Annotated in this window: 52 protein-coding genes, 1 pseudogene and 1 riboswitch (2 of these 54 cut by a window edge); of the genes and pseudogenes, 36 read left to right on the forward strand and 17 right to left on the reverse strand. The window is 65.9% G+C overall.

The features are described from left to right. Positions 1-262, reverse strand: the 5' end (the start) of a protein-coding gene (locus HK108_RS09180; RefSeq protein ID WP_181271271.1) for a glycine cleavage T C-terminal barrel domain-containing protein. It extends 1043 nt beyond the left edge of the window; 262 of the gene's 1305 nt are visible here — the first part of the coding sequence; it begins with the start codon at positions 260-262; the stop codon falls past the left edge of the window. A gap of 144 nt (positions 263-406) precedes the next feature. Between HK108_RS09180 and HK108_RS09185 the strand changes: the two genes are divergently transcribed. The 3 genes from HK108_RS09185 to HK108_RS09195 all read left to right on the forward strand — a co-directional run bounded on the left by HK108_RS09185 (position 407) and on the right by HK108_RS09195 (position 2916). Continuing rightward, positions 407-1267, forward strand: coding sequence for a methylenetetrahydrofolate reductase (locus HK108_RS09185; RefSeq protein WP_181271272.1), 861 nt, complete (start codon positions 407-409; stop codon positions 1265-1267). Between the two features lie 140 nt (positions 1268-1407). Continuing rightward, a complete protein-coding gene (locus tag HK108_RS09190; RefSeq protein WP_181271273.1) occupies positions 1408-1887 on the forward strand; it encodes a carboxymuconolactone decarboxylase family protein in 480 nt (159 codons plus the stop codon). 42 nt (positions 1888-1929) lie between these two features. Further along, positions 1930-2916 (forward strand): sigma factor-like helix-turn-helix DNA-binding protein, encoded by a 987-nt coding sequence (locus tag HK108_RS09195; protein ID WP_229664045.1) that lies wholly within the window; start codon positions 1930-1932, stop codon positions 2914-2916. A gap of 18 nt (positions 2917-2934) precedes the next feature. On the opposite strand, the gene HK108_RS09200 is transcribed toward HK108_RS09195, so the two are convergent. Next, a complete protein-coding gene (locus tag HK108_RS09200) occupies positions 2935-3684 on the reverse strand; it encodes an IclR family transcriptional regulator (RefSeq protein WP_181271274.1) in 750 nt (249 codons plus the stop codon). Between the two features lie 118 nt (positions 3685-3802). Between HK108_RS09200 and HK108_RS09205 the strand changes: the two genes are divergently transcribed. Beyond that, positions 3803-4579, forward strand: a complete 777-nt coding sequence (locus HK108_RS09205) for an IclR family transcriptional regulator (protein WP_181271275.1) — start codon at positions 3803-3805, stop codon at positions 4577-4579. A gap of 125 nt (positions 4580-4704) precedes the next feature. On the opposite strand, the gene HK108_RS09210 is transcribed toward HK108_RS09205, so the two are convergent. Continuing rightward, positions 4705-5298 carry a short chain dehydrogenase gene (locus HK108_RS09210; RefSeq protein ID WP_139469412.1) on the reverse strand — a complete coding sequence of 198 codons (594 nt, stop codon included), beginning with the start codon at positions 5296-5298 and terminating at the stop codon, positions 4705-4707. Positions 5299-5517: 219 nt separating this feature from the next. Between HK108_RS09210 and HK108_RS09215 the strand changes: the two genes are divergently transcribed. The 6 genes from HK108_RS09215 (at position 5518) to HK108_RS09240 (ending at position 12010) form a co-directional block, all read left to right on the forward strand. After that, entirely contained in the window at positions 5518-6396 is an 879-nt protein-coding gene (locus HK108_RS09215) for a LysR family transcriptional regulator (protein ID WP_181271276.1), read from the forward strand. 172 nt (positions 6397-6568) lie between these two features. Beyond that, on the forward strand, positions 6569-9082 hold the full coding sequence (locus HK108_RS09220; protein WP_181271277.1) for a GcvT family protein: 2514 nt from the start codon (positions 6569-6571) through the stop codon (positions 9080-9082). Between the two features lie 2 nt (positions 9083-9084). Then, positions 9085-9888: an electron transfer flavoprotein subunit beta/FixA family protein gene (locus HK108_RS09225; protein WP_181271278.1), complete on the forward strand. Its 804-nt coding sequence runs from the start codon at positions 9085-9087 to the stop codon at positions 9886-9888. Between the two features lie 2 nt (positions 9889-9890). Continuing rightward, positions 9891-10889 (forward strand): electron transfer flavoprotein subunit alpha/FixB family protein, encoded by a 999-nt coding sequence (locus HK108_RS09230; protein ID WP_258233301.1) that lies wholly within the window; start codon positions 9891-9893, stop codon positions 10887-10889. A gap of 137 nt (positions 10890-11026) precedes the next feature. Continuing rightward, positions 11027-11422, forward strand: coding sequence for an acyl-CoA thioesterase (locus tag HK108_RS09235; protein ID WP_062860664.1), 396 nt, complete (start codon positions 11027-11029; stop codon positions 11420-11422). 180 nt (positions 11423-11602) lie between these two features. Continuing rightward, entirely contained in the window at positions 11603-12010 is a 408-nt protein-coding gene (locus HK108_RS09240) for a VOC family protein (RefSeq protein WP_181271280.1), read from the forward strand. Between the two features lie 130 nt (positions 12011-12140). On the opposite strand, the gene HK108_RS19090 is transcribed toward HK108_RS09240, so the two are convergent. Further along, entirely contained in the window at positions 12141-12920 is a 780-nt protein-coding gene (locus tag HK108_RS19090; protein ID WP_181271281.1) for a helix-turn-helix domain-containing protein, read from the reverse strand. A gap of 134 nt (positions 12921-13054) precedes the next feature. Between HK108_RS19090 and HK108_RS09250 the strand changes: the two genes are divergently transcribed. From HK108_RS09250 to HK108_RS09280, 8 genes and pseudogenes are all read left to right on the forward strand, one after another. After that, positions 13055-13702 (forward strand): HAD domain-containing protein, encoded by a 648-nt coding sequence (locus tag HK108_RS09250; protein WP_181271282.1) that lies wholly within the window; start codon positions 13055-13057, stop codon positions 13700-13702. Beyond that, positions 13699-14481, forward strand: coding sequence for a glutamate racemase (locus HK108_RS09255; protein WP_181271283.1), 783 nt, complete (start codon positions 13699-13701; stop codon positions 14479-14481). Before HK108_RS09250 ends, HK108_RS09255 begins: the two co-directional genes overlap by 4 nt. A 96-nt stretch (positions 14482-14577) precedes the next feature. Further along, positions 14578-15624: a slipin family protein gene (locus tag HK108_RS09260; protein ID WP_181271284.1), complete on the forward strand. Its 1047-nt coding sequence runs from the start codon at positions 14578-14580 to the stop codon at positions 15622-15624. A gap of 99 nt (positions 15625-15723) precedes the next feature. Further along, entirely contained in the window at positions 15724-16323 is a 600-nt protein-coding gene (locus tag HK108_RS09265; protein WP_181271285.1) for an HdeD family acid-resistance protein, read from the forward strand. Positions 16324-16703: 380 nt separating this feature from the next. Next, a complete protein-coding gene (locus tag HK108_RS09270; RefSeq protein WP_181271286.1) occupies positions 16704-18206 on the forward strand; it encodes an inorganic phosphate transporter in 1503 nt (500 codons plus the stop codon). 574 nt (positions 18207-18780) lie between these two features. Next, positions 18781-19591: pseudogene (gene erm, locus HK108_RS09275) on the forward strand (23S ribosomal RNA methyltransferase Erm). Positions 19592-19602: 11 nt separating this feature from the next. Beyond that, the gene (locus HK108_RS19190; RefSeq protein ID WP_373284081.1) at positions 19603-19776 is read left to right on the forward strand and encodes a hypothetical protein; all 174 of its coding nucleotides are present in this window, start codon (positions 19603-19605) and stop codon (positions 19774-19776) included. Between the two features lie 485 nt (positions 19777-20261). After that, positions 20262-20372, forward strand: a riboswitch (SAM riboswitch). Between the two features lie 43 nt (positions 20373-20415). Then, positions 20416-20910: a hypothetical protein gene (locus HK108_RS09280; RefSeq protein WP_181271288.1), complete on the forward strand. Its 495-nt coding sequence runs from the start codon at positions 20416-20418 to the stop codon at positions 20908-20910. Positions 20911-20976: 66 nt separating this feature from the next. Here HK108_RS09280 and HK108_RS09285 read toward each other — a convergent pair whose 3' ends face one another. After that, positions 20977-21648 (reverse strand): metal-dependent transcriptional regulator, encoded by a 672-nt coding sequence (locus HK108_RS09285; RefSeq protein WP_181271289.1) that lies wholly within the window; start codon positions 21646-21648, stop codon positions 20977-20979. 134 nt (positions 21649-21782) lie between these two features. On the opposite strand from HK108_RS09285, the gene HK108_RS09290 reads away from it, so the two are divergent. From HK108_RS09290 to HK108_RS09330, 9 genes are all read left to right on the forward strand, one after another. Beyond that, positions 21783-22328 carry a hypothetical protein gene (locus HK108_RS09290; RefSeq protein WP_181271290.1) on the forward strand — a complete coding sequence of 182 codons (546 nt, stop codon included), beginning with the start codon at positions 21783-21785 and terminating at the stop codon, positions 22326-22328. Positions 22329-22508: 180 nt separating this feature from the next. Further along, entirely contained in the window at positions 22509-24767 is a 2259-nt protein-coding gene (betT, locus tag HK108_RS09295; protein WP_181271291.1) for a choline BCCT transporter BetT, read from the forward strand. 182 nt (positions 24768-24949) lie between these two features. Next, positions 24950-26068 (forward strand): hypothetical protein, encoded by a 1119-nt coding sequence (locus tag HK108_RS09300; protein WP_181271292.1) that lies wholly within the window; start codon positions 24950-24952, stop codon positions 26066-26068. Between the two features lie 3 nt (positions 26069-26071). Next, the gene (locus HK108_RS09305) at positions 26072-27604 is read left to right on the forward strand and encodes a lipase maturation factor family protein (RefSeq protein ID WP_181271293.1); all 1533 of its coding nucleotides are present in this window, start codon (positions 26072-26074) and stop codon (positions 27602-27604) included. A 33-nt stretch (positions 27605-27637) separates the two neighbouring features. Beyond that, entirely contained in the window at positions 27638-27991 is a 354-nt protein-coding gene (locus HK108_RS09310; RefSeq protein ID WP_181271294.1) for a hypothetical protein, read from the forward strand. A gap of 120 nt (positions 27992-28111) precedes the next feature. Next, positions 28112-28696, forward strand: coding sequence for a hypothetical protein (locus HK108_RS09315; protein WP_181271295.1), 585 nt, complete (start codon positions 28112-28114; stop codon positions 28694-28696). A gap of 204 nt (positions 28697-28900) precedes the next feature. Next, a complete protein-coding gene (locus HK108_RS09320) occupies positions 28901-29899 on the forward strand; it encodes a metal ABC transporter substrate-binding protein (protein WP_181271296.1) in 999 nt (332 codons plus the stop codon). Positions 29900-29919: 20 nt separating this feature from the next. Further along, positions 29920-30759 carry a metal ABC transporter ATP-binding protein gene (locus HK108_RS09325; RefSeq protein WP_181271435.1) on the forward strand — a complete coding sequence of 280 codons (840 nt, stop codon included), beginning with the start codon at positions 29920-29922 and terminating at the stop codon, positions 30757-30759. Beyond that, positions 30756-31700, forward strand: coding sequence for a metal ABC transporter permease (locus tag HK108_RS09330; protein WP_181271297.1), 945 nt, complete (start codon positions 30756-30758; stop codon positions 31698-31700). The genes HK108_RS09325 and HK108_RS09330 overlap by 4 nt, the downstream gene beginning before the upstream one ends. On the opposite strand, the gene HK108_RS09335 is transcribed toward HK108_RS09330, so the two are convergent. Then, complete coding sequence (locus HK108_RS09335; protein WP_229664046.1) at positions 31669-32940, reverse strand: Nramp family divalent metal transporter; 1272 nt, start codon at positions 32938-32940, stop codon at positions 31669-31671. The genes HK108_RS09330 and HK108_RS09335 overlap by 32 nt on opposite strands. Before the next feature lie 85 nt (positions 32941-33025). Between HK108_RS09335 and HK108_RS09340 the strand changes: the two genes are divergently transcribed. The 5 genes from HK108_RS09340 to HK108_RS09360 all read left to right on the forward strand — a co-directional run bounded on the left by HK108_RS09340 (position 33026) and on the right by HK108_RS09360 (position 37464). After that, a complete protein-coding gene (locus tag HK108_RS09340) occupies positions 33026-33739 on the forward strand; it encodes a TetR/AcrR family transcriptional regulator (protein ID WP_181271299.1) in 714 nt (237 codons plus the stop codon). A gap of 10 nt (positions 33740-33749) precedes the next feature. Next, positions 33750-34109: a DoxX family protein gene (locus tag HK108_RS09345; protein WP_181271300.1), complete on the forward strand. Its 360-nt coding sequence runs from the start codon at positions 33750-33752 to the stop codon at positions 34107-34109. A gap of 188 nt (positions 34110-34297) precedes the next feature. Next, positions 34298-35113 (forward strand): class I SAM-dependent methyltransferase, encoded by an 816-nt coding sequence (locus HK108_RS09350; RefSeq protein WP_181271301.1) that lies wholly within the window; start codon positions 34298-34300, stop codon positions 35111-35113. Positions 35114-35279: 166 nt separating this feature from the next. Further along, positions 35280-35792, forward strand: a complete 513-nt coding sequence (locus HK108_RS09355) for a hypothetical protein (RefSeq protein ID WP_181271302.1) — start codon at positions 35280-35282, stop codon at positions 35790-35792. A 205-nt stretch (positions 35793-35997) separates the two neighbouring features. Then, positions 35998-37464: a uracil-xanthine permease family protein gene (locus tag HK108_RS09360; protein ID WP_181271303.1), complete on the forward strand. Its 1467-nt coding sequence runs from the start codon at positions 35998-36000 to the stop codon at positions 37462-37464. Positions 37465-37498: 34 nt separating this feature from the next. Here HK108_RS09360 and HK108_RS09365 read toward each other — a convergent pair whose 3' ends face one another. The 3 genes from HK108_RS09365 to HK108_RS09375 all read right to left on the reverse strand — a co-directional run bounded on the left by HK108_RS09365 (position 37499) and on the right by HK108_RS09375 (position 41217). Then, positions 37499-38710 carry a LacI family DNA-binding transcriptional regulator gene (locus HK108_RS09365; protein ID WP_181271304.1) on the reverse strand — a complete coding sequence of 404 codons (1212 nt, stop codon included), beginning with the start codon at positions 38708-38710 and terminating at the stop codon, positions 37499-37501. Positions 38711-38890: 180 nt separating this feature from the next. Continuing rightward, positions 38891-39601 (reverse strand): sulfite exporter TauE/SafE family protein, encoded by a 711-nt coding sequence (locus HK108_RS09370; RefSeq protein WP_181271305.1) that lies wholly within the window; start codon positions 39599-39601, stop codon positions 38891-38893. Then, a complete protein-coding gene (locus HK108_RS09375) occupies positions 39601-41217 on the reverse strand; it encodes an amidohydrolase family protein (protein WP_181271306.1) in 1617 nt (538 codons plus the stop codon). Before HK108_RS09375 ends, HK108_RS09370 begins: the two co-directional genes overlap by 1 nt. A gap of 116 nt (positions 41218-41333) precedes the next feature. On the opposite strand from HK108_RS09375, the gene HK108_RS09380 reads away from it, so the two are divergent. The 3 genes from HK108_RS09380 to HK108_RS09390 all read left to right on the forward strand — a co-directional run bounded on the left by HK108_RS09380 (position 41334) and on the right by HK108_RS09390 (position 45314). Beyond that, positions 41334-42506, forward strand: a complete 1173-nt coding sequence (locus tag HK108_RS09380) for a methyltransferase domain-containing protein (protein ID WP_181271307.1) — start codon at positions 41334-41336, stop codon at positions 42504-42506. 387 nt (positions 42507-42893) lie between these two features. Next, the gene (locus HK108_RS09385; protein WP_181271308.1) at positions 42894-43274 is read left to right on the forward strand and encodes a VOC family protein; all 381 of its coding nucleotides are present in this window, start codon (positions 42894-42896) and stop codon (positions 43272-43274) included. 267 nt (positions 43275-43541) lie between these two features. Next, the gene (locus tag HK108_RS09390; protein ID WP_229664047.1) at positions 43542-45314 is read left to right on the forward strand and encodes a BCCT family transporter; all 1773 of its coding nucleotides are present in this window, start codon (positions 43542-43544) and stop codon (positions 45312-45314) included. Between the two features lie 143 nt (positions 45315-45457). On the opposite strand, the gene HK108_RS09395 is transcribed toward HK108_RS09390, so the two are convergent. From HK108_RS09395 to HK108_RS09430, 8 genes are all read right to left on the reverse strand, one after another. Then, a complete protein-coding gene (locus tag HK108_RS09395) occupies positions 45458-46201 on the reverse strand; it encodes an IclR family transcriptional regulator (RefSeq protein WP_139469441.1) in 744 nt (247 codons plus the stop codon). A 3-nt stretch (positions 46202-46204) separates the two neighbouring features. Next, positions 46205-47662 carry an amidohydrolase family protein gene (locus tag HK108_RS09400; protein ID WP_181271309.1) on the reverse strand — a complete coding sequence of 486 codons (1458 nt, stop codon included), beginning with the start codon at positions 47660-47662 and terminating at the stop codon, positions 46205-46207. Then, positions 47659-48927: an allantoate amidohydrolase gene (locus HK108_RS09405; RefSeq protein ID WP_181271310.1), complete on the reverse strand. Its 1269-nt coding sequence runs from the start codon at positions 48925-48927 to the stop codon at positions 47659-47661. Before HK108_RS09405 ends, HK108_RS09400 begins: the two co-directional genes overlap by 4 nt. A gap of 152 nt (positions 48928-49079) precedes the next feature. Further along, positions 49080-50756: a histidine ammonia-lyase gene (gene hutH, locus HK108_RS09410; protein WP_181271311.1), complete on the reverse strand. Its 1677-nt coding sequence runs from the start codon at positions 50754-50756 to the stop codon at positions 49080-49082. 115 nt (positions 50757-50871) lie between these two features. Beyond that, entirely contained in the window at positions 50872-52143 is a 1272-nt protein-coding gene (gene hutI, locus HK108_RS09415) for an imidazolonepropionase (RefSeq protein WP_181271312.1), read from the reverse strand. A 258-nt stretch (positions 52144-52401) separates the two neighbouring features. Beyond that, the gene (gene hutU, locus HK108_RS09420) at positions 52402-54123 is read right to left on the reverse strand and encodes a urocanate hydratase (protein WP_181271313.1); all 1722 of its coding nucleotides are present in this window, start codon (positions 54121-54123) and stop codon (positions 52402-52404) included. Between the two features lie 279 nt (positions 54124-54402). Further along, complete coding sequence (locus HK108_RS09425) at positions 54403-55599, reverse strand: CaiB/BaiF CoA transferase family protein (protein WP_181271314.1); 1197 nt, start codon at positions 55597-55599, stop codon at positions 54403-54405. Continuing rightward, complete coding sequence (locus HK108_RS09430) at positions 55596-57419, reverse strand: acyl-CoA dehydrogenase family protein (RefSeq protein WP_229664048.1); 1824 nt, start codon at positions 57417-57419, stop codon at positions 55596-55598. Before HK108_RS09430 ends, HK108_RS09425 begins: the two co-directional genes overlap by 4 nt. Positions 57420-57508: 89 nt before the next feature. On the opposite strand from HK108_RS09430, the gene HK108_RS09435 reads away from it, so the two are divergent. Then, positions 57509-57671: the start of a LysR family transcriptional regulator gene (locus HK108_RS09435; RefSeq protein ID WP_139469448.1), read on the forward strand. Its footprint extends 740 nt past the window's final position; only the first 163 of its 903 coding nucleotides appear in the window; it begins with the start codon at positions 57509-57511; its stop codon lies off the right edge, out of view.

The raw sequence follows: 57671 nt of genomic DNA on the forward strand, positions 1-57671 counted from the left end.
CGTTCCACAGGGTCACATCGTTGACGAGGGACTGGTACTCGGCCATCATCCCGCCCTCGTCGCGGGGGATGTAGCCGCGTGGGTGGTACATCCGGTTGTAGATCGACGCCCGCCAGCAGCCCTGCTGCATAGACAGCTCCCAATAGGGCGACTTACGGACGCGGGTGTCGATGAGCATTTCGACCGGGGTGGGGCCGGATTGACGAAGGTTGATCGGGACTTCTCTGTCGCTTTGGTCCACTGACGGGACATTGTTGTCCATGGTGTTCCCCCTGCTTGCACAGTTTTATATTATGGAACTTGATTCCCATATCATGGGTACAATGAGTGTAGGATCGGACACACCGGGACGCAAGGGACTCGCACATGCGAGTTTCATGAATCGACCTCCGAGAAGGAGACGAGGATGTCACAGTCAACGCTGCGCAGGCTGTTGAGCACCGCCCGCTACGAGGTTCTGCCCACGGCCGGGATCGTCGAACGCATCGAGGAGTACGTGGCACCGGGCCGCGAGATCACGGTGACCGCGTCGACGGGGCTGACCCTCGAGGCGACGCTGTCCACGGCCGAACAGCTCCAGGCCCTGGGCTTCCGCGCCGTGCCCCACCTGGCCGCACGGATGATCCACGGCAGACCCGAGCTCACGGAGATCGTCGATCGTCTCGCCGAGGCGGCTGTGGACCGGATCTTCGTCCCCGCGGGAGACGCCACTCCCCCGGCCGGCGGATACGTCGGTGCGCACGACCTCCTCGTCGATCTCTCATCCATGGCCGCACCGTTCCAGCACATCGGCGTCAGCGCCTATCCGGAATCGCACCCGATCATCCCCGACGATGTGACGATCCAGGCGATGTGGGACAAACGCGACTACGCCACGCACCTGGTGTCGAACCTGTGCTTCGACCCGGCGCTCATCGCGTCCTGGGTGCCCAGGGTTCGCGCACGGGGCGTCGAACTGCCGCTGGTCCTCGGCATCGCCGGGAAGGTGGAGCTGGCGAAGCTCGCCCGGGTCGCAACGAAGATCGGGGTGGGTGAGTCCACGCGGTTCCTGCGGAAGAACACGGCGACCTTCACGCGAATGGCCAAGCCCGGCGGCTACAACCCGCGGAAGTTTCTCGACAAGGTCGGCTCGGTCCTCGACGACCCGGAAATGGGCGTCGCCGGTCTGCACATCTATACGTTCAATCAGATCAAGGACACCGAGGTCTGGCGCCGCAAGCAGCTCGCGGCCCTCGGCGGCGCCGAAGAGGTCTCGACCGCGTGGTGATCGAGTGGTGAGAAGCGACGATCGGGCCGATTCGATCACCCGATGTCGCTCCGGTGTCACACAATGGGATCCCCATCCGACACAGTAGGTGGCGGGCCGAAGCGTCGCCCGCCGCAAACGCATCAAGTGAAAGGGACCCCATGGCACGCATCAGCCTCGACCAGATGAACAAGAAGGCTTACGCCTCCGTTGCACATATGGATTCCTACTGCAGGCGAGCCATCGGCACAGAACTCTACGACTTCGTGAAGCTGCGCGCCTCCATCGTCAACGGCTGCGGATTCTGCGTCGACATGCACTCCAGCGACCTGATCGGCATGGGAGTCTCCTCGCGCAAGGTCGTCAACGTCGCCGCCTGGCAGCACACCGGGTCGCTCTTCGACGACCGCGAGCGCAGCGTCTTCGCCCTCACCGACGCCGTGACGAAGATCGGACCGGACTCAGTCACCGACGAGATCTGGGAAGAGGCGACGCGCCACTTCACGGATGAGCAGCTGGGAGACCTCCTGCTCGGCATCTCGACGATCAATGTGTGGAACCGCCTGGCGATCAGCACCGAAACAGTCCCACCGGCCGAGGCAGAGTCTGCTGCAGCACCGGCAGACGGCGAGCAGTCGTGAGCCGCCGCCACTAAGAATCCACGGTGGTCTACATTGGTGCACGTGAACGCGCCTGACACCGAATCACCGGCGACCCGCGCCTGGGAAGAGCGCCGGGGGCGACTCTTCGGAATCGCCTACCGCATGCTCGGAGACGTCGGGCTGGCCGAGGACATCGTCTCCGAGGTCGGCATCGCAGCGGTCGTCCAAGAGCGGAAGGGTGCCGCCGATCGTTCCGACGGTGCCGTTGGCCATTCGACTCAGCCGCCTTCCGGCACGTCGACTCAGCCGCCCGCCGGCCCCGGCAGGACCCGCAGAGTGCGTTCCTGGCCGGGGTGGCTGACGACGGTCTGCGTCCGCCGGTCGATCGACCAGGCTCGGCATCTCGAGAGCGTCAAAGAGGAGTACCCCGGGTCGTGGCTCCCCGAACCGATTGCAACCGAAGCACTGCCCGATGAAGCCGTGGCGAACAGAGAGCTGCTGTCGGTGACCCTGCTGCATCTGGCCGATCAGCTCACTCCCGAAGCCAGGGCAGCCGTGGTTCTGTCCCGAGCATTCGACGTCCCCGCGAGCGAGATCTCTTCGATCCTGGACAAATCTGCCGCCGCTGTCCGGCAGATGATTTCAAGAGCCGAACGACGGCTCGACCTCGACAGAGACCTACCGCGCTCGGGCAACAGGCAGGTGATCGACCGCCTCGTCAACGCAATCCGCTCAGGCGATCAGAGTTCGGCGCTGCGTCTGCTGCTGGCCGACGATGCGATCTTCTGGAGCGACGGCGGAGGGAAGGTCCCGGCCACTCGGAATCCGCTGTTCGGCATAGATCGGATCATCCGATTCTTCGCCGCGGTGTTCGATCCGAGCGATCCCAGCAGCCAGCAGGTGACAGGGGTGATCGCTGTCAACGGCGAAGCGGGCATCGGAATCGTCAAGGACGGTGATCTGCGTGTACTGGCCGTCGAGGTCGACGACACCGGCCGCGTGATTGGCCTGCGACAAGTGAACAACCCGGACAAACTGGAACGGGTACGCACAGATCACGTGTCATGATGCCGGGTCCGACCGTCCCTACCGGTGGGTGACCTTGCGTTTGAGACTGCGCGAGAGCAGTCCCGCCTCGTCGACGAGCAAAGCGCCCAGGCGGTCATGATGCTCGGCGATGCGCATCGTCGGTCCGGAGATTCCCACGGCCGCGACGACGTCTCCGTCGATGCCGAACACCGGTGCGGCCAGAGCGTCGAGTCCGATCTCGAACTCTTCGTGGACGATGGCGAATCCGCGATCGCGAACCGTGTCGAGATCGTCGGTGAGCTCCTTGCGTGAGCCCAAGGTCTTCTCGGTGCGCCGCTCCAGCCTGCCGGTCGGCAGCGGGATGACGTCATAGGCGAACATGACCTTGCCCAGAGCCGAGCAGTGCGGCGGCACCTCGACGTCCGCCCAGTTCGTGGCGCCGAGGACGAACGTCGAATCGACCTGGGCGACCTGGACGACTCCTTTGGGTCCCGGCATGGCGAGGTTCACCGTCTCACCGGTCTCCTCGCTGAGGCGCTGCAGGGTCGGGTCGGCTGCGGCGACGAGGTTCTCCACTCTGTCGAAGCGGGAAGCATAGGTCGCGAACAGCGATCCGCCGCGGTAGAGGCCGTCACCGTCGCGTTCGACCAGACCGTTGCGTTCGAGGGCGGAGAGCAGGCGTGAGACCGTCGACCGAGCCAATGCGGTCTCTTCGACCACCTCGGTGTAGGAGATCGGGTCGTCGGACCTCACGACCAACGACAGAATCTCTGCCGCCCGGTCGATCGACTGGGTCCCATTGCTCATCGTGCTCAGCTCCGTCGGGGAAAGGGGGTCGGCGGAATCGAGTCCCACCGACCGCACTCACCCTACCCCACGCTCTCAGACTCTGGCCGGGTTGCGCGTCGTGAGTTACAGTTTCGAAATGAGCAACAAAGACGCGGGCTCGGGCGGCGTCCAATCCGTGGATCGGGCCGTGACGATCCTCGAGATCATCGCCCGCACGGGGCTCGCCGGGATCACCGAGATCGCCGGTGAACTCGGCGTGCACAAGTCGACGGCTTCGCGCATCGTCTCCACTCTCGAAGCCCGCGGACTCGTCGAACAGGACCATCACCGCGGCAGATATCGCTTGGGCCTGTCCATCCTCCGCCTCGCCGGAGCGACGACCGCACGCCTCGACATCGTCCAGGAGGCCCGCCCGATCACCAAGATGCTCGCCGAGGCGACCGGCGAGACGATCAACGTCGCCGTCCTCTCCGACGGTGCCGCCCTTTACCTCGACCAAGCTTCGTCGACGTCCTCGGTGCAGAGCCACAACTGGGTCGGTCAGCGCATTCCGCTGCACGCGACCTCCAACGGCAAGGTCCTGCTCTCCGGCCTCAGCGAGGCAGGCATCCGGGAGACCCTGGGTGCGAAGCTGACCCGCTACACCCCGCACACCGTGACCTCGGTTGCGCAGCTGCTCACCCAGATCGCCGAGGTGGCCGCCACCGGATTCTCGCTCGTCATCGATGAGCTCGAGGTCGGGCTGACCGCAGTGTCCGCTCCCGTGCGCAATGCTCACGGAGACGTCATCGCGTCGATCTCGGCCTCGGGACCGAGCTTCCGCTTCACCGAGGACAAGGTCGCCTCGGCGAAAGACCTGCTCACTTCGGCCGCCGCCGACATCTCAGCCCGCCTCGGGTGGCGCGAACACTGAACCACGCCAAATCGGTACCCCACGAAATCGGCACCTGCGAAGCCGACACCCGCCGAAATCGGCACGGACACGCCGACGTCGGCCCCGCCTCGGCGATGGTGTGATCATCCTCGGTGGGGAGGTGGTCAGTCGAGGATGTACGTGGTGCCGCTGTCGATGCTCTCGACGGCGCGGCGGTAGAGATTGCCCACCGCCTCATCGGAGGCCGGCGGGAACCCGGGGAAGAAGTCGTGGAAATGCGTGGCCGATTCCAGAACGGTCGGGCTGGCGACGTTGATGCGGATGCCGCGCGGCATCTCACCGGCGGCGGCCATGACGAATGATTCGATGGCTCCACTGGCCATCGCGGCCGCCGATCCGGTGGGGATCGCGGCGCGGGCCGTCACCCCGGTCGTCAGGGTGATCGAACCGCCGTCCCTGACATGGGGCAGGCCGATGCGCACCAGATCCAGCTGGGCGAGCGTCTTGCCGTAGAACCCCGACTCGAAGTCCTCCCGGGTCAGTTCCGTGACGGGTTTGAACGGGACGTGTCCGGCCGTGCACACGATGGCATCGACCTCACCGACCTCGTTCAGCAGCGCCTCGATCGTCGCCGGATCGTCGAGATCGACCGCCGGATCCGTGCTCCGACCGACCTGAATGACTTCGTGCTTGCCTTCGAGCGCTCGGACGGCCGCGGTTCCGACGTGTCCCTTGGCTCCGATGATGAGTACCTTCATGGTGTCTCCCTCGTCTCGCTGGTGTGGTGGTCTGCAGCGAGCCTAAGCACGTTCGGAGGCGAAGAGAAATACTTCTGTGCGGATATTCATGTCTGAGACGCATGAAAAGGCTGTCGCTCCGCCAGAACGGCTGGTCCCCCTGGGTGCCTCGGTCTTCCCAAGGACTCCGCCTCTCCGCGCGGCCTGGAGAATCCAGATCGGTCGCTATACGCTGAGCGCATGAGTGTTGAGCTGCGTCATCTCCGCGCCCTGGTCGCCATCGACCAGACCGCGTCGTTCACGGTCGCCGCCGCGCTGCTCGGCACGACTCAGCCGACTCTGTCGCGGACGATTTCGCAGCTGGAGGAGCTTGTGGGGACGACGCTGGTCGAGCGGACCACCCGCAGCGTCGTGCTCACCGAGCGGGGAATGGAGTTCGCTGTCGAGGCCGCGTCCCTCGTCGGCCGGCTCGACCGGCTGCTGGAGCGCTTCGGCGACGATCGCGAACCCCTCCGGCTCGGATGGGCATGGGCGGGACTGGGCAAGCACACGCACGGGCTCATCAGGGAATGGCAGGCCACCTCGCAGACACCGATCGATGCGAGTCGGCCCGACGATCTGGACGCTGCTCTGGCCACGGCCGATATCGACATCGCCATCGTGAAACGAGCCGTCGGTGAACCGCAGGCGCCCGAGGGACGGGAGTGCCGGCCGCTGTTCCGCGAGTCCCTCGTCGCCGCCGTCTCCGTGTCCAACCCGCTCGCGGCCACTCCTCAGCTGAGCCTCGAACAGATCGCCCACAGCACGGTGGCTCTGTGCTCCGTCTCGCCGACGGCGAGTCTGCGACTCTGGGACGACCGCCCTGTCGCGCCTCGTCCGCTGATGGCGGGCAATACAGACGAATGGCTGGTCAACGTCGTCCTCGACAAGGCTGTCGGAGTCACCTCGGCGGCGACCTCATTCACCCACTCCCACCCCGAGGTGGTCTATCGCGAGATCGTCGATTCGCCCGAGGTCGACGTCACGATCGAGTGGAACACCCGCGGCGCCCACTCGGCCTGTCCCCGATTCGCCGAGTTCGCTCAGCGGTATTTCCGAGAGCTTACCGCTCAGCCCTGACGCTGTCGTTCGACGCGATCTTCCGACCGCGCAATGACCGCGCAAGCGACCTCTTGACACTCCCGCCTCGGCGGAGGACGATCATCGTACGCAGTTCCACATAGCGCGCATCGTTGCATAATTCGCAACGATGCTGGTGAAGGCGAAGATGCCTTCAGAGAGGAGCCTGCTCATGGCTTCCGTCCCCGCCCAGGCCAGCGTCGTCGTTGTCGGCGCCGGCATCGTCGGCAACAGCCTCGTCCACCATCTCGCCGAGCTCGGCTGGACCGATATCGTCCAGATCGACAAGGGCCCGCTGCCGAATCCGGGCGGCTCGACCGGGCACGCCTCGAACTTCATCTTCCCCGTCGACCACTCGCGTGAGATCACCGACCTCACCCTCGACAGCATGCGCCAGTACAAGGAACTCGGGGTCTTCACCGAGTCCGGCGGCTTCGAGGTCGCCCGTACCGAAGAGCGCATGGAGGAGCTGCGGCGGCGCATGGCCTCGGCACGCGCATGGGGCATCGAATCTTCCCTCGTCACCCCCGCCGAGGTCGCCGAGAAGGTGCCGTTCGTCGATCCCGAGGCCATCCTCGGTGCCTTCTGGACCCCGACGGTCGGAGTCGTCGATTCGGTCCGTGCGGGCACGATGATGCGCGAATCCGCGGAAGCGAAAGGGGCGCTTACGGTCTCGCCCAACACCGAAGTGACCGGCATCGATGTCAGGGACGGGCAGATCGCAGCCGTGTACACGACGAAGGGCGAGGTCGCGACGAACCGCATCCTCATCGCCTGCGGTGTCTGGTCCCCGCGGATCGCCGCCATGGCCGGTGCGGCCATCCCACTGACTCCGGCGGTCCACCAGATGATCAGCGTCGGGCCCGTCCCGCAGCTGGCCGAACGTCCCGGCGAGATCTCGTTTCCGATCGTGCGGGACATGGACACCTTCTGCTACGAACGTCAGCACGGCTCCGACATGGAGATCGGCTCCTACGCCCACCGGCCGATCCTCCACGACCCCGATGAGATCCCCTCGATCGAGGCGGCGAAGCTCTCCCCGACGGAGATGCCGTTCACCGAGGATGACTTCGACCCGCAGCTCGAACAGGCCGTCGAACTCATGCCCGAGGTGCTGTCGAATCCGGACGTCGAGATCCGCTATGCCATCAACGGACTGCTCTCCCTGACTCCGGACGGGGCGCCCATCCTCGGCGAATCACCCCAGGTGAAGGGCTTGTGGTCGGCGGCGGCCGTGTGGGTGAAGGAAGGTCCTGGCGTCGGGCGGGCGGTGGCCGAGTGGATGACGCACGGACTGCCGGAGATCGACGTGCAGGGTGCCGACATCGCTCGATTCCACTCCCATCAGCGCACCCGCGAACACGTGCGCGCCCGCACCTCGGAGGCATTCAACAAGACCTATGGCATCGTCCACCCCGGCGAGCAGTGGGCCAGCGACCGTGACGTCCGCCGATCCCCGATGTGGCATCGCGAGGCCGATCTCGGGGCCGTGTTCTTCGAAGCCGGCGGGTGGGAGCGGCCGCAGTGGTATCAGTCGAATGCCGGTCTGCTCGAGGAGTTCGGTGACGCGGTCATGGACCGCAGCGCCGAATGGGATTCCCGCTGGTGGTCACCGATCATCAACGCCGAACACCTCGCCATGAGGCAGCGTGCCGGGCTCGTCGACCTCTCGAGCTTCGTCATCTTCGACATCTTCGGTCCGGCTGCTCTCGACGCCGTCCAGCACATTGCCCTGGCTCAGATGGATGTCGCCATTGGCCGGGTCGTCTACACCCCGATCCTCGATGAGAACGGCGGGTTCCGTTCCGACCTGACGATCATGCGACTGGCGCACGACCGGTTCCGCGTCGTCACGGGCGCCGCCCACGGAATGGTCGATCTGAAATGGTTCGCCGACCGACTGCCGGATACGGGGGCTCAGATCGCCGATCTCACGAGTTCGTGGACGACGATCGGCTTGTGGGGACCGCGAGCCCGCGACATCCTCGGCGGTCTCACCAGCTCCGATGTCTCCCATGAGGCGTTCAAGTTCGGCACCGCCCGGACGATTGAGATCGGTTCGCTCGAGGTGCTCGCCTCCCGCATCTCCTATGTCGGTGACCTCGGTTGGGAGCTCTATGTACCGATGGAATCGGGGCTGAAGCTCTGGGATGCGCTCATGGACACAGGCCACGCGCACGGACTGCTCCCCGTCGGACTCGGCGTCTACGGCACCACGGGCCGGATCGAGAAGGGCTACCGCGCATTCGGGACTGAGCTCGATTCCGAACGCAGCGTCGTCGAGGTCGGGATGAGCCGACCGAAGGTGAAGTCCCAGGACTTCGTCGGCAGGGCCGCGCATCTGCGCCACCGCGAGGAGGACCCGAAGACGGTGCTGTGCTCGCTCACCGTCGACGATCACACGAGTGCCGGCGGGGAGAAGCGGTACATGCTCGGCGGGGAACCCATCGTCTCCGCGGACGGCGATCCGCTGATCGACGGGCACGGTCGCCACTCTTATGTCACCTCGGCGGGATCGGCTCCCAGCCTGGGCAAACACGTGCTCATGGCGTTCCTCCCACCCGCCGAGGCGGTGCTGGGCAACCGTCTGCAGGTCGTGTACATGGAGGAGTTCTATCCGGTGACGGTGGCATCGGTCGATTCGACGCCGCTGTTCGACCCTGACAACGAGTGCATCCGGAGGTAGCCGTGAACATTCTCGTCTGCATCAAACGTGTCCCCGATATCGCCGGTTCCGTCACCCTTGATGCCACCGGCACCGGGATCGACGAATCCGGTCTCGGCCACACCATGTCCTCACACGAGGAGTGCGCTGTCGAGCTCGCGATCCAGACCGCGGCCCAGGCCGGTGGGACCGTCACCGTGCTCACTCTCGGTCCCGCCGAGGCGGTCGAGCAGCTGCGTGCGGCCGTGGCGGTGGGAGCGAACGACGGCATCCTCGTCGAGGCGGCCGACCCGTCCGTGTTCGCCCCCGAGGATATTGCGCAGGTCATCGGTGATGTCATCCGTGATCGCGCCGAGGCGGGGCAGACCTTCGATCTCGTCCTCACCGGTGACGATGCCGCCGACACCGGCGATTTCCAGGTCGGGATCCGCCTGGCTTACGACCTCGGGTACCCGGTGCTCACGAATATCCAGACGATCAGTGTCGGCGGGGCGGCTGGAGGCGGCGGCGAGCGCGGCTCCGGGCGCATCGAGGCGCGCGGGATCGGACCGGTGGGAACGGAGATCTTCTCCCTCGATCTGCCCGCGGTCGTGGCCGTCCATGAGGGCGGGGTCGATCCGCGCTATCCCTCGATCACCGGGCGGATGAAGGCGAAGAAGGCCCAGGTCGTCGAATACGACGCGCCCGTTCCGGGGATGGGCAGCCCCCGGCTCCGGCTCGAACTGCCTGAGGTGAAGGCGAGTTCGGTGACCATCCTCGGCGAGGGCCCCGAAGCGGCTCCCGCCCTGGTCGATGTGCTCGAGGAGATCGGAGTGATCCGACCATGACTATGGTTTTCGTCGAAACGGACCCGGCAGGCGAGGTGACACTCACCTCCGCCGAAGCCATCACCTTCGCCCGCAAAAACCCCCAATTACTACCTGACGGGGGCGCAGCAACCTCGCGCGAGGTATCTGGGCCGCCGTCAGGTAGCACGGAGGGGGTGGTGATCGGCCCGCTCAGTGATGCTGCGGTTGAGTCGCTGGGGCGGCTCGGGGTCGGTGTCATCCATCATCTCGACCATCCGGATCTCGCGGAGTATTCTGCGGCGGCCTGGGCGCAGGCGATCGTCGACGTCGCTCCGGAGTCCGGCACACTGTTGGCCTCGGGCACCCCGCGCGGTATGGAGCTCATGGCCCACGCCGCGGTCCGCACCGGCGCCCGCATGGCTGCCAATGTCATCGCCGCCGACGCAGAGGGCCTGCTCCGTCAGGTCCACGGCGGCACCGCCTTCGAACGCCTCCGCCTCGACGGGGATCTGCAGGTGCTCACGATCGCCGGCCACGCCTGCACTCCCGAAGAGACGACCCCAATCACCCCGGAGGTCTACGCCTATGACCTCACCGTCGCCGAGGCGGACCTGACCACCCGTGTCCAGCGCACCGAGGTCGAGGCCGCCGATGATGCGTCCGGACTGACCTCGGCCAGGGCCGTGGTCGGGGCCGGTCGCGGAGTCGGTTCGGAGAACGGATTCGCCGAAGTCCTCGAACTCGTCGACCACCTCGGCGGTGCCCTGGGCGTCTCCCGTGTGGTCACGGGCCTCGGCTGGCGCCCACACGCCGAACAGGTCGGCCAGACCGGCAGCCGCATCTCCCCCGACGTCTACATCGCCTGCGGGATCTCGGGAGCAATCCAGCACATGGCCGGAATCGAGGGGGCGAAGACGCTCGTGGCCATCAACACCGATGAAGAATCGACGATGGTCCAGCGGGCGGACTATGCGATCATCGGCGACCTCCACGAGGTGGTCGGAGCCGTCAACGAGGAGATCGTCCGCCGTCGCGGCTGAGCGCAGTTCGGCCCGGGCTCCGCCAAGGCCGCTCCGGACAGTACCAATGCACTGAGAATTTCCGTTGGCGCTGGGCACCTGATTAACTATGGAACGATCGTTCAGACCTCGTTCCCAATCAGCTCCTGGAGGCAGTCATGGCCACTTTCGAACTCTCACCCGAAGTGCGCTGGTCGGATCAGGACCTGCTCGGCCACGTCAACAACGCACGGATGATCACCCTCATCGAGGAATGCCGCGTGCGCTGGATGCACGAGATCCGGGCCGGACACATCACCGGCGGCGGACTGCTCGTCGCCCGCCAGACCATCGACTACCTCGTGCCCGTCATGTACGGCCCCGAACTGAAGATGACGGTGACGGTGAAGAAGCTCGGCAACTCCTCGTTCACCGTCAACACCCGCGGTGACCAGGACGGACGTCAGGTCTTCGACCACGACTGTGTGCTCGTCCACATCGATCGGGACTCGCAGAAGCCCACTCCGCTGACGCCCGAACTGCGCGCAGTCTTCGAACCCTACCTGCAGGACTGAGGCCCGACGATTGGCGTAGGTGGGAGAAACAGTCACGCGAATCCGCTCCGGGCGTGACCATTCAGCCCACCCAGTATGAGCCTATCGCTCGCCCGACAGCAGCGAGCACCTCCCGGGGGACGCGCGATTATGGCCGATTCGTTCAAGCCGGCACCGCACCCGTCCGCATAGTCTGAAGTCATGAAACTCGACGCGATCTCGATCATCACCGCAGACATGCCCGCCGCCATCACCTTCTACTCCGCTCTCGGTCTCGAACTCGCCGACGGCGGCCCGGACGCCCCACACACCGAGTTCTCCTCCGGATCCCTGCGGATCCTCCTCGACACCGAGGCGGTCGTCCTCGGCATCGATCCCGAATGGACCCGCCCGACCGGCGGAAACAAGATGTCCTTAGCTTTCGACTGCTCCACCGCCGAGGCGGTCGATGCGACATTCGCCAAGCTCACCGGGCGCGGCGACGGGGGAAGCGATCCCGTGGCAGAAATCGTCCACGAACCCTGGGACGCGTTCTGGGGACAGCGCTACGCTGTGGTCTCCGACCCCGACGGCAACACGGTCGACCTCTTCGCCGCCCTCAACTCCTAATTGCTACCCGACGGCGGCTCAGCAACCTGGCGCCAGGTTGCTGGGCCGCCGTCGGGTAGTTCTGGGCGGGGACGAACCTACGGAACGAGCGCCACGAGCGCCCTCACCCGATGAGCACTCGCTCATCCCGCTACCCGATGAGCGAGCGCTCGTCCCGCCGCAGGTGAGCGGCATCGGCATACCCGACCTCGGCCGCTGCCGCTGTCCGCGACCACCCCGCATCGATGAGGTCTCGCGCGGCCTGCCAGCGCAGGATCTTCGCCAGGTGCTTGGGCCCGTAGCCGAACCATTCCGCGCTCAGCCGGCGCAGCTGCCGCGGTGAATACGCGAACTCCGCGGCCGCCTCGGTGACGGTCTGGGCCGGCGAATTCGAGCGCACATCCAAGGCCCGAGCCAAGGCCATCGGACGCGGATCCAGCATGGCTCGGTCCGTCAGACCGCCGGCCGTGTCGAGCAGCACCCGGGCAGCTCCCGTCACCGCGGCGGCCCCGCCCTCTCCTACAGCGCGAACCTCTGTATGCCGGCCGCCGATGACAGCGTCGAGGGGCGTCACCCGATCGGCCAGCTCCCCCGCCGAGGTGGTCAACAGCTGCGCAAGCACGCCGGAGTCGAATCGCAGGCCCACCGTCGGTGCAGCCGAACCGTGGAACATCCGTGCCGTGGAATCGGCGCCGGCGATGAGTATCTGCGAATCGATGACGATGAGATCCATGCACCCGTCGGGAACGATGAGCGATGGAGCCGCGGCAGCTGCGACAGTCGGCCCGGAAGCCAGACCGGCGGCAGTGTTCCCACGATCAGGGTCTGCCGCCTCGACGGAGGAAGCCGCCTCGGCGAGGGAATCGGCCTTGTCGGGAACGGAGACCCACAGGCTCGCCCGCAGGCGCGGAATCCGGGTTTCGCGATACACGGACTCGGCCTCCTGACGCTCTCGGCGGTAAACTCGTCTGTGTTCATCTGGTGCGGGCGGCGCGATCTGCCCCCAGAATAGCGCGCGAATCGCCCCAACAGAGGGCCGCACGACTGAGCTCACGGGAAGGAATGATGGCTGCAGCATCCTCGGCGCCGGTATCGGCGCGCAGGCAGGCTCGCCATGTCACTGTATTCCTCGATGTCGATGGCGTCCTCAACTCCTACCCGGTACCCAAGCTGCGCGGCATGGCCGAGGGGCGAAAGAAGCTGCACGCGTGGCACTACGAACTCCACTACCGGCCGTCCGTCGTCGAATTCTTCGACCGCATCGTCGAGACCCATGAGGTCGACGTCGTCTGGCTGTCGACCTGGTCGCAGCGATGCAAGTCCGAGCTCGAACCGAAATTCGGTCTGCGCAACTCCTTCGACGTCATCGAAATGCCCGATGAGACGCACAACCGCTTCGCCCACGATCCGCAGCAGTGGTGGAAGGCCCGCGCCATGGAGGACTGGCTGGCCACCCACGAACATGGGCGTGCGATCTGGATCGACGACGATCTGGCGTGGCCGGCCACCCGCGAATACTTCCTCAAGCACTACTCGCCCAACCGCCTCAAACTCATCGCCCCGGACTTCGCCCACGGCCTGACGAAAGCCCATCTAAAGGAGATCCGGGAGTTCGCCTACCCCAAGACCGACGATCCGAAGACCGACGAAGCCAAGCCCGGCGGCCCAAAGACCAAGGCATCGACGACATCCGACCTGAAGGGAACTTCATGACGCGCATCGGCCTGCTCGATTCCGGGCTCGGACTCCTCGGCACCGCCGACGCGCTGTTCAACCTCGCCCCCGACGCTGACCTCGTCCTCGCCATGGACCCGGACTTCACCCCGTACGGCAGCCTGAGCACCGAGACCCTCGAACAGCGGGCCCTGCATTCGGCCGGAGTGCTCGCCGAATGGGAACCCGACGCCATCGTCATCGCCTGCAACACCGCCTCGGTGCAGGCCCTCGAAGCCGTTCGCGCCCGCTACGAACCGGCTGTCCCCGTCATCGGCACCGTGCCCGCCGTGAAGATGGCCGCCGGCACCGGGCAGGATTTCGCGATCTGGGCGACACCGGCGACCACGGGCAGTGAGTATCAGCAGAATCTCATCGACTCCTTCGCCGCGGACCTGCACGTGGCCAAGATCGCCTGCCCCGGACTGGCCGAGGCCATCAACGCCGCCGATCTCAACAAGATCGACACCGCCATCGAGGATGCCTTCACCCGGATGGGACCGGGAATGGAGACCGTGGTGCTCGGCTGCACCCACTACGGACTCGTCGCCGACCGCATCATGGCAGCCCGAGCCGGAGCCCTCACCGTCTTCGACTCCCCCATGCCGGTGGCCAAACAGACGCTGCGCCGCATCGGCCTCGAACCCGCCGGAGTCGGCGAGGATCAGCCCGGCACCGGACGCGTGCTCGCAACCTTCGCGTCCGGCCGACGCGTCAGCCTCCCCCAGGCCTTGGATGCCTACCCGGCCGGCAAACGACTGCTCGCCCGAGAGGCCTGAGCACCTCCCCTCCGCGTTCCCTCCGAGCCGGGTCTTTCCGCGCCATACCGGCGTAGAATGGGACGGACAGTCAATCGTCAAAGGAGGCGATTCGACATGTTGGCGCTCAGTATCCTCGCCGCACTTGTTGCACTCGGAGCAATCACGCTGGGAAACAGCCTGAAGATCGTCAAGCAGTATGAGCGCGGGGTGGTCTACCGCCTCGGCAGAGTCAATGCCGAGCCCCGCCCACCCGGAATGACCGCGGTCGTCCCCTTCGTCGACAAACTCGAGAAGGTCAACCTCCAGATTGTGACCATGCCGATCCCCGCGCAGGAGGGCATCACCCGCGACAATGTCACCGTCCGCGTCGACGCCGTCATCTATTTCAAGGTCGTCGACCCGCGCAAGGCCGTCGTCGACGTCGAGGACTACCAGCTCGCCGTCGGTCAGGTCGCGCAGACCTCGCTGCGTTCGATTATCGGCCAGAGCGAACTCGACGACCTGCTCACCAACCGCGAACGCCTCAACCAGGGCCTGGCGATCATGATCGACAGCCCCGCCGTCGACTGGGGCGTCCACATCGATCGCGTCGAGATCAAGGACGTTGCCCTGCCGGAGACGATGAAACGATCCATGTCGCGCCAGGCCGAAGCCGAACGCGAACGCCGATCCCGCGTCATCATCGCCGACGGTGAGCTGCAGGCCTCGAACAAGCTCGCCAAGGCCTCCGAGGCCATGGCCCACACCCCGTCCGCCCTGCAGCTGCGCCTGCTCCAGACCATCGTCGAGGTGGCCGCTGAACGGAATTCGACCTTGGTCCTGCCCTTCCCCGTCGAGCTCCTGCGCTTCCTCGAGAACAACACCCCTGCTGCTCCTCCCACCACCGAGGCGGGCGCGAAGTCGACTACGGAAGCAGGAGTCACACCCACCACGGACACCCCCGCCGAGGCGGCCGACCGATCCGGATCGGACACGACGTCGAGTACCCCGGCTGACCTCGACGCCATCGTTCAAGCCATGTCCGAATCGCTTAAGCTCACCGGGCTGATGCCCGAGCAGGAGCGTGTCACCTCGGACATGCCGGAGCAGGAGCGGATCACCTCGGATTCGGCCGCACGGTCCGACTCCGCCGATCAGGAGGAGCACCTCGGGCACGCCTGAACCGTCGCACCCCGGCCGGCGACCGCCCTGGATCCGCCCACCGACCGCCCCCGGCGCCGTCTTCAGCGTCTGTCCAAACCGGAGGACTAGGCTGTGGGCATGGACCTCAAGCGCACTGGAAGAACAGTCATCGTCAACGGCGTCATCGCCCTCGTGATGGGTGCGCTGATGATGGTCTGGCCAGGCACCTCCGCCGAGGTGGTCGTGCGGATCTTCGCCTGCTGGCTCGCCGTCATCGCCATCTCCTCCCTCGTCTTCGCAGCGCAGGGAGGCCGCACCGGCAGCATGATCACACGCGCGGTCCTGCTCATCCTCCTCGGTGCGCTCATCTTCTTCACCCCGATGCTGTTCGCGTCCATGGTCACCGTGCTGACCGGATTCGCCATCATCTTCTTCAGCTTCCTCGCTCTCACCATGTCCTTCTTCATCCGCCGGATGGGAGTCAGGACCTGGTGGGCACTCACCGTCATCGGCGTCCTCGGCATCATCCTCGGCGGCTTCTTCCTCTTCGCCCCGGGCGCCGGGGTGACCGCGCTGATCTTCACCCTCGCCGGGTTCATCATCCTCGTCGGCATCGCCCTCATCGCTCTGGGCCGTCGACTGCGCAAGGTCGACAGGCAGATGAAGTCCGATCCGCATCGCAATCGTCCTGACGGCGACGGTGGCGGCGATGTCATCCGCGGGGAGATCATCGACTGATTCCGGCCGCCTCGGCGAGCTTTTCCCCTTTCGGCAGAGCCCGGATCCGCACATCTGCGGGTCCGGGTTCTTTCACGTACCCGCTGTTCACCGATTCACGTACCAATGTCGGCCCGAAGTGGTCATTGTCACAACATGACTTTCCGTCTCCGCCACACCCGAGCGCCCGCCTCCCGCAACGACCCGCACATATAGCATCTGACCTGGAACATTGCGTGAACGGAAGGCGAAAAGTACCGAGTGTGCATGAGCATTTCGCACCGCTCGGAATCGGAGTTAACCGTGCATTCATCTTCTCCGTAACCTGGCGGTCATCCGCCCTGCGAATCATGGAGGCAGACAGACACTGCCACATCGACTGAAATTCGCGAGGAGAACGAATGACCCAGGTTCTGGCACCGGAGCGCCACACTCCGCCACCTGTCGTCGGCCGCAGCAACGACCGCCTCTGGCATCTGGCCTTCGGCGGCCTGATGGCGATCACCCTCATCGCCTTCACCCTGTGGTCGCTCGACTTCGTGGGCCGGGACGCACCCCGCATGGTGCTCATCACCACGGTCATCTTCGGCGCCTTCATGGCTTTTAACATCGGCGGCAACGATGTCGCCAACGCCTTCGGCACCTCCGTCGGCGCCGGCACCCTGACGATGAAGCAGGCACTGCTCATCGCCGCGGTCTTCGAGGTCAGCGGCGCGCTTCTGGCCGGCGGTGACGTCACCGATACGATCAAGAGCGGAATCGTCGACCTCAGCGGGGTGGCGATCGACCCGATGGACTTCGCGTTCATCATGATGGCGGCCCTCCTCGGCGCCGCAGTGTGGCTGCTCCTGGCGACGCGGATGGGCTGGCCGGTGTCGACGACGCACGCCATCATCGGCGGCATCATCGGTGCATCATTGACGATCGGATTCGTCACCGGCACCGGCGGATTCGCCATGGTGCAGTGGTCCGAGGTCGGTCAGATCGCGATCTCCTGGGTGCTGTCGCCCGCCCTCGGCGGACTCGCCGCGTTCGTCATCTACGGGCTGATCAAGAAATACGTGCTCGGCAAGTCGCTGTCGCACACGCTGAAGCCGCATATGCTCGCCCCGGTCTCCGCAGCCGAGGGATCCGTCGACGCGCAGATCGACGCCGCCGCCGAGGATGCCCCCGCCGAGGGAGGATCGATCGGCACGCACTCGGCCCTGCAGCGGTGGGTTCCCCTCATCGCCGCCGTCGGCGCCGTCATCATCACCGCAATGCTGCTGTTCAAGGGACTGAAGAACCTCGACATGAGCGTGACCACGGTCGGCGGTCTGCTCATCATGACGATGATCGGCGCGGCCGTGTGGCTGGCAGTGTTCGTCTTCGCCAAGACGCTGCGCAAGCAGACGGTTCCTCGTGCGACCTACATCCTGTTCTCCTGGATGCAGGTGTTCACCGCCTCCGCATTCGCCTTCAGCCACGGCTCGAACGACATCGCCAACGCCGTCGGCCCCTTCGCCGCCGTCCTCGATGTGCTCCGCACCAACAGCATCAGCGGCGAGGCGACCGTGCCGTTCGCAGCCATGCTCACCTGCGGCATCGCCCTCATCGTCGGTCTCTGGTTCATCGGCCGCAAGGTCATCGCAACGGTCGGCACGAACCTCACCGAGATCCACCCGGCCTCCGGATTCGCCGCCGAACTCGCTGCCGCGGGAATCGTCATGGCCGCCTCGGTGAGCGGTCTGCCGGTGTCGTCGACGCACATCCTCATCGGTGCGATCATCGGCGTCGGCCTGGTCAACCGTTCGGCAAACTGGAAGCTCATGAAGCCAATCGCATTGGCCTGGATCATCACCCTTCCGGCCGCCGCAGTCATCGGCTCGGTCGGCGTCATCGCCCTGCGCACCATGATGGGCTGACCCACTGACACGAACGCTCACAGGCGTTCGCCGGACTCCGTTCGACACATCGCTTCGAACGCATCCGCACCTCCGCCCTGCCGACTTCCACACGAGGTCGGCAGGGCGATTTTCGTCCGGACCCTAGTCTCGGCAAAGCTCCCTGTGCTATCTTGTTCCGCATGGGAACATTGAACAGCAGCGCAATGACTGCGCCTTGCTTCTACATTCGTCACCGCAGCGCCTGACAGCGCGCCTGACGAATTCTTCTGCGATCGGCTGACCGACGACAGTCACCCTGATCTGCTCTGCAAGCGCGTTGTCCTCCCGGAGAGCCATCGGCATCCGGGCGATGCGACAATCGGCTGATCCCTTTCCGATTCACTGACCACTTCGATCATCATGATCGACCGGGTCTATACGAATCGATCAGACTCACCATCATTGCGCTGCCTCGGGTGCCTCCATCTTCTTTTTGGAGCACATCCCATTGCGACCCCACACGTCACGACACCATTCGACGCGCAGTCAGACCCGTTCGCGCTCGGCCCCGCGCTCACAGCACGGCGGGCGGCATGAACTCGGCCAGAACTTTCTGCGTTCGCCTTCCACCATCGACACGATTGCGAGCCTGGCTCGTTCCACCTCCGGACCGATCATGGAGATCGGTCCCGGGGATGGGGCAGTCACTTCCGAGCTCTACCGGCTCGGTCGAAAGCTCACACTCGTCGAACTCGACGAAACGAGGTTGGATCACCTTGAAGACACGTACCCGCGGGCCGAGGTCCGGCACGCCGACATCCTGACCACCCGGCTCGACCGGCCGGTCATCGTCGGCAATCTGCCGTTCCACCTCACCACCCCCATCCTCCGCAAACTGCTGCGTTCCGGGCGCTGGCAGCGGGCGATCCTGCTCACCCAATGGGAGGTCGCCCGCAAACGCGCCGGCATCGGCGGATCGACCATGATGACCGCGCAATGGACCCCATGGTTCGATTTCCGCCTCGTCACCCGCGTCCCCGCCGACGCGTTCACCCCGAAGCCCAGCGTCGATGGCGGCATCCTCACCATCGATCGCTGTCCCACCGGATCGATTCCAGACAATGCTCGATCCGAATATCAACAGTTCGTCCGTTCGGTCTTCACCGGTCGCGGGCGAGGAATGAAAGGAATCCTCTCGAAGATGAGCATCACCGATCATCGCACTCTGCAATCGACCATGGACCGCAACGACATCAGAGGAGACACATTGCCCAAAGACCTCACCCCCGCCCAGTGGACCGGACTGTTCACCGAACTGGTCACCGAAACAGATCACAAGGATGCGAAGAAGGGAAAGACCATGCGAAACAGCAAAGCACCCAAACAGAACCCCATCACCGAGGCGGCCCCGCAGACACCGTTGATCACTGGGGAGATGCCCATCGTCGGCGCCAAACCGGCGACCGAGAAGCTGCAGGCTTCCATCCCGGGCACCGATCCGAAGGCGAAGAGCCATGACAAGGGTCATCTGCAGGCCGAACGCGGTTTCATGAATCAGCATCAGAAACCGCACCAGCCCCAGCCGAGGTGGAACCTGCCGCGCAGGTGAGTCTCCGATGCTCCGGTCCGACGTTTCCCCGTCGGACCGGGGCGTTGTCCGGCCCGTGCTCCTCCATGCCGATGCGCCGACGGACCACGACACCGGCGGCTCCTCCGTCTTCTCCGGAAGTTCATCTTCGCCGATTGCCGGCGCTCGTAGACTGAAAACAGCAGGTCCACGCACTGCGCATTCGGTCGAGAGGTCAGCCGGAATGGACAATGAACACGGCACTCACATCAGACGCTTCATCAATGGGTGGTGTCCTGGCTGCGAAGAGAGCAGCAGCCTGACGCCGGGTCGACTCAATACCGACGGGACTATCGAATTCCGCACCTGTGTCGACTGTGGGGAAACCGTCGAGGACCACAATCCTCGATACTGGTCATCGGCCGCCGACGCCGATGAAGAAGGACTTGTCTAGATTCCTCCTCCGCCGGCCACGGAGGTCACCAACGCAAAGGTCGTGTCAGACCCTCCATCTACACTGAAATCACGTTCGCGAGCTGTGGCCATCGGTACCTGGCCGGCCACACGGCAACCCGTCATCGACCGGGTGCCCCAGGGGAAGAACGGGCCCGCGCCGACCGCTCGGGCAAGCTTCGATCCGGGTCAGCGCTGCGCAGGCGCGCCCGAGAAGGGCGGTTTGCCATGTCCGCAGACTTCAACGACTCCGCCGACTCCCACAGCCACTCCGAGAACCGCCGCAGGGCCGCCGAACAGTGGCCGGGCTTCGAACCCGAGGTGGCCCTGCACTGGTCGAAAGTTCTCCTCCACCACTCCCCCGACCCGCAACGCGCCGGCATCAAAGCTCAGATGAGTTCGGCGATCAAACGGGGCATTCCGATTGCCGGACCCGGCTGGGTGAGCACTGCCGATGCTGCTCGCAGTGATGGCTTCACACCGGTGCTCTATCAGACCCTGTTCGACACGCTGCAATCCATTCCCAGAACGGCATTCCGGTCTCACCCGGGGCATCGGCAGAACAGGCACGGAACCTACCTGCCCGGCACCCCGTATGAATCAGAACTCTGGTGCGACTGGCCGAAGCTCTTCCTCGTCGAAGGTTTCGACGCTCACGCAGCCACGACGCTGACCCTGCTGCGCGCTGAACCGAAGTTCCCACGCCCGCGAAGCAACAACTGAGCAGAGGGTCTCTGACCTCACCGAACCCAAACACCACTGCCGGTCGGATCAACAGATCCGACTCGGTCAACTCGCCGAGGAAGCCACGTCCAGATACACGGCCGCGGCGAGCGCGGAGTCGAGCGTCTCCTGCTTCCCTCCGATGTCCACGGTCACGGCTTCATCGGTGCGATCGACGACGTCGAGCGCGACATCGGGCAGCACCCCCGCCTCGGCGAGCTTCCCGAGAACAACAGGATCAGCATCGGAGACCCGCAGCACCTGATAACGACCGGGAGTCGCCTCGGCGAGCAGGGTGGGCGTGTGGGAATCCACGCGCCCGTCCGGTCCCGGGATCGGATCGCCGTGCGGGTCGGACGTCGGGTTGCCGAGGAACGCGTCGATGCGGTCGATGAGCCGATCGGAGGCGGCATGCTCGAGGATCTCGGCCTCGTCATGAACCTCGTCCCAGCTGTAGCCGAGCGACTTCACGAGGAACGTCTCGATGAGCCGGTGCCTGCGCACCATCGACAGGGCGATCGCCGTGCCCTGCTCGGTGAGCACCGGTGGCTTATATGGGACGCGAGTGATGAGACCGAGTTCGTCGAGACGCTTGAGCACCTCGGTGACATTGGCCTTCGTCGTGCCGAATCGGTTCGCAAGTTCGGTAGCCGTCATCGGGTCGCCGCCCCATTCCTGAGCCGACCAGATGGCCTTGAGGTAGTCCTGACTGACCTCGGAGACTTCACCTGCACGCATGCCCCCAGTATCCCATGGACGCATCGCCTCCCGCTCGTCCACTTCACCCGAAGTGGGCGAGCGGACACAGATGTTCCCAAACGATTACGACCGACCCACCCCCGCGCCGAGGCGGCCCTGGAAGAATCACATTCATGACCTCCCATTCCCTCCCCTCCGACTCGGTTCACCCAACCGACAACGCCGACCGCACAGGGTCGGTTCGGCCCGCCATCCCCGACGGCCCCTCCCTCACAGACGGCTGGTCCCCGTTCCGTGCGCTCCGCCGCTGGGCGAAGGCCCGCAAGCCGGCATCCCGACCAACAGCACGGCGAGGGCCGACGACCCCGGACAACCCGCGAGCACGATCAGATGGAATCAACGCAACCGGCCTGTTCCGCCCCGGCGAGATCGAATACGTGCGGCTGCGGAGCCTGCCGCCGTTCGACTCCGATCTGCTCATCCTCACCGACCAACGGATCATGCGGGTGCGCACCGATGTTCAGGGCTCCATCGCCCAGCTCTCGGAGGCGGCCGCTCGGCAGGTCGGCGCCGTTCGAGCAGAGGATTTCCGCGGACGCGCGACCGTGACCGTGGAGCTGCACGTCGGATCGTCGATGCGGCTGGAGGAGACCATCCCCACCGAGGCGCAGCGATTCGTCGACACTCTCACCGAGGTGGCCGCTCGCTCCCGGGGATGATCCCTTCCACCCTTCGGGCCCGTTCGAACCGGCTCCCGTGCCCGGCCCGACTGGACGACCCGGCAGCTTAGTCAACTTCCTGAAAAGAGGGGGTGCTGTCTTTGTGAAAATCCTCCAACCGTAGAATGGATCGGGCCCATTTTCGGGCCCAGTCCACTTTTGTCTACCGGAGGTCGATGCGTGCAGGATCCGAACGAAGAGAAGTTGAAGCGCCCAGTCGTCGAGCGTGAGCGATTCGGCGGTACCGACCGAGCTACGAGAATCAGCAGGGACGTCGACCCCGAGAAGCGCGCTCCGATCGACAGCACGGAGATGAGCAAGGGCCCGGAGGAGCTCTCCGACGAACGCGGCTCCCGGGTCAACTGGCGAGTCTTCATCGTCGCCTCTCTCATCATCCTCGCGTTCTCCGTGTGGGCGATGATGATGCCCGACTCGGCTCAGTCGACCATGAAGACGGCTGTGGACTGGATCGCAGAGAACCTCGGTTGGTTCTATGTCGTCACCGTCACCGTCGTCATCGGCTTCGTCCTCTGGGTGGCACTGTCCAAGGAAGGCGGCGTCAGGCTCGGCCCGGACCACTCCCGCCCGCAGTACAACCTCTTCACTTGGGTCGCGATGCTCTTCGCCGCAGGCGTCGGCATCGACATGCTCTTCTACTCGGTGACCGGACCGATCACCCAGTACCTCCACCCGGTCAATGCCTCCCCCGAATCGGCGGCAGCCGCTCAGGACGCCGTCGTGTGGACGATGTTCCACTACGGCATCGCCGGCTGGTCGATGTATTCGCTGCTCGGCATGGCGATGGGCTACTTTGCCTACCGCTGGGGCATGCCCCTGTCGATCCGTGCGGTCCTCTACCCGCTGCTGGGCAAGCGCGTGCGCGGAACCACCGGTGATGTCATCGACATCTTCGCCCTCGTCGGCACAGTCTTCGGCGTGGCCACCTCGATGGGCATCGGCGTCGTCCTGCTCAACGTCGGGTTCGCCACTCTCTTCGGTCTCGAAACCGGGCTGGCCCTGCAGATCGCGCTCGTCATCGTGGCCGTCGTCATGACCGTCGCCGCCTGCACCTCTGGCGTGGACAAGGGCATCCGCCTCGTCTCCGAGCTCAACCTCTGGTCGTGTGCGGCGATGATGCTCTACATCCTCGTCACCGGCAAGACCGCCTTCCTGCTCAACGCCATGGTCGAGAACATCGGCCGCTTCATCTTCACCCTGCCCGAACGCACGCTGTCGACGTTCGCCTATGTCGACGGCGGCTCCGAATGGATGGGCGGCTGGACCCTGTTCTTCTGGGCCTTCTGGCTCGCCTGGGGTCCTTTCGTCGGGCTGTTCCTCGCCCGCATCTCCCGCGGCCGCACGCTGCGTGAGTTCGTCATCGCTGCGATCACTGCCCCCGTGATCTGCGACTTCATCATCGTCACGATCTTCGGCAACTCGGCCCTGTCCGAGGTCTTCAACGGCAACGACGAGTTCGCGAAGACGGCCATCGCCTCCCCGGAACAGGGCTGGTACGACCTACTCGAGATGTTCCCGGGAGCGACGTTCCTCATCGGCCTGGCCACTCTGTCCGGACTGCTCTTCTACCTCACGAGTGCGAACTCCGGTGCCATGGTGATGTCGAACTTCTCCTCCTCGATTCCGAATCCGGAAGAGGACGGAGCCAAGTGGCTGCGCATCTTCTGGGCCCTGGTCACGGCAGTGCTCACAATCGCCATGCTCGTCGCCGGCGGCGTGACGACGATGGAGCACGCAACGCTGATCTTCGCCCTGCCGGTGACGATCATTGCCTACCTCGTCATGGCCTCGTTCTCGAAGGTGCTGCGCATGGAGCGCGCCGAACGCGAAGGCCGGACCCGTCGTCGCCGCACCACGGCCGCCCACGGTGGACGTGCTCCGGAGAAGACCTGGCGTCAGCGACTGGCGACCCTTCGCTCCTACCCGACGAAGAAGTCCGTCGAACGCTTCGTCGCCGAGGTGGTCGGACCGTCCCTGGAAGCCGTGTCCAAGGAGTTCCGCGAACTCGGCTACACCGTCGAACACATCCAGACCCTCGACGAAGACACCGAGATCACGACGAACACGCTCAATGTCGACATGGGCGAGCAGCGCGACTTCCACTACGAGGCCGCAGCCATCGAGGCGAATGTGCCGTCATTCGGTGCCCGCAACGCCCCACGAGGTGACGACAAGTACTTCCGTATCGAGGTCTTCACGCAGACCGGTTCGGAAGGATACGACCTCATGGGTCTGAGCTCACAGCAGATCATCGATGACGTGCTCGACCGGTACGAGAACCATCTGTCGTTCCTCGCCTACTCGCACGAGCACTCGTTCCAGTCGGTCGTCACTCCACCGACGCCGCCGACCACGGATTCGATTCCGGCGGTGCCCACGGAAGCCGACGATGTCGAGAACATCGAGGAACCGAAGCACTGAGTGAAACCCTCGCCGAGGCGGCCGTGTCCATTCGTGCACAGCCGCCTCGGTGACGGGGTGAGCACAGCGATAGAAGGAGCGGTGACCGATACGGTCACCGCTCCTTACTTATTCGCTGCCACGCAACGGATCCGGAACATCTCAGCGCCCCGGGTTCACAGAGTTCCTGCGAGGATGGAGGCATGACTAGGGACAGTCGCTCCAGGGGCAGTACTACTCTCGTGTTCGGGATCGGGTTCGCCGTTTTCGCCTCGATTGCCTTCTTCCTCGCCAATGCCGGTATCAACCCGATCAGCAATCACCGGTTCCGGGGAATCAACCCGGACCAGGCACCGGGCATCGGGATACTGGTTCTGTTCTTCTTCTCCGCCGTTGCCGCCGTCGTCTTCTACGAGGACAAACCGCCCGCAGGCAGCAGCGCCGCCCGCGCGCAGCAGACCGCCGATCCCCACGGAGTGAAACGCAAACACCCGCCCACTGCCTTCGTCCGGAACCCCTGGCCTCGGGTGTTCGCCGTCGGACCGGTGTGGGCCGTCTGCGGAGTCATCGCCGCCTTCATCTGGCACGCCTTCGCGATGGACACCGGCAATCCCGGCACCGTCTGGGGCGACCTGACCGCATCCCCACTGCCGGCCATCGCTCTGCTGTTCGGGCTGTGGTCCACCGTCAACTTCAGCCTCACCCTCGGAGCGATCGCCGATGCCTTCCACCGCACACTCTGGGCGGTCTTCCTCATCGTCTCTGTGCTCATCGCCATCCTGGCCATCACCATCGGCGTCATGGCCTCGAACATTCTCACGATGTCACCGCCGACAGGGCTGGCAGAGACCGCCGTCTGCCTCATCATCACCACGGCGGCCCTCATCCCCGCCCGCCTGTTCGCCGTCGCCCGAGCCCGCGTCACCAACCGGATCGATGCCGCCCACGAAACTCGACTGCAGTCGCTGCTGACCGCCCTCGCCCCAGGTGAGAACCTCATGCTCCACTTCGCCGACCGGGAGAACCCGGCCGGACAGATCCTCGCCGCCACGAACCAGCGGCTCCTCCTGGCCGCACCCGCCAGCACCGGAACCGGACCCACACGACCGGGGCAGATCCGCATCCTCGACCAGGCCCATCCAGGACAGCTGCGCGGCGCCAGCACAGCGTTTCGCCCGGCCGGGCACACCACCTCGGCGCACTTCCGGGACCGCCCGGACATGGAACTCGTCGGCGGGGACCCGAGCGAGGCAGACAAGTTCGCCGAGGCACTGACCTCTCTGGCCGCGACCGGCCGTCTTCCGCAGGAGGAGGATACTTAAGCCATGGACCTCAGCCAGGTGGTCGCTCTGCTCACCGCCGGCGACTACACGATTTCCCGCGAGATCATCCAACGCGGCTTCGGCGTGCTCTTCCTCATCGCCTTCGCCTCCGCGTTCAACCAGTTCCCGGCTCTCCTCGGCGAACGGGGGCTCACCCCTGCCCCACGCTTCATCGCTCTGACCTCGGCCCGACAGGCGCCGAGCCTCTTCCGCTGGAAGCGGTTTGCGTATTCGGACCAACGACTGCGCCTCATCTGCGTGTTCGGAATGGTCCTGGCCGCCTCGGCGATCATCGGTCTGCCCCAGTCCGGGCCCGCATGGGTGCCCATTCCGGTATTCCTGGCGATGTGGGCGCTGTACTTCTCGATCGTCTCGATCGGGCAGCGCTTCTACGGCTTCGGTTGGGAATCGCTGCTGCTCGAAGCCGGGTTCCTCGTCGGCTTCCTCGGCTCCCACGAGGTGGCACCGGCTCTGCCGATGATCCTGCTGCTGCGCTGGTTCGTCATCCGCATCGAATTCGGTGCCGGAATGATCAAGATGCGCGGGGACGACTCTTGGCGCGACCTCACCGCGATGGACTATCACCACCAGACCCAGCCGATGCCGAACCCGCTGAGCCGGCGCGTCCACCTCATGCCCGGCTGGTGGCACAAGAGTGAGACCTTGGGCAGCCATATCGTCCAACTCGCCGCACCGTGGCTGCTGTTCCTGCCCCAGCCGATCGCCTCCTTCGCAGCTGTCGCCATCATCCTCACCCAGCTCGCACTCGTCGTCAGCGGCAACTATGCGTGGCTGAACTGGGCGACGATCCTGCTCGCCTGCTCCGGCATCAGCGACACGTTCTTCCGGTGGATCGCCGGCGGTCCGTTCCCAGATTGGGGGTGGAATACCGTCATCGGAATATTCACCGATCCCACCACCGCCGAGGCGACCGACCCCGCACCCGCCACCGCGCCGGTCGAGGCGCTGCCGGTCTGGTGGCTGATCATCGTCCTCGTATTCGTCGCGTGGCAGGCCTGGTTGAACGTGCCAGCGCTGCGCAATCTCTTCTCACCGAATCAGCTGATGAACGCGAGCTTCAATCGGCTCGGGCTCGGCAATGCCTACGGCGCTTTCGGATCGATGACCGAGACCCGCAACGAGATCATCATCGAAGGGTGGGACGGCGAGAGCTGGCGCGAGTATCCGTTCAAGGGCAAACCCGGCGACGTTCTTCGTCGCGGGCCTGTCGTCGCGCCCTATCACCTCAGGCTCGACTGGCTCATGTGGTTCGCCGCACTCGGTGACTACCGACAGACGTGGTTCACCGAGCTGCTCCGCGCGATCGGCTCCGGCGATGTGCAGATCCGCAGACTGATGGGCCGCGACCCCTTCGGCGGTGCTGCCCCGGACCTCATCCGTGTCCGCGTCTTCACCTACCGCTATGCCACCCGCGCCGAGCGCCGAGCGGCCGCCGCTGCCGGAGAACCGAAACCGTGGTGGGTGCGCTCGGACCCGCGCATCCTCATCCGACCGATCGACCTGCGCAAGGGCTGACCGACTAGGCGCGCACTGAAGAGCTGACCATCCATGAGCACCCACAAGCGAGCACTGTCCCACGGACTGACCGGAGCTCTCACTCTCAGCGCCGTGGCGATGGTGGTGTTCTTCGTCGTCAACACCGGCTTGGCCCGTGCATCTCCCACCTCCGATAACCTCATGGATGCCGAGGCCGCCGCTCCGTTCACTTTCGCTTTCATCGGCCTGATCACCTTCGTCTCTATCATCTTCTTCACAGGATCCGACCGCGGCGAAGGACTCGAATCCGAGCTGAGCGGAGCCCCACGCGGATCGTTCACCCTCTTCACCAGGGATCCGCTCATCGCCGTCACCGGCATCGGGCCGCTGTTCGGGCTGTGCTTCAGCCTCGCAGCACTGCTGTAGCACACGTTCGCATCCGCACCCGGTGCTCCCGGAACCGTATGGGGTGACTTCACGAACTCGCCCCTGCCCTTCGTCGTTCTGTGCGCCGCAGCCATCGCCTCGACGAACTTCGGTCTGGCAATGGCCGGAGTCACAGTGGCGGTGCGCAGCCGCACCGGCCTGGCACTCTGGCTCGTGGCCGGCAACGTCATCCTCGGCATGGGCGCCGGGGCTCTGTTCGCCTGGCTCTCTTTCGCGAACACCGTCATCGCCGCGGCCATCACCGTGCCGCTGGCAGCGGTCTCCGTCGTCGTTCTGCTCGGAGCCCGCCGGATGGCCGTCACCAGCGTCGGCGAGGAGAAGCTCTCCGCGCGAGCCCGCCGCCGTGGGCCGACCCCGCCGCCCTATGACGCCCTCGACCGAGACGAGTCCGTGTGGCTGAAGATCGGCAACCGCAATCTGCGCGGTGCCGAGTTCCTCCTCATCACACCTTCCCGACTGGTCCACACCCGCCCGACTTCCTCAGGAAGCACGGAGATCATCGACGAGGCGGCACCGAAACAGCTGGTCGGGGCGAGTACTCGAGTCGATCACGGGCGAGCAACCGCCGTTGTGCAGTTCCGGGACCGACCGGCTTTCCGCCTGCACGGCACCGACCGCGAGGAGGCCGCCGAATTCGCGCGCAGGCTCACCGTCCTCGCCCGGTCGGGGATCCTCCCCGACTGAGGCGCCCCCTCGGCGAGGTGAGTCCCCATTCCACAAGGACACGTCGGTGACCTCGGAACTGCGAGCCGCCTCGGCGAAGGTCAGCCTCGGCGCGGGGCCCAACGAGACACGAGGCCCAATGACTTGGCTTTCCTCAGCTCAGAGCATAAAGTTAATGTACATTAACTTTTATTCGGGACCCCCGACGACAAGGAGCCGCCCCTCATGTCTGAGCACAGCCATTCCACCACTGCCGCCGACGCCGCATCTGCACCCGGAAACGCCCCCACGGGGCACCCGATTCCTCGCTCTCGTCGCGGACTCACTGCCGCCCTGGCCGCGGCCCTCCCCCTTGGTCTGGCCGCCTGCGGCAGCGCCGCGACGGCCGAGGACGCCGGCGACAAACCGGTCGTGCTCACGACCTTCACGGTGCTCGCCGACATTGCGGACAATGTCGCGGGCGAGCACCTCGAGGTCGAGTCGATCACGAAGGCCGGGGCCGAGATCCACGGCTACGAACCCACTCCCGGCGACATCCGCAAGGCCGCGAAGGCCGATCTCGTACTCGACAACGGGCTCAACCTCGAGCAGTGGTTCTCTCAGTTCGTCGACGAGGTCGACGTCCCTCACACCGTCGTCAGCGAGGGGGTCGACGAGCTCTCGATCACCGAGAACGCCTACGCCGGCAAACCCAACCCGCACGCCTGGATGAGCCCGCTCAACGTCCAGATCTACGCCGAGAACATGGCCCGCGCCTTCGCCGACCTCGACCCGGACCATGCCGAGGACTTCGCTGCCAACGCGAAGGACTACAGCGAACAGCTGCAGACGGTGCAGGACGACCTCGTCGACGATCTCTCCACGCTGCCGAAGTCCCAGCGGGCACTTGTCACCTGCGAAGGGGCGTTCTCCTACCTCGCACGCGATGCCGGACTGAGGGAGAAGTACATCTGGCCGGTCAATGCCGAATCGCAGGCGACACCGGGCCAGATCACCTCGGCGATCGAGTTCGTCGAGGACAACGATGTGCCCGCAGTCTTCTGCGAATCCACGGTCTCCCAGGCGCCGATGGATCGGGTCGTCGAAGCCACCGAGGCCGAATTCGGCGGCACGCTCTACGTCGATTCGCTGTCGGAGGCCGATGGCCCCGTGCCCACTTACCTCGACCTCATCCGCCACGACGCGCAGGTCATCGCCGAGGCACTGACCGGGAGCGAATCGTGAGTTCCGCAGCTCCCGCTTCCGTGACCGAACAGACGAGCTCCACGGTCGGACCGGCCGGCGATGCACCGCCGGCGATCACCGTCGACGAGGTGACCGTCCACTACGGGGACACGCTCGCTCTCGATCGCGCCTCCCTGACGCTCGAGCGGGGACGCATCTGCGGGCTGATCGGGATGAACGGCTCGGGCAAGTCGACCCTGTTCAAAACGATCATGGGCATCGTCGACCCCGACTCCGGGCGGGTGAGCATCGACGGCGGCCCGACACGGCGGGCCCGCAGGGCCGGAGCACTCGGCTATGTCCCTCAGAGCGAGGACGTCGACTGGGACTTCCCACTCTCGGTCCGCGATGTGGTGATGATGGGTCGCTATGGCCGCATGGGCCCGCTCCGGATGAGCCGGAGAGCCGATCGCGAGGCCGTCGAGAGCGCTCTGGACCGCGTCGAACTCACCGAGTTCGCCGACCGACAGATCGGTCAGCTCTCGGGCGGGCAGAAGAAACGGGCCTTCGTCGCCCGCGGACTCGCGCAGGGGGCGACGATCCTGCTCCTCGATGAGCCTTTCGCCGGCGTCGACAAACGCAGCGAGGCGACGATCACCGGCCTGCTGAAGGAACTCGCCGAGGCGGGGGCGACGGTGCTCGTGTCCACTCACGACCTCAATGCGCTGCCCGCACTCGCCGACGAAGCGATCCTCCTGATGCGCCGCGTCCTTCTCCACGGCTCCCCTGCCGAGGTGCTCCGCCCGGAGAATCTCGCTCTGGCGTTCGGCCTCGACCCGTCCGGTGCGAGCGAAACGCCCCGAGACGGTGAGCGTCCCAACTCGGACCGAGCCGACCGCATCGAAGGAGAGATGGCATGACTCTCATCGACTTCCTGATCGAGCCCTTCGGTTTAGACTTCATGCTTCGCGCCTTGGCGACGACCCTCATCGCCTCGGTCGTGTGCGCCGTTCTCTCCTGTTGGCTGGTGCTCATCGGCTGGTCGCTCATGGGCGATGCCGTCTCGCATGCAGTACTGCCGGGAGTCGTTCTCGCCTATGTCATCGGCGCGCCGTTCGCCCTCGGCGCGGTGGTCTTCGGATTCCTCGCAGTCGGACTCATCGGAGCCGTCCGCGATACCAGCCGAATCAAGGAGGATGCGGCGATCGGCATCGTCTTCACATCGCTCTTCGCCCTGGGCCTCGTCCTCATCTCCGTCACCCCTTCGCACGTCGACCTCAACCACATCATCTTCGGCAACCTCCTCGGCGTCTCGCGTTCCGAACTGGTCCAGGTGGCCGCCCTCGGGGCGATCGCCCTGCTTGTGCTCGCAGCCAAGAACCGCGATTTCACGCTCTACGCCTTCGACCCGACTCATGCACATGCGCTGGGGATCAATCCGCGCCTCCTCGGCGCCACCCTGCTCGGGCTGCTCGCTCTGACCTCCGTGGTCGCACTGCAGGCGGTCGGGGTCGTGCTCGTCGTGGCGATGCTCATCGTGCCCGGTGCGACCGCATACCTGCTCACGGACAGGTTTCAGCGGATGCTGCTCATCGCGCCTGCGATCTCGATTCTGTGCGCGGTGATCGGTCTCTATTCGAGCTACTACCTCGACACTGCTTCCGGAGGGATGGTGGTGCTTTCGCAGGGCGCGGTATTCGCTCTCGTCTACCTCTTCGCTCCTCGACATGGACTCATCGGTCGTCGCTTGGCAGCGATGCGCCGTAAGCGAGCGAATACACGAGTCCGATCCGCATCGACCCAAGCCGGCCGCCCCGCCTCGGCTCAGGTCAGTCGACGCCGAGCGCGAGCAGAACGATGAGGACGACGTTGAGGGCGATGATGAGCGCCGAGGCGGCCACGGCGATGAGCGTGATCCATCGTGCGTTCGCGAATTCGCCCATCACGCGGCGGCTGCTCGTGAGCCTGACCAGGGGGATCATCGCAAACGGGATGCCGAGGCTGAGCACGACCTGGCTGAGCACGAGCGCCCAGGTCGGGTCGACACCGATGGCGAGAACGATGAGCGCGGGGATCATCGTGAACGCGCGCTGCCACACGATCGGGATGTTCACCCGCAGCAGGCCCTGCATGATCGAGGCGCCCGCATAGGATCCGACTGCGCTCGAGGCCAGCCCCGAGGCGAGGAGACCGATGCCGAAGAAGAGGCCGACGACCTCGCCGAGGTTGGCCGTGACGACCGCGTGTGCACCCTCGATGGTGTCGGTGCCGGTCTGGCCGCGCAGCGCTGCGGCGGCCAGGAGCAGCATCGCGATGTTCACGGACCCGGCGACGACGAGGGACAGCACGACGTCCCAGCGGCTGGCGTGCAGCAGCTGCCCGGTCGAGGCAGTCGCGTTATCGCGATGACGATCGACCGACAGCGCCGAGTGGAGGTAGATCGCATGGGGCATGACGGTGGCGCCGAGCATGCTCGCGGCCAGCACCACGGAGTTCGTGCCTTCGAGCCGCGGCATGATTCCACCTGCGGCTTGCCCCCAATTCACGTCCCCGACGAACAGGCCTGCTAGAAAGCCGATGGCGATGACGACCAGGAATCCGATGATGACGAATTCGAAGGGACGCTGACCGCGAGTGGATTGGATCGACAGCAGGAACAGCGACACCACCCCGACAATGACGCCGCCGAGCAGGAGCGGCAAGTCGAAGAGGATCTTCAGTGCGATCGCACCGCCGATGACTTCGGCAAGGTCGGTGGCGATGGCGACGACCTCGGCCTGCCCCCAGTATGCGAGGCGGGACCTCTTCCGAAGGCGATCACCGAGGAGGCTCGACAGCGACTGCCCGGAGACCAGTCCGAGCTTCGAAGACAGATATTGGACGAGAACGGCGATGAGGTTCGCTGCCACGAGCACCCAGACGAGGAGGTATCCGTACTCCGCACCGGCGGTGAGGTTGGCCGCGACGTTGCCCGGATCGACATACGCGATGGCCGCGACGAAGGCCGGGCCGAGGAGCACTGCGGTGGAGATCTTCTTCCGGCCGTGCTTCTTCAGTCCACGTTCGCGGGTGCGCACCGATGCAGAGGGATCGACGTTCATAAAGTTAAGGTACATAAACTTTCCTGTTGAGGGCAACACGACACGTGGTCTGGAAAGTGAACACGGAAGGACCTAAGGTTCGAGCATGGCCAGTGAACACGTTCAGCTGAGGTCCGGCAAGCGCCGACAGACCGAGGACCGGATCATCGGTGCCGCCGCCGAGCTGTTCCTCGACCGCGGCTTCAAAGCCACAACCATTCGGGCGATCGCCAAGGCCGCGGAGGTGTCGGTGGGTCGAGTGATGGCGGTCGGCGACAAGGACGCGATCCTCGTCCGGTGCTTCGATCGGTGGATCGGTCAGCTGCAGGACGGGACCTACACACCACCGCCTCGGCGAGCGAGCCTGTCGGAGCGCGGGAGTCTCTCGGAACGCGGGAGCTCGACGGCCGCAGGTGCGGTCGGGGTGAGAGCCGGCGCTGGGGCAAGCCCCAGGGACACGGGCCCGTCCCGACCATCCTCGGCGGTGCAGCGTCATCTGCTCGAGCTCTTCCTGCCCTTCCTCGAGTTCTTCGCCGAACACGAGGACCTGTCACGGGACTACGCTGCGGCGATGATGCGGGTCAAGGGCGAGCCCGAAGTATTCAACACCCTCGCCGCGGATCTGCAGAGCCGCCTGAGCGAATCGCTGGTCTCGATCGGGATCAACGAGGACCATGCGCGGTCCAGCGCCGCAGCACTCTACGACTCGTACCTGGGCATCCTCTTCCGGTGGGCGGCGACGACGATGAGTCTCGACGACGCCGTCGAGGCGATGCTGGCCAGCATCGTCTTCCACACTCGCATCCGGAGCTCGCTATGAGGGGTTCACGATGATCCTGCTGCCCGATCCGATCTGGCCGACCCTCGTCCTTGCGGTCATCGTCTTCGGCGACGGTCTGCTCACCTTCCGTCCGCCGCGAGCGATTGCCGCCTGCCTCGACGGCGTCGGCTTCCCACGTGATTGGTGGTGGGCACTCGCGGTGGTGAAGTTCCTCGCCGCGACCGGCCTGGTGGCAGGGATCTGGATTCCCGGACTCGGCGCGGCGGCCGCGGCAGGCCTCGTCGTCTACTTCCTCTGCGCCGCGGTCGCTCATCTGCGGGCCGGCTATATCGGCCGGGATTTCTGGCTGAATTGCCTGGGCATGCTCGCCGTCAGCCTCGCGGTGCTCACCTTCTGCTTCGTCGTATAGGCGCCCACTTACTTCACGCCGGAGTCCATGTCTCAGTCCGGAGAATTCTTCGCTACTTCCCGCACCTCGAAACTGTTTTGGCCTAGAGTCGAAGTACGGCACCGGCGCCCCTGCGGCGCTGAGCCGTCCGGCAGAGTTGCAGAACTGCTCGGTGATGGTGCCGAGCCACCCGGCAGAGGAGTGTGGACATGCCCGAATATGCCGACAGCAGTCGCACGCGCGACGAGACTCCCCACGAACGCCACGAGCGATGGGCCTGGATCCACGAGACAGCCTCGATGACAGGGTGGAACTTCTCCCCGCTGGCCGGACGCCTCGTCGCCGATGATCCACCGTGGGACTTCGACCAGATCTGCCTCGACGCAATGGCCGAGTCGAGCAGTTGCCTCGACATGGGCACGGGAGGCGGCGAGCGCCTCAGCGAACTCATCGATCGCCTCGAGGAGGCCCGGCCTCCCGGCGAACCCTCGCCGACGATCTCCGCGACCGAGGGGTGGGAGCCCAACGTCCCCTTGGCCGCCTCGATGCTGGAGGACTACGGCGTCGAGGTCACCCGGTACGACAGCGATCACCACCCGGAGATGCCGTGGAGCGACGGTGAGTTCGACCTTGTGATGAACCGCCACGAAAGCTATGACCTCGCCGAGGTGGCCCGCGTGCTCTCCCCGGGCGGACTGTTCCTCACCCAGCAGGTCGACGGCACGGAGGCTCAGGAGTTCCGCGATCTCTTCGGCGGCGGGGTGGGCGATCTGCGCCAGCAGCTCGAACCGCGCATCAGCGACGTCGAGAGTGAGGGACTGGCGATCGAGGCGGCCCGCAAGTGGCAGGGAACGATGCGTTTCACCGACGTCGAGGCGGTCATCGAGTACCTCGCCTATATTCCGTGGGATGTCCCCGGGTTCACCGTCAGGTCCAACCTCGATGTCCTCAGACGCTTAGCCGAGTCGAGTGAGCCGATTTCGGTCACACAGAAGCGGTTCCTCATCGTCGCCCGCAAGCCCTGAACCCCGAATATAGGTCACAAACGGAGGTTCCTCGCGCCCGAAAGTATCCGTTTGTGACCTGAGTTCGCGGCTACTGGCCGGGCTCGGCCCGCAGGGAGGTTTTCCCGACCTCGCTCTTGGGATAGCAGGATGGGGCGCAGCCGGTCCTTGTCGATAGCGTCGAAGCATGACTTCGACGGACTTCTCGTACCCTCAGCCCACCGATGATGAGCTCGCGGCACAGCAGCCTCGAGTCCCGACTCCTCCTGCCCAACCCATCTATGCCTCCCCGCGCCCCGACGATCTTGCCGATGCTCATGACTCCGCTGTGGCCCGAGTGGACGGTGCCGCCTCGGCGAAGTCGCCGACGCTGGGCAAGGTGGCCGTGGCGCTCTCGATCGTCGCCATGGTCCTCAGCCTGGCCGCCTCGGTGATCCTGGGCGCCACCGTCGGGCCTTCGGAGGCAGCATCCGGCTATTATTTCACGGACACCCCGGACTGGTATCAGACCCTGGCGACCGTGCTCGTCGGAGTCCAGGGCCTGTGCACCTGCGCGGGAGTCACAGCCATCATCCTGGGCATCACGGCCGCGGTCACCGGGCGGGGGCGAACACCCGGCGTCATCGCCATCGCAGTCGCAGCGATCGCCCCGTTCGTCTCGTTCGGCACCTTCGTCGTCCTCAGCTTCCTCGCCGCCTGAGCCTCCCCCGACTCCGTCGAAGAACGGGCTGAGCGTCGAGAAACGGGTGCGTACATGCGTTTCTCGACACTCAGCCCGTTTTTCGGCGAACTGTCCGAATTCCGAACCGCTTATTGACACCGCCCCTCCCTCGATGCACGATTGAACAAATCGATTTGGCCGCTGTATTTCAGGCCGATCACGATGTGCATCGAGGAGCAGTGCCATGCCCGCAACACCCGATCCGGACCACACCGGCAGTACAGTCGGCAACGACGCCGACGCCGCCGCCGACACAACGCCATCCGCGGACGCTACCACTTCCGGCAAGGCCGTCCACCCCGTCGATCAGCTGCGGCCGATCCGCAATCTCATTCCGTTCGCCATCCAGCACGTACTCGTCATGGTGGCGACCCCGATCTCGTCGGTGTTCCTCATCGCCACCGCACTGGGGCTGGGCGCGCAGACCACCTCGGCGGTGCTGTCGGCGGTCTTCGTCTTCTCCGGTCTCGGGTCGATCCTGCAGTCGGTGGGCGTGCGGAAGATCGGCGTGCGACTGCCGTTCGTCATGCTCCCGGGCGGGGCCGCGACGATCCTGTTCATCACGATCGCGCAGGGCACCGATGTCGAGACCGCGGTCGGAGCAGTGCTGCTCACGGGAGTCTTCTACATCCTCGCGGTGACGCTGTTCGTCAAGGTGCTCAAGTTCTTCCCGCCGCTGGTCATCGGGATCATGGTCATCGTCATCGGCATCAACCTCGTTCAGGTCACCGGCAAACTCATGGTCGGCGAGCCGGACTCACCGGAATTCGGCGACCCGCAGAACCTGCTGCTCGGCCTCATCACCATCCTCATCACCATCGTGTGCTTCCGGTTCTTCCGCGGAATGCTCGGCAAACTCTCTGTGGCCGTCGGCCTCGTCGGCGGCACCATCGTCGGCGCGTTCATGGGCGCCACGGACTTCTCCGGTCAGACCGACGGCCCGCTGTTCGCCGTGCCGACCCTCTTCCCGTTCGGTTCGCCGAAGTTCGATCTCATCGCCGCGATCCCCATGCTGCTGTGGGCGCTCGCATCGATGGCCGAGGCGACCGGACAGACGATCATTAACGGTGAGATCGTCGGCCGGAAGGTCGAACCGCACCGCGCGGTCCCCCGCCTCATCCGCTCCGACGGCATCATCACCATCCTCGGCGGCCTCTTCGGCACCCCGGCGATGGTCACCAGCGGTGAGAACGTCGGAATCGTGCGCGCCTCCGGTGTGCGCAGCCGCTACGTCACCGCGATCGCCGGAATCCTCCTCATCCTCATCGGACTCAGCCCCGTCGCACGCATCCTCAACGGAGTGCCGTCGGCCGTCGTCGGCGGCACCGCCGTGGTCGTCTTCGCAATCATCGCCGTCCTCGGCATCCAGATGCTCGCGAAGATCGATTTCAACCAAACGGGCAACCTCATCACCGCGACCGTGGGCCTGGCCGCGGGCCTCATGCCGGTACTCCTTCCCGGAATGTACTCGAAGCTGCCGCAGACGGCATCGTCACTGCTGGGAAGCGGCGTCGCCATGGCCGCATTCGTCTCGGTGCTGCTCAACCTGCTCTTCCACCACACCGGCAAGCGCAACCGTCACCCGAAGGCCCGGACCCCGATCGCCGATCCGAGCAAGCTCGACCAGAGACCCGCCGACTACCGGATCTGAGGTTCGACGCGGCACCGTACCACTGGCCCGAGAGTCAGGCTCCGTCCTTGCTCCGGTCCGGCGGATGGCCGGCCGTCGATTCCCTGACGACGAGAACCGGACCGGATGAACCCGCCGAGGCGGCCGACCCAGTATCGTCCGCAGCGGCAGGTTTCGCGTCGCCTCCGTCCCGGGCGACGGATTCCGTGCTGCCGTCCAGGACAGCGGTCGCATTCGATGAATGATCACCGTCGAGAACGGTGACGAGCATCTCGACTGCCGCGCCCGAGATCGCCTCGAGCCCGAGGTCGACCGCGGTCAGCGGCGGATGGCTCGTGCGTGCACGCAGACCGTCATAGCGGGTGGCGACGAGCAGGTCCTCGCCGACCGTCCGACCGAATTCCTGAGCGGCCCTCACCGCGCCGGTGGCGAAGGTGTCGATCGGGGCGAACACCGCATCGATGTCCGGGTGCGCGGCCAACAGCTCCTCGGCGGCGGCGAAGGCTCCGTCTTCTCCGGAGGTCTCATCCGCCTCGGCGATCAGCTGTGCGAAACCGCGGGCGACTGCGGTCTCGGCATAGACCTCGCGGGCCGCGATCTGTGCTCCGCGCAGGCTGCGGCTGACCAGCAGCGCCGGCCGCGCGGCTCCCTGGTCGAGGAGATGATTGAGCAGCAACTGAGCAGTCGCCCGGTGGTGGAGGTCGATGCTCCACTTGCTGGCGGCTCCGGTCGAAGCTGTCGATGAACGCGCCGGACCTGCCTCGGCAGCGGCCAGGGCGTCGTCGCCAGCTTTCGAACTCGGTCCGTCGATCGTGACGTAGGGGATGGCACGGTCACGCAGCGCCTCGGCGAGGGGATCATCGACGGTGGGCTCCAGGAGGATCGCACCATCGATGTCGAGCAGATCGACGGGGTCAGCCGCCTCGGTGGGTGGAGCGAGGACGAAGACGTAGCCTTCGAGCAGAGCGGTCCGCGCACATCCCATGGCCAGTTCGGTGAAGAAGCCCAGCTGAGACGGCCCGGCGGACACAGCCGCGGGCATCGAGGACAACAGGGCGAGGGTCTGCGACTTGCCCGAGCGCAGACTGCGGGCACGGGCGCTGGGCCGATAGTTCAGCCGCTCGGCGACCTCTTTGACCTTAGCCCGGGTGGCGGCATTGACCTTGCCCTGACCGCTGAGTGCATGGGACACAGTCGTCCGCGACACTCCTGCCTCACGCGCCACATCGGCGATCGTGACGCGGTGCGCGCGCGGGAAGTCAGACATGGAATCAGCCTACTTCACTGCGTGGCGCCGACGAGGGCACAGCTGCACACGAGGTTCGCTGCCCGAAAATAGGTCGCAACCGGACAATTCTCGCGCTTGAAAGTATCCGATTGCGACCTAGGTTTGCAGCCCAAGATTCCGTTTGCGACCACTCTTCGCCGCACCTGGCACTCGCCGCCCTCACGCCTGAACGATGACGATGATGCCGGAGACGATCGCAAAGCCGAGGACGATATAGCGCAGCACCGGCCCGTCGAGGCGGTGGTGGACATATCGGGAGAGGAACGAACCGACCACGACGAACGGCAGCATCCACGCGGTCGTGACCATCGTGTCCGCCGAGACCTGCCCGCTGAAGGCGAGCACGATGAGGGAGATGATCTCTCCGACGAGGAAGCACACCGCCACCGTCGAGCGCAGCTCCGGGCCGGGACTGTGCTGATAGGCCAGCGCGTAGGGCGGGCCGCCGATGCCCGTCGAGGTCTCCGTGACTCCGGTGACGAGCCCGACCGTCGCGAGCACCGGCTTGTTCGGCGTGAACTTCGGTGCCAGCAGCGCGACGACCGCGGCGATGAGCGTCGACCAGCCGATGAGCAGCGCGAGCTGGTGCAGGTTGACGATGACGAGGATCCACAGACCCGCGAATGTGCCGGCGAACCGACCGACGCTGATCCATTTCACACCGGTCCAGTCGATATTCTCCCGCTCGCGCGCGGCGATGTAGAGATTGAGCGGAATCATCAGCACGAGCAGCATCACCGGAATGAGGCTCGGGTCGATGAACGTCACGACGGGCGCCAGGATCATCGCAAACCCCATCCCTGTCGATCCCTGCACGAACGCAGAGATGAGGACGACCGCGGCGATGATCGCAAAGGCGAGCATCGACATCAGAAGTCATCCCTCGCCGAGGTGGGGCCGCTGTTCCGCGGTGCGTTCGCCGAGGTGGGGCTGCCGTTCCACGGTGCGTTCACCGAGGCGGTCCCACCGTTCCACGGCGTGTTGGCCGGGGCGGTCCCGTGCTCGGCCATCCACCGTGCCCGGTGGTCGGCCGCGTTCGGGTCGATGCGGGTGATCGGGGAGTTCTCCACCACCCGTCGGGAGACGTCTTTCGCACGCTCGAGGAATTCGCGGCCGTCCCAGTCGACGGGCCAACCGTGTTCGAGGCGCAGCATGCCGTCGACGATGACCGCTTCGATCTGGTCGCGGTTGGCCAGGCGGACGAGTTCCCACGGCACATCCCAGGAGGGCACGAATTCCGGAGTGTCGATGTTGAGCACGAGCAGGTCGGCACGGGCACCGGGGGAGATCTCTCCGATCTGACCGCCGAGTCCGACGGCGTCGGCACCGCCGCGCAGGCCCTGTTCGAGCCAGGTCCAGCCTCCGCCGGCAGAGGAGTCGATGACGTCCATTCCGCCGGTGAGTCGCTGCGCGGTCTCGGCGGCGTCGAGGAGGCGGAAGGCATCCGAGCGGGTACCGTCGGTGCCGAGTCCGATGCGCATTCCGAGTTCGTGCATGAGCAGTGCGGGCGCCACGGCATTGCCCTTCCAGGAGCTAGCGACCGGGTTGTAGGCGATTGCGCCGCCGGAGTCACGGAGCAGTCGGATCTCCCGCGGGGTCAGGAGAGTGGCGTGTGCGGCAAGCAGTTCGGGACCCAGCGCACCGAGGCGGGCCAGTCGTTCGAGCGGACGCTCACCGCCGGAGATGAGGGAGCGCTCGACGGCAACGATGTGCTCGTTGAGGTGGGTCTGAAAGGGCACACCGGCTTCCCGGGCAAGGCGTGTGATCGCCACGAGCGCCTCGTCCGACGCCACCTCGGGGATGGACACGGCCAGGGACGGGTGGACCATGGACTCGGCGTCCCACCTGCTCAGATGGCGTTCTGCGGCGGCGACCACCTCGGCGACGGTCGAGGTGCGCACTCCCCCGCCGAGGTCGTTGCAGATGACCCCGAGCACGCAGCGCAGGCCGACCTCGGTGGTGACGTCGGAGATCGCGGAGACGTCGACGCTCGAGCGGGTGCCGGCGTCGGTGACGGTGGTGAAGCCGCCGCGCAGGGATTCCCAGGCGGCCAGGCGGGTGGCGACGTCGATGGCCTCGGCGTCCATGTTCGACTCCATGGGCACCCAGACGCGCTGGAAGATCTCCGAGGGTTCGCCGAAGACGAGGGACTTGCCGAAGGTCTGGGTGAGGTGGTGGTGGGCGTCGATGAAGCCGGGCATGAGCAGGCGTCCGGGCAGATCGATGCGGACAGGTTCGGCGGGCGTCCGGTCGGCACTCGGACTCGGGTCCGCGGGATTCGCGGTGGCACCGGGAATCGGGTCGGCGGCGTTCGCGTCGGTCAGCAGCGATCGGGCCTGGGCGTCCACCTCGGCGAGGGGGCCGACAGCGAGGATCCGGCCGTCGTCTACGAGCACCGCGTGGCCGGTCTGCGCGCCTTCGGGAAGGAGGACCTTCTCCGGGACGAGCAGTGTCGGGGCTTGGTGGAGGCTGCGCAGCTGAGTCATCTGTTCCTTCGGGCTTCGAGGGCAGAACCAAATCGATTTGGCTACGTTCAGTCTACGGTTGTCGGGCGTACCGGGTCAACGATTTTCCGGGGCCGATCGCCGATTAGAATGAGGGGATGACGACCTTGCCGCTCACCTCCGCCTCGGCGGATCATGGGCACCTGCCCTGCGGGTATTTCGAGCGCGGGGAGTGCCGTTCCTGCGCGCTCATCGAAACACACTACGGGCAGCAGATCACCGACAAGGAAGCTTGGTGCCAGGAAATCCTCGCCGAGGCTGCTCCGCGGGTGTGGCTGCCGACCTTCGCCGGTGGGGCCCGGGACTTCAGGAATCGGGCGAAGCTCGCCGTCGGTGGGTCAGCCGGGAATGTCACCTTGGGCATCCTCGATCAGGAGTTCCACGGTGTCGATCTGCGTGACTGCGGGATTCAGGCCCCGGCGATCCGGGCGGTGCTCCCAGTGCTTGCGGACTTCCTCGATGCCACCGGACTCGAGCCTTATGATGTTGCTGCTCGCCGCGGGGAGTTGAAGTTCGTCCATGTCACGGCGGCACCGTCGGGTGAGCTGATGATTCGTTTCGTCGTCCGCACTCAGCATGGGCTGGACGTGCTGCGATCGCGGAAGGGTCGGCTCTTCGAAGTCATCCCCAATGCGTCCGTGGTGTCGGTGAATCTGCTGCCCGAGCACAAGGCCGTGCTCGAGGGCAGCCGCGAAGAGATGCTGCGCGGCGAATCGCTGCGGATGAACCTCGATCGGGTCGATCTCCATCTGCGGCCGCAGTCCTTCTTCCAGACGAATACCACTGTCGCCATCGGGCTCTACAACCAAGTGGCCGAGTGGGTGGACGCTGTCGAGGCTTCGAGCCTGTGGGATCTGTACTGCGGCGTCGGAGGGTTCGCGCTCTACTGCGCTTCCCCTGCGCGACGGGTCACCGGGGTCGAGGTCAGCGAACAGGCGATCGAGTCGGCGAAGGTCAGCGCCGCCGAACTCGGCATCGAAGCTCGGTTCCTCGCCGGCGATGCCACGGAGTTCGCCGAGGAGAACCTGAGCACGGACGAACGGCCGGACTGCGTGATCGTCAATCCGCCTCGGCGGGGGATTGGTGCACGACTGTCGGCAGCGTTGGAGAACTCCGGTGTCGAGCACATCGTCTACTCGAGCTGCAATCCCGTATCGCTGGCAAAGGATCTCGCGCGGATGCCTGCCTATGAGGTGGCTCAGGCGCGGATCTTCGACATGTTCCCGCACACGAAGCACCTCGAGGTCGCGGTCCTCCTCCAGCGGCGGTGAACAACCGCGTGCCCGCGCCGATCGCTCGGGTTACCGCCGACCGCTCGCCTTGACTCAGTCTGCACTCGCCCACCGCTCGACATACCGCCTGGCGCGCGCCGCATAACTCGGTACAGCGACGGTAACTCGAGCGGTCGGCGACGTCGGGCGCTCGCGAAAGCTGTTCCGCTTCGACCCCTGGGGTTGTATGCTCGGTGGCGATGACCGGACAGGCGAACAGCCGCTCACGGATCGGTAACCCGGTCGACAGTTGAGCCGCAGAGGTCACGAGCGCTCTGCTCGCGGCCCTCCCCATGACGAAGCCATTTTCCCAATTGTCAGTTCTCCCTGCCCGAAAACGTTCTCGGGCGATCAGCGAACCACCACTCATTCGAAAAGGACTTCATCATGTCAGCAACCTTCAACCACACCATCATCGCCGCAGCGGATCCGGCCGCCTCGGCGCAGTTCTATGTCGATATCCTCGAGGCCGAACACACCGAATCCTGGGGACCGTTCGCCAACATCATGCTCTCCGACGGAGTCATGCTCCAATTCGCCACTCCCCCACCGGGATATGACATTCTGCCCGTGCACATGGCCTTCCTCTGCACTGACGACCATTTCGACCGAGCCGTTGACCTGCTCAAACAGCGCGGCCTCGATTTCTGGGCAGACCCACAGCGCACTCGCCCGCAGGAGACGAACACCGAACACGGGGGTCGCGGAGTGTATTTCCTCGACCCGTCGGGAATGTATCTCGAGCTCATCACTCGCCCCTACCTCTGACTGCCCCTGACACTCACCGACCGCTCGAGTCAGCGCCCACCGCTCGCCGCATAGCTCGGTCCAGCGACGGCAACATGAGCGGTCGCCGTGACCCAGCAGCGTCAATGCTCCACCGCGAGAAGACTCACACTCTGCCGTTTCTGCCCTCACACATGCGGTGATTCGGCGACGAGCGCATAGACTCGTCAGTCGCACGGCCCCACGAACGACCCAGTTCGCGGGGCCTGTTGTGTAATCTGCCGATCCCGACCGACCCGACGATCGCTCATGCCTGCCGCCGAGGCGGCCACGAGCGCGGAGACCACGATGACGATGCTGAACTCACCCTCCCCCGAACCCGCCAGCAGCACTGCAGGCGGTTCCGACCGCTCCACGGCGTCCACCTCCTCGGGCGGGTCGGACGACCCTCCCCCTGCCCCCGGGGCCGGCCCTGCCGCCGGAACCGGACCCGAGGCAGGGACAGAGTCCGAGGCTGCTCCGGGCACCACACAGATGGCATCCGTCGCGGCCCCACGCTCCAACCGGGTCGGGACAGTCTTCATATGCTCGGTCATCGCCGTCATCGCCTTCATGGTGTGGGCAACGATCGCCCCCGATGCCCTGTCGGACATCATGACGCGGGCGATGACGACGGTGTCCACCGGATTCGGCTGGATCTATCTCGTCGTTCCCTTCGCCGCGATCGCGATGCTCGTGTGGTTCGCAGCCAGCCGCTTCGGTCGCCTCCGCCTCGGCTCATCCGATTCCCGCCCCGAATACCGCACGATCACCTGGCTGGCGATGATCCTCGCTGCCGTGATGGGGATCGGCCTGGTCAGCTACGGAGTGGCCGAGCCGATGTCCCACTTCATGACCCCGCCCCACGGACTGGCGGAACCGGAGACCATGGACGCGGCAATTCGCGCGATGCAGTTCTCCTACCTCGACTGGGGCTTCCAAGCCTGGGCGATTTTCGGCGTCTTCGGACTGGCCATCGGCTATTCCACCCACCGAAAGGGCCGGCCAGCACTCGTGTCCACGATGCTGCGCCCCGTCCTCGGCCGCTTCGTTGACGGCTGGGTCGGCAGCTGCATCGACATCCTCACCATCATCGCCACGCTCTTCGGCACGACGACGTCCCTGGGACTCGGTGCCTCGCAGATCGGCGAAGGCCTCAACACCGTCCTCGGCATCGACTCCACCATCATCGGCCAGATCATCGTCATCACCGTGCTCACCCTCCTCTTCACCGGTTCGGCACTGACCGGAGTGAGCCGCGGCATCAAGTACATCTCCCAGATCACGCTGACCATGGCGACCCTGCTCGGGCTCTTCGTCTTCATCACCGGACCCAGCGGTTTCGTCTCCAACCTGTTCGTCCGCTCCATCGGCGCCTTCGCCGGAGACTTCGTCGAGCTCAGCTTCATGACCCCGACCAGTGCCGAGGACAGCGAATGGATGCTCGGCTGGACTTATTTCATGATGGCGTGGTGGCTGTCCTGGAGCGCCTTCGTCGGCATCTTCCTGGCCAAGATCTCGAAGGGCCGCACCATCCGGGAGTTCGTCGCCGGCGTCCTGCTCGTGCCCAGCGCCGTGTTCTTCATCTGGTTCACCGTCATGGGCGGTTCGGCGATCAAGTTCGACATCGATGGGGCCAGGATCGGTGAGGCCACTCAGAACAACCTCGACACCGCTTTCTTCAGCCTCCTCGACCAGCTGCCGCTGTCCATGCTCGCTTCGGTCTTCACGATCGTCATGGTCATCCTGTTCTTCGTCTCCTCCGCGGACTCGAACACCTTCGTCCTCAGCTCGCTGTCCTCACAGGGATCCTTCGCGCCCCGGCGTCCGGTGATCGCGACCTGGGGGTTCCTCACCGGCGGCTGCGCGGTGGTCCTGCTCCTCGTGGGCGGACTGCAGGCCCTGCAGCAGGCGGCGATGCTCTCGGCGGTGCCGTTCACCGTCATCGTGGTCGTCCTCGGCATCGCCCTGATAAAGGAACTGCGCAGCGATCACCAGATCGTCGAGGAGGTCGCGCGCGAGCGACGAGTGCTCGGACTCTGACGCTCGATCCGATCACACCGACCGCTCACGTTACCGTCCACCGCTCACCGCATAACTCAGTACAGCGACGGCAACGCGAGCGGTCGGCGAGGATTGTCAGCTCCGGCAGCCCAAGGAGGTGGCGTGACCAGAACTGAGCACCGTCACCGCAGCTTGGCGGTCACCTCGGCGGCGGCAGCCTTGACCCGGTCGACCACAGGACCGGTGTCCTCGGGCAGGGTCTCGGTGACGAAGGAGAGGCCGATTGCCGCGATCGGGCGACCCAGCACATCGAACACCGGTGCCGCGAGCGTCGAGATCCCCGGCGTGACTTCGCCGTGTTCGATCGCGCTGCCGGTCCGTCGTTCCTGGGCGAGCACGGCGTTGAGCGCCTTCACCGAGGTCGGGCCCTTGCCCGTGCGCGTGACGAACTCGGTTTCGGACTGCAGCATCGCCAGCACCTCGGACTTCGGCAGCTGGGCGAGGATCGCCCGGCCGGTCGCCGTGAGGTAGCTCGGCATGCGCACCCCGGTGGCGGTGATGACCGCGACGGATTTGAGCGACTGCTCCTTGAGCACGTACTCCGTCTCCCAGCCGCGGATGACCGCCAGCTGCGCGGTCGTAGCGGTATCCTCGGCGAGCTGACGGACGATCGGCTGCGCCAACCGCTGCAGGGGATTCGTCCGCAGGTAGGACGCCCCGAGCTCGTGCACACCGGCTCCGAGCACATACCCGGATTCGGTGCGCGCCACGAGCCCGAGCTCCTCGAGCACGGCGAGGATGTCATATGCGCTCGACCGCGGAATCTCCAGCGACCTGACCAGAGCACCGGCCGTGATCGACCGATTCGACGAGGCCATATGCCGCAGGATCGCGATCGCCCGCCGCAGTGCCGGAACCTCAGCCACGACTCAGCCCTCCATCTCCAAGACCGCGAAGGCCCGAGAGTAGAGCTCGGCGATTTCGCCGAGTTCGGTGTGCACTCCGTCGCGCACGCGGACTTGGCCGCCGCTGACGGTCAGATGCACGTCGCTCGAGCTGGCCGTGAGGATGATCTGCTCGTCCAGGGAGCCCATGGTGCGCATGCTGTCGGTGCGCAGAGCCAAGAAGTCGCAGGCCTTCCCGACCTCGAGCGCGCCGACGGGAAGGTCGAGGCTGCGTGCCCCGCCCTCGGTGAGTGCGGTGATGAGCTCGGCCGGGGAGAACCGTCCGCGCTGACCCGACCGCAGCCGCTCCCCCGCCTCGAGCCCCTGGGTCTCGCGCAGGGCGTCGAGGACGACGTGTTGGTCGGAGCCGAGGGAGATCACCGCTCCGGCGTCGGCGAGTTCACGGGCCGGTCCGATGCCGTCGGCGAGGTCCGCCTCGGTGCAGGGGCACATGACGATCGTCGATCGGGGTCCGCCGAGGATCGCGATGTCCTCCTCGCTCAGGTGGGTGGCGTGGACGGCCGAGAGCCGGTCGTCGACGACGCCCGAGCGGGCGAGCACCTCGGTCGGGCTGGCTCCGTAAGCCGCTTGTGAGGCGTCATTTTCGGCCGGCTGCTCGGACAGGTGCACGTGCACGGGGCCGGACAGTTCGGCGAAGCGAGGCAGGTTTGCGGCTGGGACCGCGCGGATCGAATGGATCGCCGCACCCACGTGAACGAAGCTCTCACCTGGAGCCTTGACGGGGAACTCGTCGGAAAACGTGTCGATCAGGTCGGTGTGCCGGTCCATGTATCCGTCGATCGTGCCGTCGCCGAACCGGGCCTGTTCGGCCGAGAGCTCGGAGTCGATGGCGCCGGTGAGGTAGCAGGTGTCGAGCAGTCGGATGCGGATCCCCGCCGAGGCGGCCGCTCGTGCCAGCGCTCGTTCCATCGCGTGGGCGCGCCGTTCGTCATCGTCGTTCGCGTCGCTCGCGTCCCCGCGGGGACGTTCGGTGTGTTCGTCCGCCTCGGCGACCGGATCCGCCGCGTCCCCGCGGGGACGATCGGCGCCGTAGGGTGTTCCGTCCTGAGCGTGGTGGACGTAGTGGAACTCCCCCACCGAGGTGTAGCCGCCGGCGAGCATCTCTGCGAAGACAGCGCGGGCCACGGTCTCGTAGGACTGGGGGTCGAGTTTCGCGGCGACGGAGTACATGACTTCCCGCCAGGTCCAGAAGGTGCCGCCGTCGCCGTGGGTGCGACCGCGCAGCATCCGGTGGAAGGCATGCGAGTGCGCGTTGACTCCACCGGGCAGGACAAACCCGTGCACCGCCTCGGCGTCGGAGGGGGCGGCGTCGATTCCGGTCTCGACCGCGGTGAGCGTTCCGGTGTCATCGGCGCTCAGCAGCACCCCGTGGGCGACGGCTCCGTCAACCCATGCGGATTCGCACCAGTAACGGGTGCTCATCGTGCACCTCCTGCCGTTGGGCCTCCGGTACTGCTGTCGGCAAGGGCGTGTTCGATGCCGAGTTCGCGGGCGAGAACCTTGACGAGCGCGTCGACTCCGGCCCTCTGGTCGTCGACCTCGCAGGCCTCTTCGGGAGCGTGGGAGACACCGGTCGGGTTGCGGACGTAGAGCATCGCCGCCGGCACATGGGGTGCGAGGATTCCGGCATCATGTCCGGCGCCCGAGGGCAGCAGCGGAGCGTCCGGCAGCACCGAGGTCAAGCGCGAGTTGAGGTCGGCGGTGAAGTGGGTCGTCGGCGAGTAGGACTCCTGCGAGACGGTCACCTCGACACCGGAATCGGCGCCGTGGTCCTTCGCACGTCGGCTGATCGCTTCGAGCACCTGTTTGACGACGGCATCGTCAGGATGGCGGATGTCGAGCCAGAAGCTCATGGTCGAAGCAATGACGTTCGTCCCGCCCGGATGGATGAGGGTACGGCCCACGGTCGCCACGGCGCTCGCGTCAGTGGCGGCCGCTAGGGTCGGGATATCCCCGATCACACGGGAGGCCGCGACCACCGGGTCGGCGCGATGACTCATCGGAGTCGTGCCGGCATGGTTGCCCTGACCGGAGAAGGCGAAGTGCCAGCGCCCGTGACCGATGATCGAGGAGCCGATGGCGACGGCCTGATCGGTGTTGATCAGACCGACGCCCTGTTCGACATGGAGTTCGATGAAGGAACCGATTCCGGCCAGCCGAGACTGGTCACGCCCGATCCGATCCGGGTCGAGGCCATAGCCACGGGCGACGTCGGCGAAGGTGTCACCGGCGGCGTCCTTGAGGCCGAGCGCGCGGTCAACGTCGATGGCGCCGGTGAGCAGCCGCGAGCCGAGGCAGGCGACACCGAAGCGTGAGCCTTCCTCTTCGGGGAACACGGCTAGCGCAAGAGGCCGGGTGGACTGGTCGAGTGCGCCGGAGGTCTTGAGCACGTCGAATGCCGCCAGCGCCGAGGCGACGCCGAGGGGGCCGTCGAACTCGCCGCCGCCGGGCACGGAGTCGAGGTGGGAACCGGTGACGACGGCGTTCGCACCCTGCGGGGTGGCCCATGCCCACGTGATTCCGTTGGCGTCGATCTCTGTGTCGAGGCCGCGGCGGTCCGCCTCGGCGAGGAACCACTCACGCAGCTCCCGTTCGGTGGCCGAGAATCCGGGCCGCTGGTAGCCCGGCCCGCGGGTGTCGCGGCCGGTGTCCTCGATCTGGCTCAGCAGCGAGACGACATCGCTCATTGTCAGTTCACTCCGTTCGAAATCGGTCGGGTCCGGTGATGTGTCGGAGCCGTGGTCAGCCTGCCCTGGCATCAGGGGCCCGACGGTCGGGTCCGGTGCGGACGAGCCGCGGGGCGGGACGGACCACACGCAGGTTCCGCCCCGGCCCGGCGTCAGTCCTGGTGGGTGGTGGCTGCGGAGATGCCCGAAGCCTCGGCGGCGGCTTCGAGGTTGCCCAGCGCAGTGAACTCGGGATCGTTGACGGCCGGTCCGCCGTCTTCCGGTTGCCAGGTTCCGGCAGCAGCGGTGACGGTGTGGGTCAGCGGTGCGACCGACTCGGCGGCGGCGGCGAGCGAGCCGTCCTTGACCTTCGCAATGGTCTCGGCGAGTTCGGGCGAGAGGAACCGGTCGGGTCCGGGCCCCGGCACCGTCTCACGGATCGCCGCGATCACGGCTCCGGTCACCGGTGCCGGTGCGGCGTCGCGCATATCGCAGGCTCGGGAGGCGGCATAGAGTTCGATGCCGACGACGGAGGCGAGGTTGTCGACGACCTTACGCAGCTTGCGTGCGGCCGACCACCCCATGGACACGTGGTCTTCCTGCATGGCCGAGGACGGGATCGAGTCGACCGAGGCCGGAGTGGCGCCGCGTTTGGCCTCGGAGACCATGGCCGCCTGCGTGTAGTGGGCGATCATCAGGCCGGAGTCGACGCCGGCGTCATCGGCGAGGAACGGGGTGAGGTTCTGGTTGCGGGCGACATCCATCATCCGGTCGGTGCGGCGTTCGGACATCGAGGCGACGTCGGCGGCGACGATGGCCAGGAAGTCCAAGGCATGGGCCAGCGGTGCACCGTGGAAGTTGCCGTTCGAGGACACCATTCCATTGGTGAGCACGACGGGGTTGTCGATGGCGGCCCGCAGTTCGCGTTCGGCCACCTGGGTGGCGAAGGCGACGGCGTCGCGGGCGGCGCCGTTGACCTGCGGGGCGCAGCGCATCGAGTACGCGTCCTGGACGAGGTGGGTGGAGTCGCGGTGGCTAGCAGTGATGCCGGAGTCGGCGAGCGCGGCGAGCATGTTCGCGGCCGAGGCGGCCTGGCCGTCGTGCGGGCGCAGCGCGTAGTGGAGTTCAGGGGCGAAGACGGCGTCGGTGCCGAAGAGTCCTTCAATGCTCATGGCCGCGGACACATCGACGGCGGTGAGCAGGTTCTCCAGGTCGGTCAGGGCCATGATGAGCATGCCGAGCATGCCGTCGGTGCCGTTGACGAGCGCCAGGCCTTCCTTCTCGGCCAGGGTGACCGGGGTGATTCCGGCCTTCGCGAGGATCTCATCGGCGGGCCCTGCCACTCCGTCGGGTCCTTCGGCCACGCCTTCGCCCATGACGACGAGGGCGCATGCCGACAGTGGTGCGAGGTCACCGGAGCAGCCGAGTGAGCCGTACTCGTGGACGACCGGGGTGATTCCGGCGTTGAGCAGGTCTACGTAGGTCTGGAGGACTTCGGCGCGGACGCCGGCCCGACCGGTGGCCAGGGTCCGGGCGCGCAGCAGCATGAGGGCGCGCACGACTTCGCGTTCGACGGGTTCGCCGACGCCGGCGGCGTGGGAGCGGATGAGGGATTTCTGCAGTTGGGTGCGCAGTTCCGCGGGGATGTGACGCTGGGCGAGCGCACCGAATCCGGTCGAGACTCCGTAGACGGGCTTCTCCGCCTGAGCGAGGGCGTCGATGGCCTCGCGGTACTTGTTCACCCGGGCCAGGGTGGCATCGGACAGGGAAACCTTCGCGTCGCGGCGGGCGACGTCGACCACCTCGGCGAAGGTCAGCGTATCGGGGTCGAGATCGATGAATGTGGTCATCGTGTGCCTTTCTGTGAGTGCGTCAGTGTGATGTCTGAGTCGTGGGTGAAGTTCTCATACGTCGACGCCGAGGTGGTTCCTCGCCGTCGACGCACCGTGCTGATGGGTAGGTGGTTCAGTCGCGGGGTCGATTGTCGACGATGAGCTCACCGCCGGAGTAGACGCGTTCGACCAGCTGCACACCGGGCCGGTAAGCCAGGTGCCGGTAGCTGGGTGCGTCGAGGATGGCCAGGTCGGCGCGGGCCCCCACTCCGAGGTGGCCGACGTCGGTGCGCTGCAGGGCGTTGGCCCCGCCGGCTGTCGCTGCCCACACCGCTTGCTCGACGGTGAAGTGCATGTCCCGGACGCCGATGGCGATGACGAACGGCATGCTGTTAGAGAACCCTGACCCGGGATTGCAGTCGCTGGCGATCGCCAGCGATACTCCCGCGTCGGCGTAGCGGCGGGCGTCGGGGTAGGGCTGGCGGGTGGAGAATTCGATGCTCGGCAACAGGGTGACGACGGTGCCCGCCTCGGCGAGGACGGCGAGGTCCTCATCGGAAGCGAAGGTCGCATGGTCGACCGACACGCAGCCGAGTTCCGCGCCGAGCTTGAGCGCCCCGCCCTCGGTGAGCTGATTGGCGTGCAGCCGCGGCTTCATTCCGACGGTCTTGCCGGCTTCGATGATCCGCCGGGTCTGGACCTCGGTGAAGGCACCGGTTTCGCAGAACACGTCGATCCACTTCGCTTTGCCTTCGGCCGCCGGGATGATCTCGTCGATAACGAGGTCGACGTAGCGTTCCGGCTCGTCCTTGAACTCCGGCGGGACGACGTGCGCGGCGATGAGGGTCGATTCCTCGGTGTGCCGGTTGATGATGTCGAGGGCCTGGATCTCGTCGGGCACGGTCAGCCCGTAACCGGACTTGATCTCGAACGTCGTCGTTCCCTGCCGCTTCGCCTGCTCGAGCAGGTGGACGAGGTTGGCCTCGAGTTCGGATTCCGTGGCTGCGCGGGTGGCGGCCACGGTGGTGGCGATGCCCCCGGCCGAGTACTTCTGTCCGGCCATCCGGGCCGCGAATTCCTCGGACCGATCACCGGCGAAGATGAGGTGGTTGTGGCTGTCGACGAAGCCGGGGATGACGGCTTTGCCACCGAGGTCGATCGTCTCGAGTCCGCCGAGGTCATTCGCCGAGGTGACTTCCCCGTTTGCGATGTCATCGTCGTTCAGGCCTTTTCCGACGCTCTCACCGAGGCGGCTCGACACCGCCGTGTCCGCCTCAGCGGACGGTCCCGACCAGATGATCCGACCGTCGTCGATGAGCAGCGCGGCATCGGTGATGATGCCCAGCTCGCCGAGGGTGTCGAGGTCGTTGACGACGAGTTCGCTGATGCCGGTGATGAGCTGCATGGCGAGTCGGGCCTTTCCGATCGAGAATGATTCCCTCTCAGTATGGACCGCTCGGTGGCGGGGCAGAACCTCTCCCGCAGATATTTGTCCGATATTTCGGACGGCCGAGTGATGGGGGTCTGGTGAACCCGCCCGCCGGCTCGGTCGGGAACTCCCCGCGGCCCAGAAAAAGGTGAGTAGCCCAAGTTTGAAACCGGGCTACTCACCTTTTTCTGAGCTATTCAGCGACCGCGCCGTCGACGCAACGCCGCTGACTGCTTACTGTGCGGCGGATTCCTCGTCGCGCTTGTCGAGCTCGGGGATCATCGGCACGCGCTGACCGCGCTCTTCGGCCACCTCGGAGGCGCGATCGTAACCGGCGTCGACGTGGCGGATGACGCCCATGCCCGGGTCGTTCGTGAGCAGGCGTGCCAGCTTCTTCGCGGCCAGCTCGGTGCCGTCGGCCACGGAGACCTGTCCGGCGTGGATGGAGCGGCCGATGCCGACGCCACCGCCGTGGTGGATCGACACCCAGGTCGCACCCGAAGAGGTGTTGACCAGGGCGTTGAGCAGCGGCCAGTCGGCAACGGCGTCCGTACCGTCGAGCATGGATTCGGTTTCGCGGTAGGGGCTGGCGACGGAACCGGAGTCGAGGTGGTCACGGCCGATGACGATCGGGGCCGAGATCTTGCCTTCCGCGACGAGCTGGTTGAACAGCAGACCGGCCTGGTGGCGTTCCTTGTAGCCGAGCCAGCAGATGCGTGCCGGCAAGCCTTCGAACTCGACGTATTCATTGGCGGCGTCGAGCCAGGTGTGGAGGTGTTCGTTCTCGGGGAAGAGCTCCTTGAGAGCCTGATCGGTGACCTCGATGTCCTTCGGGTCGCCGGACAGCGCGACCCAGCGGAAGGGTCCGAGGCCTTCGCAGAAGAGGGGGCGGATATAGGCGGGGACGAAACCGGGGAATTCGAAGGCACGGTCATAGCCGGCCTTGCGGGCTTCGTCGCGGATCGAGTTGCCGTAATCGAAGACCTCGGCGCCGCGGTCCTGGAATTCGACCATGGCCTTCACATGCTTGGCCATGGACTCCTCGGCGCGAATGGTGAACTTCTCGGCATCCTGCTCGGCCTCTTCGTGCCAGTCGTCGACGCTCACGCCCACCGGCAGGTAGGACAGCGGGTCGTGGGCCGAGGTCTGGTCGGTGACGATGTCGACTTCAGCAGCCTCGGGGCGATCGAGGATGAGCGGGAGGATCTCGGCGGCGTTGCCGACGAGTCCGACGGACAGGGCCTGCTTGTTCTTCTTCGCTTCGATGACCTTGGCCAGTGCGGTGTCGAGGTCGGTTTCGACTTCGTCGAGGTAGCGCTTGCCCTTGCGGCGATCGAGGCGGGTCTTGTCGACGTCGATGATGAGGCAGGCGCCGCCGTTGAGGGTCACGGACAGCGGCTGGGCTCCGCCCATTCCGCCGCAGCCGGCGGTGATGGTCAGGGTTCCGGCGAGGGTGCCGTCGAAGCGCTTGCGGGCGATGGCGCCGAAGGTCTCGTAGGTGCCCTGGAGGATGCCCTGGGTGGCGATGTAGATCCAGGACCCGGCGGTCATCTGGCCGTACATCATGAGGCCTTCGGCCTCGAGTTCGCGGAAGTGCTCCCAGTTGGCCCAGTCGCCGACGAGGTTGGAGTTCGCAATAAGCACGCGCGGGGCCCATTCATGGGTGCGCATGACACCGACGGGCTTGCCCGACTGGATGAGCAGGGTCTCGTCGTCCTCGAGGTCATCGAGGGTGCGCACGATCGCATCGTAGGCTTCCCAGGAGCGGGCGGCGCGACCGGTGCCGCCGTAGACGACGAGGTCCTCGGGACGTTCGGCGACCTCGGGGTCGAGGTTGTTCATGAGCATGCGCTTGGGTGCTTCGGTCTGCCAGGACTTCGCGGTGATCTCGGTTCCGCGGTCGGCACGGATGACGCGGGACGGGTCGTGCTGGGTGAACGACGGCTTGGTGGTCATGGGATTCTCCTTGTCGCTGTGTCCGACGAGGCGGATGCTTGGCTGCCGCTTCGCCGTCGCGCCGAGGTGTGGACTCCCCTGCGCTGTCGGCTCTGACTACACCATCCATTCTGACGACTGGAGCAGAATGCGGAAGTGGCCCGCATCAAGTTCCGTCCGACATTTCGGACACAGATGAATCGACGCCGGGTTCGCCGTTCCCCGAGACTCACGCAGCACTGGTCGGTTCCACGCGCCACCCACACAGATTTCCCACCGAGGCAGCCCCGGCAGTTTCGTTCAGATCCTCGCCGACTCCTCGACAGCCGCGTACACCCGACCGTCGACCTCCGCGCCATACTGCCTTTCGCCATCTTCCTCGCCGGAAACCTCTGCCACCCGCTGCACCGGCGAGATCCGGTAGCTGGCCGGAGTCCGGGCGAGCTTGATCGGCGAGGCCACCCCGCGGTAGCCGTCGCCCATCTCCACGACCATCTCCCGGTGCGCGGTATGCGGATGCTCGACCACCTCGGCGGCGTCGAGGATCGGACCGGCGGGCACGCCGATGCTCATGAGCTCCTCGGACAGCGCCTCTGCCGACGTGGAGACCATGAGCGCTTCGAGTTCGACCCGCAGCGCATCACTGTTGCCCAGACGCGCGGCATTGTCGACGAATCGCGGGTCCCGGGCGAGCCCAGGAGCACCGAGGTGGTCGACGAGCTTAGCGAACTGCGCGTCGTTTCCGGCGGTGATGAACACCTGCCCGGCCCCGGTCGCGAACGCCGAATACGGGGCGATGTTCGGATGGTCGTTGCCGGACAGCTTCGGCACGGCCCCACCGCCGAAGAAGTTCGGCAGGTGCGGATGCATGACGGAGATTCCGCAGTCGAAGAGCGTCGTCTCGACCCGCTGACCGCGTCCGCTGGTCACCCGTTCCTGCAGCGCCATGAGCACGCCGATGGCCGCGTTGAGCCCGGTGACCATGTCGACGGCGGGCATGCCGATGCGCATCGGCCCGGTCGACTCATCCCCGTTGACCGACATCAGTCCCGACATCGCCTGGATGATCGCGTCGTATCCGGGCCGCCCACCCAGCGGACCGTCATCGCCGAAGCCGGTGATGGACGCGTGCACGAGGTGCGGGTAGCGGTCCGGAATGTCCGACACCGGGTCAAGCCCCCACTTCGCCAGGGTCCCGGTCTTGAAATTCTCGACGAGCACATCGGCCCCGGCCAGCAGCCCGTGCAGCGCCTCCTGTCCCTCCTCGGTGCGCAGGTCGAGGGTGATCATCCGCTTGTTCCGGTTGATCCCGGCGAAGTAGCTCGACACTTCCGGCGCCACGAACGGCGGCCCCCAGCTGCGCGTATCATCGCCGGCCGGAGGTTCGACCTTGATGACCTCGGCACCGTGATCGGCCAGGATCTGCGTGCAATAGGGCCCGCCGAGGATGCGCGAGAGATCGATGACCGTGATCCCGGCGAGTGCTCCCGCGCTCACTGCCCGCTCCCTCCGGAACGCGCAGTTCCATCCTCGGCGGACTGAGCTGCTCCACCTTCGCCGAGGATCTCCTCGACAGCCGCGAACGCTTCGTCCCGGCCCATACCGACACCGTCGATGAGGGCGTCGAGTAAGGCGTCGTCTTCGACGACCGGGACGAGCGGGTTCTGCGGCATCAGCTTGTGGCGCAGTACCAGTGCGGCGATGACGATGCGCGACCAGTCGCCGCGGCTGTCTCCGATCCGCGCGCCTTCCGAGGCCATGATGGACGCGCACACGAGGTTGTAGGTCGCGGTCGCGAGCTGACGCACCCGTGCCTGCTCAACACCTTCGGGCGTGGACTCGAGCGCGTGCAGCAGCGTCGAGCTCAGCGATTGGATCTGGCTGCGGAACGTGGCCGGGAGGTCGGCCGCCTCGGCGATGAGCGTCTCCAGGTGCAGGAACAGCGGTTTGAGTGTGCCCGCCCGGTGGGCGGCGCGGATGACGTCGAGGGCGACGATGTTCGAGGTGCCTTCCCAGATCGATCCGAGCTGGGAATCGCGGAAGACGCGGGCGTCGCCGTATTCCTCGATGTAGCCGACTCCGCCGCGGATCTCCATCGCGTCCGCGGTGACCTTGCGGGCGTCGCGGGTGGCGCGGAACTTGATGAGCGGGGTGAGGATGCGCAGAACCGAGGCGGCTTCGGCGTCACCGGCATCGGCCCGGGCGAAGACGTCCGCCGTGTGCAGGGAGATCGACAGCGCCTGTTCCGTGGTCGTCATGATCTTCGCGAGCTGGCGACGCTGCAGGGGCAGCTTGCTCAACGTCGAACCGAAGGCTTCGCGATTGCGGCAGATGAACTTCGACTCACCGAAGGCCCGCCGCATGAGGCCGGCCGCGCGCACGGCATTGGACAGGCGGGAGGAGTTGACCATATCGGCCATCTGCACGAATCCGCGTCCGATATCGCCGACGAGGTAGGCCGTCGCTCCCTGCAGGCTCATCTCGCCGCTGGGCATCGATCGGGTACCGAGCTTGTCCTTGAGGCGGACGATGCGCATGGAGTTCGGCGAACCGTCCTCAAGAGTGCGCGGTAAGAGGAAGAGTCCGATGCCTTTGATTCCGGGCCGTGCACCCTCGGGGCGGGCGAGGACCATGGCGAGTTCGGCGTCGGCGTTCGAGCAGAACCACTTCTCACCGGTCAGCGCCCAGGTGCCGTCGCCGTTGTCGACGGCCGTGGTCGTCGCCCGGCCGACGTCGGAGCCGGCGTCCTGTTCGGTCATGAACATCGCGCCCTGGGTCAGGGTGTCGACATCGGTGCTCGTCAGTCCGCCGATGAAGCGCTCGACGAGTTCGGGTGAACCGTACTTGCGCAGGGTGCGGGTGAGCGAGTCGGTCATGTTCACCGGGCACAGCAGCCCGAATTCCGCCTGCGTGAACAGGTAGACGAGGAGGTATTTGACGATCGGCGGCATCGGTTCGTCCCAATCGAGGACACCCGGCCGGTGGCTCATTGCGGCCAGTCCGAGTTCGCCGAAGGCGACTTCCTGCAGGCGCCGGTAGGCCGGATGGATCTCGATCGACTGCTGATCGGCACCGTTGCGGGTGCGGTGCTTGAGCACCGGAGGGTTGACGTCGGCATCGTGAGCGAGGTCGTCGAGCTCTCCGCCGAGGCGGGGCCCGAGGTCCTCGAACACCGGCCGGAGGTGCGCGAGCAGCTTCTCGTCGAGGTAGAGCGGCAGGAGGTCCTTCAGCGACCGGTCGTCGGCGAAGCGGTCGATGCCGTAGCTGTCCGGAACGGGGGTCATGGTCGTATCGGGCGACGAAGCAGTCTCACGCAAGATAATCTCCTTTGATGGTTTCTTCGACCGTATGCCCGAGAACCTGGGACTGACAAAGACATTTCTCTTATCCCTGATAATCTTCGGTTATGGCTGAACCGAGTCTCAAGCGCCTCCAGTACTTCATCGCCTTGGCAGAGCACGGCAAGTTCCAGCTCGCCGCCGACGCGGTGAACATCTCACAGCCGGCGCTGAGCGCCGAACTCAAGAGACTCGAGGACTTCGTCGGCAAACCGCTGTTCCACCGCAGTC

The organism is Brevibacterium sediminis (assembly GCF_013623905.1).
Taxonomy (GTDB): domain Bacteria; phylum Actinomycetota; class Actinomycetes; order Actinomycetales; family Brevibacteriaceae; genus Brevibacterium; species Brevibacterium sediminis.

Excerpts from the sequence above, each read along its gene's own strand:
- HK108_RS09345 (WP_181271300.1), top strand. The coding sequence starts at position 33,750 with ATGATCCTGCTGCCCGATCCGATCTGGCCGACCCTCGTCCTTGCGGTC.
- HK108_RS09380 (WP_181271307.1), top strand. The coding sequence starts at position 41,334 with ATGACGACCTTGCCGCTCACCTCCGCCTCGGCGGATCATGGGCACCTG.
- HK108_RS09205 (WP_181271275.1), top strand. The coding sequence starts at position 3,803 with ATGAGCAACAAAGACGCGGGCTCGGGCGGCGTCCAATCCGTGGATCGG.
- HK108_RS09210 (WP_139469412.1), bottom strand. The coding sequence starts at position 5,298 with ATGAAGGTACTCATCATCGGAGCCAAGGGACACGTCGGAACCGCGGCC.
- HK108_RS09350 (WP_181271301.1), top strand. The coding sequence starts at position 34,298 with ATGCCCGAATATGCCGACAGCAGTCGCACGCGCGACGAGACTCCCCAC.
- HK108_RS09250 (WP_181271282.1), top strand. The coding sequence starts at position 13,055 with ATGGCTGCAGCATCCTCGGCGCCGGTATCGGCGCGCAGGCAGGCTCGC.
- HK108_RS09365 (WP_181271304.1), bottom strand. The coding sequence starts at position 38,710 with ATGTCTGACTTCCCGCGCGCGCACCGCGTCACGATCGCCGATGTGGCG.
- hutI (WP_181271312.1), bottom strand. The coding sequence starts at position 52,143 with ATGCAGCTCATCACCGGCATCAGCGAACTCGTCGTCAACGACCTCGAC.
- HK108_RS09200 (WP_181271274.1), bottom strand. The coding sequence starts at position 3,684 with ATGAGCAATGGGACCCAGTCGATCGACCGGGCGGCAGAGATTCTGTCG.
- HK108_RS09315 (WP_181271295.1), top strand. The coding sequence starts at position 28,112 with ATGGCCGGAGTCACAGTGGCGGTGCGCAGCCGCACCGGCCTGGCACTC.
- HK108_RS09270 (WP_181271286.1), top strand. The coding sequence starts at position 16,704 with ATGACCCAGGTTCTGGCACCGGAGCGCCACACTCCGCCACCTGTCGTC.
- HK108_RS09335 (WP_229664046.1), bottom strand. The coding sequence starts at position 32,940 with ATGAACGTCGATCCCTCTGCATCGGTGCGCACCCGCGAACGTGGACTG.
- HK108_RS09235 (WP_062860664.1), top strand. The coding sequence starts at position 11,027 with ATGGCCACTTTCGAACTCTCACCCGAAGTGCGCTGGTCGGATCAGGAC.
- HK108_RS09340 (WP_181271299.1), top strand. The coding sequence starts at position 33,026 with ATGGCCAGTGAACACGTTCAGCTGAGGTCCGGCAAGCGCCGACAGACC.
- HK108_RS09375 (WP_181271306.1), bottom strand. The coding sequence starts at position 41,217 with ATGACTCAGCTGCGCAGCCTCCACCAAGCCCCGACACTGCTCGTCCCG.
- HK108_RS09385 (WP_181271308.1), top strand. The coding sequence starts at position 42,894 with ATGTCAGCAACCTTCAACCACACCATCATCGCCGCAGCGGATCCGGCC.
- HK108_RS09290 (WP_181271290.1), top strand. The coding sequence starts at position 21,783 with ATGACCTCCCATTCCCTCCCCTCCGACTCGGTTCACCCAACCGACAAC.
- hutH (WP_181271311.1), bottom strand. The coding sequence starts at position 50,756 with ATGACCACATTCATCGATCTCGACCCCGATACGCTGACCTTCGCCGAG.
- HK108_RS09355 (WP_181271302.1), top strand. The coding sequence starts at position 35,280 with ATGACTTCGACGGACTTCTCGTACCCTCAGCCCACCGATGATGAGCTC.
- HK108_RS09360 (WP_181271303.1), top strand. The coding sequence starts at position 35,998 with ATGCCCGCAACACCCGATCCGGACCACACCGGCAGTACAGTCGGCAAC.
- HK108_RS09320 (WP_181271296.1), top strand. The coding sequence starts at position 28,901 with ATGTCTGAGCACAGCCATTCCACCACTGCCGCCGACGCCGCATCTGCA.
- HK108_RS09255 (WP_181271283.1), top strand. The coding sequence starts at position 13,699 with ATGACGCGCATCGGCCTGCTCGATTCCGGGCTCGGACTCCTCGGCACC.
- HK108_RS19190 (WP_373284081.1), top strand. The coding sequence starts at position 19,603 with ATGCCCATCGTCGGCGCCAAACCGGCGACCGAGAAGCTGCAGGCTTCC.
- HK108_RS09260 (WP_181271284.1), top strand. The coding sequence starts at position 14,578 with ATGTTGGCGCTCAGTATCCTCGCCGCACTTGTTGCACTCGGAGCAATC.
- HK108_RS09300 (WP_181271292.1), top strand. The coding sequence starts at position 24,950 with ATGACTAGGGACAGTCGCTCCAGGGGCAGTACTACTCTCGTGTTCGGG.
- HK108_RS09265 (WP_181271285.1), top strand. The coding sequence starts at position 15,724 with ATGGACCTCAAGCGCACTGGAAGAACAGTCATCGTCAACGGCGTCATC.
- HK108_RS09400 (WP_181271309.1), bottom strand. The coding sequence starts at position 47,662 with ATGAGCACCCGTTACTGGTGCGAATCCGCATGGGTTGACGGAGCCGTC.
- HK108_RS09310 (WP_181271294.1), top strand. The coding sequence starts at position 27,638 with ATGAGCACCCACAAGCGAGCACTGTCCCACGGACTGACCGGAGCTCTC.
- HK108_RS09305 (WP_181271293.1), top strand. The coding sequence starts at position 26,072 with ATGGACCTCAGCCAGGTGGTCGCTCTGCTCACCGCCGGCGACTACACG.
- HK108_RS09215 (WP_181271276.1), top strand. The coding sequence starts at position 5,518 with ATGAGTGTTGAGCTGCGTCATCTCCGCGCCCTGGTCGCCATCGACCAG.
- HK108_RS09230 (WP_258233301.1), top strand. The coding sequence starts at position 9,891 with ATGGTTTTCGTCGAAACGGACCCGGCAGGCGAGGTGACACTCACCTCC.
- HK108_RS09185 (WP_181271272.1), top strand. The coding sequence starts at position 407 with ATGTCACAGTCAACGCTGCGCAGGCTGTTGAGCACCGCCCGCTACGAG.
- HK108_RS09190 (WP_181271273.1), top strand. The coding sequence starts at position 1,408 with ATGGCACGCATCAGCCTCGACCAGATGAACAAGAAGGCTTACGCCTCC.
- HK108_RS09280 (WP_181271288.1), top strand. The coding sequence starts at position 20,416 with ATGTCCGCAGACTTCAACGACTCCGCCGACTCCCACAGCCACTCCGAG.
- HK108_RS09405 (WP_181271310.1), bottom strand. The coding sequence starts at position 48,927 with ATGAGCGATGTCGTCTCGCTGCTGAGCCAGATCGAGGACACCGGCCGC.
- HK108_RS09390 (WP_229664047.1), top strand. The coding sequence starts at position 43,542 with ATGCCTGCCGCCGAGGCGGCCACGAGCGCGGAGACCACGATGACGATG.
- HK108_RS09220 (WP_181271277.1), top strand. The coding sequence starts at position 6,569 with ATGGCTTCCGTCCCCGCCCAGGCCAGCGTCGTCGTTGTCGGCGCCGGC.
- hutU (WP_181271313.1), bottom strand. The coding sequence starts at position 54,123 with ATGACCACCAAGCCGTCGTTCACCCAGCACGACCCGTCCCGCGTCATC.
- HK108_RS09330 (WP_181271297.1), top strand. The coding sequence starts at position 30,756 with ATGACTCTCATCGACTTCCTGATCGAGCCCTTCGGTTTAGACTTCATG.
- HK108_RS09285 (WP_181271289.1), bottom strand. The coding sequence starts at position 21,648 with ATGCGTGCAGGTGAAGTCTCCGAGGTCAGTCAGGACTACCTCAAGGCC.
- HK108_RS09240 (WP_181271280.1), top strand. The coding sequence starts at position 11,603 with ATGAAACTCGACGCGATCTCGATCATCACCGCAGACATGCCCGCCGCC.
- HK108_RS09370 (WP_181271305.1), bottom strand. The coding sequence starts at position 39,601 with ATGTCGATGCTCGCCTTTGCGATCATCGCCGCGGTCGTCCTCATCTCT.